The 57,671-nt window shown below is 73.3% G+C and carries 53 protein-coding genes and 1 pseudogene (2 of these 54 cut by a window edge); 24 read left to right on the plus strand and 30 right to left on the minus strand.

Translation table 11 applies throughout. The features are described from left to right. A protein-coding gene (gene solA / locus WIS52_RS29055) for an N-methyl-L-tryptophan oxidase (protein WP_349301610.1) crosses the window boundary here: on the plus strand, positions 1-329 show its end. It extends 814 nt beyond the left edge of the window; 329 of the gene's 1,143 nt are visible here — the last part of the coding sequence; the start codon falls outside the window, past its left edge; its stop codon occupies positions 327-329. Here the strand turns inward: solA and WIS52_RS29060 are convergent. The 7 genes from WIS52_RS29060 to WIS52_RS29090 all read right to left on the minus strand — a co-directional run bounded on the left by WIS52_RS29060 (position 313) and on the right by WIS52_RS29090 (position 8,786). Then, positions 313-1,188, minus strand: a complete 876-nt coding sequence (locus WIS52_RS29060) for a LysR family transcriptional regulator (protein ID WP_349301611.1) — start codon at positions 1,186-1,188, stop codon at positions 313-315. The genes solA and WIS52_RS29060 overlap by 17 nt on opposite strands. 63 nt (positions 1,189-1,251) lie before the next feature. Continuing rightward, positions 1,252-2,412: an amidohydrolase family protein gene (locus tag WIS52_RS29065; protein ID WP_349301612.1), complete on the minus strand. Its 1,161-nt coding sequence runs from the start codon at positions 2,410-2,412 to the stop codon at positions 1,252-1,254. A 70-nt stretch (positions 2,413-2,482) separates the two neighbouring features. Then, complete coding sequence (groL, locus tag WIS52_RS29070; RefSeq protein ID WP_349301613.1) at positions 2,483-4,171, minus strand: chaperonin GroEL; 1,689 nt, start codon at positions 4,169-4,171, stop codon at positions 2,483-2,485. 157 nt (positions 4,172-4,328) lie between these two features. Then, the gene (gene mimD, locus WIS52_RS29075; protein WP_349301614.1) at positions 4,329-4,691 is read right to left on the minus strand and encodes a propane 2-monooxygenase effector subunit MimD; all 363 of its coding nucleotides are present in this window, start codon (positions 4,689-4,691) and stop codon (positions 4,329-4,331) included. After that, positions 4,691-5,902: a ferritin family protein gene (locus tag WIS52_RS29080; protein ID WP_349301615.1), complete on the minus strand. Its 1,212-nt coding sequence runs from the start codon at positions 5,900-5,902 to the stop codon at positions 4,691-4,693. The genes mimD and WIS52_RS29080 overlap by 1 nt, the downstream gene beginning before the upstream one ends. Further along, positions 5,899-6,963: an FAD-binding oxidoreductase gene (locus WIS52_RS29085; protein WP_349301616.1), complete on the minus strand. Its 1,065-nt coding sequence runs from the start codon at positions 6,961-6,963 to the stop codon at positions 5,899-5,901. The genes WIS52_RS29080 and WIS52_RS29085 overlap by 4 nt, the downstream gene beginning before the upstream one ends. Before the next feature lie 185 nt (positions 6,964-7,148). Further along, a complete protein-coding gene (locus tag WIS52_RS29090) occupies positions 7,149-8,786 on the minus strand; it encodes a ferritin family protein (RefSeq protein WP_349301704.1) in 1,638 nt (545 codons plus the stop codon). A gap of 343 nt (positions 8,787-9,129) precedes the next feature. Between WIS52_RS29090 and WIS52_RS29095 the strand changes: the two genes are divergently transcribed. The 4 genes from WIS52_RS29095 (at position 9,130) to WIS52_RS29110 (ending at position 13,093) form a co-directional block, all read left to right on the plus strand. Further along, positions 9,130-11,100 carry a sigma-54-dependent Fis family transcriptional regulator gene (locus WIS52_RS29095; protein ID WP_349301617.1) on the plus strand — a complete coding sequence of 657 codons (1,971 nt, stop codon included), beginning with the start codon at positions 9,130-9,132 and terminating at the stop codon, positions 11,098-11,100. A gap of 10 nt (positions 11,101-11,110) precedes the next feature. Then, positions 11,111-11,377, plus strand: a complete 267-nt coding sequence (locus tag WIS52_RS29100; RefSeq protein ID WP_349301618.1) for a hypothetical protein — start codon at positions 11,111-11,113, stop codon at positions 11,375-11,377. A 48-nt stretch (positions 11,378-11,425) separates the two neighbouring features. Then, positions 11,426-11,689: a hypothetical protein gene (locus tag WIS52_RS29105; protein WP_349301619.1), complete on the plus strand. Its 264-nt coding sequence runs from the start codon at positions 11,426-11,428 to the stop codon at positions 11,687-11,689. 189 nt (positions 11,690-11,878) lie between these two features. Then, positions 11,879-13,093 carry a gamma-glutamylcyclotransferase family protein gene (locus tag WIS52_RS29110; protein ID WP_349301620.1) on the plus strand — a complete coding sequence of 405 codons (1,215 nt, stop codon included), beginning with the start codon at positions 11,879-11,881 and terminating at the stop codon, positions 13,091-13,093. Position 13,094: 1 nt separating this feature from the next. On the opposite strand, the gene WIS52_RS29115 is transcribed toward WIS52_RS29110, so the two are convergent. Beyond that, positions 13,095-14,459: an MFS transporter gene (locus tag WIS52_RS29115; protein ID WP_349301621.1), complete on the minus strand. Its 1,365-nt coding sequence runs from the start codon at positions 14,457-14,459 to the stop codon at positions 13,095-13,097. A gap of 160 nt (positions 14,460-14,619) precedes the next feature. Between WIS52_RS29115 and WIS52_RS29120 the strand changes: the two genes are divergently transcribed. Further along, positions 14,620-15,528, plus strand: coding sequence for an ABC transporter ATP-binding protein (locus WIS52_RS29120; protein ID WP_349301622.1), 909 nt, complete (start codon positions 14,620-14,622; stop codon positions 15,526-15,528). Then, positions 15,525-16,724, plus strand: coding sequence for an ABC transporter permease (locus WIS52_RS29125; protein ID WP_349301623.1), 1,200 nt, complete (start codon positions 15,525-15,527; stop codon positions 16,722-16,724). Before WIS52_RS29120 ends, WIS52_RS29125 begins: the two co-directional genes overlap by 4 nt. 100 nt (positions 16,725-16,824) lie before the next feature. On the opposite strand, the gene WIS52_RS29130 is transcribed toward WIS52_RS29125, so the two are convergent. The 9 genes from WIS52_RS29130 to WIS52_RS29170 all read right to left on the minus strand — a co-directional run bounded on the left by WIS52_RS29130 (position 16,825) and on the right by WIS52_RS29170 (position 27,229). After that, complete coding sequence (locus tag WIS52_RS29130; protein WP_349301624.1) at positions 16,825-18,216, minus strand: cryptochrome/photolyase family protein; 1,392 nt, start codon at positions 18,214-18,216, stop codon at positions 16,825-16,827. Between the two features lie 109 nt (positions 18,217-18,325). Continuing rightward, positions 18,326-19,636, minus strand: a complete 1,311-nt coding sequence (locus WIS52_RS29135; RefSeq protein ID WP_349301625.1) for a citrate synthase — start codon at positions 19,634-19,636, stop codon at positions 18,326-18,328. Between the two features lie 92 nt (positions 19,637-19,728). After that, on the minus strand, positions 19,729-21,054 hold the full coding sequence (locus WIS52_RS29140) for an MFS transporter (protein WP_379611792.1): 1,326 nt from the start codon (positions 21,052-21,054) through the stop codon (positions 19,729-19,731). A 139-nt stretch (positions 21,055-21,193) separates the two neighbouring features. Continuing rightward, positions 21,194-21,847 (minus strand): pyridoxamine 5'-phosphate oxidase, encoded by a 654-nt coding sequence (pdxH, locus tag WIS52_RS29145; protein ID WP_349301627.1) that lies wholly within the window; start codon positions 21,845-21,847, stop codon positions 21,194-21,196. A gap of 82 nt (positions 21,848-21,929) precedes the next feature. Then, complete coding sequence (locus WIS52_RS29150) at positions 21,930-22,832, minus strand: hypothetical protein (RefSeq protein WP_349301628.1); 903 nt, start codon at positions 22,830-22,832, stop codon at positions 21,930-21,932. A gap of 86 nt (positions 22,833-22,918) precedes the next feature. Continuing rightward, positions 22,919-23,683, minus strand: a complete 765-nt coding sequence (locus WIS52_RS29155; protein WP_349301629.1) for a cupredoxin domain-containing protein — start codon at positions 23,681-23,683, stop codon at positions 22,919-22,921. Between the two features lie 130 nt (positions 23,684-23,813). Continuing rightward, the gene (locus WIS52_RS29160) at positions 23,814-24,446 is read right to left on the minus strand and encodes a response regulator transcription factor (RefSeq protein WP_349301630.1); all 633 of its coding nucleotides are present in this window, start codon (positions 24,444-24,446) and stop codon (positions 23,814-23,816) included. 23 nt (positions 24,447-24,469) lie between these two features. Next, the gene (locus WIS52_RS29165; RefSeq protein ID WP_349301631.1) at positions 24,470-25,876 is read right to left on the minus strand and encodes a sensor histidine kinase; all 1,407 of its coding nucleotides are present in this window, start codon (positions 25,874-25,876) and stop codon (positions 24,470-24,472) included. A 75-nt stretch (positions 25,877-25,951) separates the two neighbouring features. After that, positions 25,952-27,229 (minus strand): MFS transporter, encoded by a 1,278-nt coding sequence (locus WIS52_RS29170; RefSeq protein WP_349301632.1) that lies wholly within the window; start codon positions 27,227-27,229, stop codon positions 25,952-25,954. A gap of 71 nt (positions 27,230-27,300) precedes the next feature. Here WIS52_RS29170 and WIS52_RS29175 point away from each other — a divergent pair, with 71 nt between their 5' ends. The 3 genes and pseudogenes from WIS52_RS29175 to sepH form a co-directional block, all read left to right on the plus strand. Then, a complete protein-coding gene (locus WIS52_RS29175) occupies positions 27,301-28,293 on the plus strand; it encodes a GlxA family transcriptional regulator (RefSeq protein WP_349301633.1) in 993 nt (330 codons plus the stop codon). A gap of 65 nt (positions 28,294-28,358) precedes the next feature. Beyond that, positions 28,359-29,492 (plus strand): phosphoserine transaminase, encoded by a 1,134-nt coding sequence (gene serC, locus WIS52_RS29180; protein WP_349301634.1) that lies wholly within the window; start codon positions 28,359-28,361, stop codon positions 29,490-29,492. A gap of 325 nt (positions 29,493-29,817) precedes the next feature. Further along, positions 29,818-30,672 (plus strand): annotated as a pseudogene (gene sepH / locus WIS52_RS31810) (septation protein SepH); the annotation flags it as partial. 931 nt (positions 30,673-31,603) lie between these two features. Here the strand turns inward: sepH and WIS52_RS29190 are convergent. Further along, a complete protein-coding gene (locus tag WIS52_RS29190; RefSeq protein ID WP_349301636.1) occupies positions 31,604-32,419 on the minus strand; it encodes a TrmH family RNA methyltransferase in 816 nt (271 codons plus the stop codon). A gap of 164 nt (positions 32,420-32,583) precedes the next feature. On the opposite strand from WIS52_RS29190, the gene WIS52_RS29195 reads away from it, so the two are divergent. From WIS52_RS29195 to WIS52_RS29220, 6 genes are all read left to right on the plus strand, one after another. Further along, the gene (locus WIS52_RS29195) at positions 32,584-34,071 is read left to right on the plus strand and encodes a glutamate--cysteine ligase (protein ID WP_349301637.1); all 1,488 of its coding nucleotides are present in this window, start codon (positions 32,584-32,586) and stop codon (positions 34,069-34,071) included. 719 nt (positions 34,072-34,790) lie between these two features. Further along, entirely contained in the window at positions 34,791-35,249 is a 459-nt protein-coding gene (locus WIS52_RS29200) for a hypothetical protein (protein WP_349301638.1), read from the plus strand. Between the two features lie 21 nt (positions 35,250-35,270). Continuing rightward, on the plus strand, positions 35,271-36,392 hold the full coding sequence (locus tag WIS52_RS29205; protein WP_349301639.1) for a lysozyme family protein: 1,122 nt from the start codon (positions 35,271-35,273) through the stop codon (positions 36,390-36,392). 4 nt (positions 36,393-36,396) lie between these two features. Continuing rightward, entirely contained in the window at positions 36,397-36,966 is a 570-nt protein-coding gene (locus WIS52_RS29210) for a hypothetical protein (protein ID WP_349301640.1), read from the plus strand. Positions 36,967-36,982: 16 nt separating this feature from the next. Continuing rightward, positions 36,983-38,173, plus strand: coding sequence for a glycoside hydrolase family 16 protein (locus WIS52_RS29215; protein ID WP_349301641.1), 1,191 nt, complete (start codon positions 36,983-36,985; stop codon positions 38,171-38,173). A 77-nt stretch (positions 38,174-38,250) separates the two neighbouring features. Then, positions 38,251-39,186: a glycoside hydrolase family 16 protein gene (locus WIS52_RS29220; RefSeq protein WP_349301642.1), complete on the plus strand. Its 936-nt coding sequence runs from the start codon at positions 38,251-38,253 to the stop codon at positions 39,184-39,186. A 149-nt stretch (positions 39,187-39,335) separates the two neighbouring features. Here the strand turns inward: WIS52_RS29220 and WIS52_RS29225 are convergent, their stop codons facing one another. Then, positions 39,336-40,772, minus strand: coding sequence for an NCS2 family permease (locus WIS52_RS29225; RefSeq protein ID WP_379611765.1), 1,437 nt, complete (start codon positions 40,770-40,772; stop codon positions 39,336-39,338). 62 nt (positions 40,773-40,834) lie between these two features. Between WIS52_RS29225 and WIS52_RS29230 the strand changes: the two genes are divergently transcribed. Together WIS52_RS29230 and WIS52_RS29235 are read left to right on the plus strand one after the other, a co-directional pair. After that, entirely contained in the window at positions 40,835-41,128 is a 294-nt protein-coding gene (locus WIS52_RS29230) for a DUF2530 domain-containing protein (protein WP_349301644.1), read from the plus strand. Between the two features lie 31 nt (positions 41,129-41,159). Continuing rightward, complete coding sequence (locus WIS52_RS29235; RefSeq protein ID WP_349301645.1) at positions 41,160-41,903, plus strand: SDR family NAD(P)-dependent oxidoreductase; 744 nt, start codon at positions 41,160-41,162, stop codon at positions 41,901-41,903. Positions 41,904-41,910: 7 nt separating this feature from the next. Here the strand turns inward: WIS52_RS29235 and WIS52_RS29240 are convergent, their stop codons facing one another. Both WIS52_RS29240 and WIS52_RS29245 read right to left on the minus strand, forming a co-directional pair. Continuing rightward, positions 41,911-42,108: a hypothetical protein gene (locus WIS52_RS29240; protein WP_349301646.1), complete on the minus strand. Its 198-nt coding sequence runs from the start codon at positions 42,106-42,108 to the stop codon at positions 41,911-41,913. A 43-nt stretch (positions 42,109-42,151) separates the two neighbouring features. Further along, positions 42,152-43,198, minus strand: coding sequence for a UDP-N-acetylmuramate dehydrogenase (locus WIS52_RS29245; protein WP_349301647.1), 1,047 nt, complete (start codon positions 43,196-43,198; stop codon positions 42,152-42,154). Between the two features lie 23 nt (positions 43,199-43,221). Between WIS52_RS29245 and WIS52_RS29250 the strand changes: the two genes are divergently transcribed. The 3 genes from WIS52_RS29250 to WIS52_RS29260 all read left to right on the plus strand — a co-directional run bounded on the left by WIS52_RS29250 (position 43,222) and on the right by WIS52_RS29260 (position 45,691). Then, positions 43,222-43,725 (plus strand): DUF2505 domain-containing protein, encoded by a 504-nt coding sequence (locus WIS52_RS29250; RefSeq protein WP_349301648.1) that lies wholly within the window; start codon positions 43,222-43,224, stop codon positions 43,723-43,725. Further along, entirely contained in the window at positions 43,722-44,606 is an 885-nt protein-coding gene (purU, locus tag WIS52_RS29255) for a formyltetrahydrofolate deformylase (protein ID WP_349301649.1), read from the plus strand. Before WIS52_RS29250 ends, purU begins: the two co-directional genes overlap by 4 nt. Positions 44,607-44,770: 164 nt before the next feature. Further along, positions 44,771-45,691 carry a DUF559 domain-containing protein gene (locus WIS52_RS29260; RefSeq protein ID WP_349301650.1) on the plus strand — a complete coding sequence of 307 codons (921 nt, stop codon included), beginning with the start codon at positions 44,771-44,773 and terminating at the stop codon, positions 45,689-45,691. 186 nt (positions 45,692-45,877) lie between these two features. Here the strand turns inward: WIS52_RS29260 and lon are convergent, their stop codons facing one another. The 7 genes from lon to WIS52_RS29295 all read right to left on the minus strand — a co-directional run bounded on the left by lon (position 45,878) and on the right by WIS52_RS29295 (position 52,751). Then, positions 45,878-48,220 carry an endopeptidase La gene (lon, locus tag WIS52_RS29265; protein ID WP_349301651.1) on the minus strand — a complete coding sequence of 781 codons (2,343 nt, stop codon included), beginning with the start codon at positions 48,218-48,220 and terminating at the stop codon, positions 45,878-45,880. 63 nt (positions 48,221-48,283) lie between these two features. Beyond that, entirely contained in the window at positions 48,284-48,835 is a 552-nt protein-coding gene (locus WIS52_RS29270; protein ID WP_349301705.1) for a YbaK/EbsC family protein, read from the minus strand. Next, positions 48,829-49,128 carry a DUF2516 family protein gene (locus WIS52_RS29275; RefSeq protein ID WP_379611790.1) on the minus strand — a complete coding sequence of 100 codons (300 nt, stop codon included), beginning with the start codon at positions 49,126-49,128 and terminating at the stop codon, positions 48,829-48,831. The genes WIS52_RS29270 and WIS52_RS29275 overlap by 7 nt, the downstream gene beginning before the upstream one ends. Before the next feature lie 175 nt (positions 49,129-49,303). After that, positions 49,304-50,020: a hypothetical protein gene (locus WIS52_RS29280; protein ID WP_349301652.1), complete on the minus strand. Its 717-nt coding sequence runs from the start codon at positions 50,018-50,020 to the stop codon at positions 49,304-49,306. Further along, positions 50,021-50,503, minus strand: a complete 483-nt coding sequence (locus tag WIS52_RS29285; protein WP_349301653.1) for a helix-turn-helix domain-containing protein — start codon at positions 50,501-50,503, stop codon at positions 50,021-50,023. It abuts the gene before it with no gap. Positions 50,504-50,642: 139 nt separating this feature from the next. Beyond that, on the minus strand, positions 50,643-51,845 hold the full coding sequence (locus WIS52_RS29290; protein ID WP_349301654.1) for a DUF445 domain-containing protein: 1,203 nt from the start codon (positions 51,843-51,845) through the stop codon (positions 50,643-50,645). Between the two features lie 399 nt (positions 51,846-52,244). After that, positions 52,245-52,751, minus strand: a complete 507-nt coding sequence (locus WIS52_RS29295; RefSeq protein ID WP_349301655.1) for a bifunctional DNA primase/polymerase — start codon at positions 52,749-52,751, stop codon at positions 52,245-52,247. A 322-nt stretch (positions 52,752-53,073) separates the two neighbouring features. Between WIS52_RS29295 and WIS52_RS29300 the strand changes: the two genes are divergently transcribed. Beyond that, positions 53,074-53,850 (plus strand): TspO/MBR family protein, encoded by a 777-nt coding sequence (locus WIS52_RS29300; RefSeq protein ID WP_349301656.1) that lies wholly within the window; start codon positions 53,074-53,076, stop codon positions 53,848-53,850. A gap of 95 nt (positions 53,851-53,945) precedes the next feature. Here the strand turns inward: WIS52_RS29300 and WIS52_RS29305 are convergent, their stop codons facing one another. After that, a complete protein-coding gene (locus WIS52_RS29305; protein ID WP_210034904.1) occupies positions 53,946-54,149 on the minus strand; it encodes a cold-shock protein in 204 nt (67 codons plus the stop codon). 702 nt (positions 54,150-54,851) lie between these two features. Here WIS52_RS29305 and WIS52_RS29310 point away from each other — a divergent pair. Further along, complete coding sequence (locus WIS52_RS29310) at positions 54,852-55,646, plus strand: hypothetical protein (protein ID WP_349301657.1); 795 nt, start codon at positions 54,852-54,854, stop codon at positions 55,644-55,646. Between the two features lie 110 nt (positions 55,647-55,756). Here WIS52_RS29310 and mftR read toward each other — a convergent pair whose 3' ends face one another. Continuing rightward, a complete protein-coding gene (gene mftR, locus WIS52_RS29315; RefSeq protein ID WP_349301658.1) occupies positions 55,757-56,395 on the minus strand; it encodes a mycofactocin system transcriptional regulator in 639 nt (212 codons plus the stop codon). A 298-nt stretch (positions 56,396-56,693) separates the two neighbouring features. Here mftR and WIS52_RS29320 point away from each other — a divergent pair, with 298 nt between their 5' ends. Further along, on the plus strand, positions 56,694-57,671 hold the 5' portion of the coding sequence (locus tag WIS52_RS29320; RefSeq protein WP_349301659.1) for a sigma-70 family RNA polymerase sigma factor. 69 nt of this gene lie beyond the right edge of the window; 978 of the gene's 1,047 nt are visible here — the first part of the coding sequence; the start codon lies at positions 56,694-56,696; its stop codon lies beyond the right edge, outside the window.

The following is a 57,671-nucleotide window of genomic DNA, read 5'->3' on the forward strand; positions in this document are numbered from 1 at the left end:
ACCCGCTGCGGGATCCCCGCGATCTCACCCGCGACCTGCCCGAGCCCGCCCTCGAGCCGGTCACCGCGGCGGTCCGGCGGCTGCTGCCGGGCCTGCACCCGGAGCCGATCCGGCACGGCGTCTACATGGACGGCTACACCGCGGACCGGACCGCGCTGGCCGGACCGGTCCCGGGGGCGCCGCAGCTGATCGTGCTGGCCGGCTTCTCCGGGCACGGGTTCAAGATGGCCCCGGTGTTCGGGTCGATCGCGGCCGACCTGGCGCTGCACGACGGCACCTCGTTCGACATCGCCCGGATGGACCCGGCGCGGTTCAGCCGCGCAGCCTGACCAGCTCGTCGCGCAGCGCCCGGCCGTGCGGCGCACCGGCGGCACCGACCAGCACCGACAGCGGGGTCACGGCCGCCGGGTCGGTCAGCGGCCGGGCGACCGCGCCGGCCATCCGCAGCCGGGTGGTCGCCGCGGGCACGATCGCGACGGCCAGCCCGGCGGCGACGATCCCGAGGATCGACTGGTCGTTGACCGCCTGCTGGGTGATCCGCGGCGAGAACCCGGCGCGCACGCACGCCCCGGTGATCGTGTCGTGCGCGACCGGGGCGTACTCCCGCGGGAAGCAGACGAACGACTCGCCGGCGAGCGCGCCCAGGTCGACGGCGGCGGCCGCGGCCTGCGGGTGCCCCTCGGGCAGCAGGCAGGCCAGCGGTTCGTCGGCGAGGCGGACCAGCTCGACCCCGTCCTCGGCGACCAGCATGCGGCACACGCCGACGTCGACGGCACCCTCGCGCAGCGCCTCGACCTGCGCCCGCTGCCCCATCTCGTGCACCAGCGGGAGGATCTCCGGGCGGGTGGCGAGGAACCCGGGCAGGACGTCGGGCAGCAGGCCGGACACCGCCGAGGTGATGCAGCCGATCCGCAGCGGGGTCCGCGCCGCGCCGCCGGCGACGACCACCTCCAGCTCCTGTACCCGGCCGACGATCAGCCGGGCCTCCGGGATCAGCGCGGACCCGGCCGCGGTGAGCCGCAGCCGGCGCCGGCTGCGGTCGAACAGCGAGACGCCGAGCCGCCGTTCGAGCTTGGTCACGGCCTGGCTCAGCGCCGCCTGCGCCATGTGCAGGTCGCGCGCGGCCTCGGTGACGCTGAGCCGCTCGGCGACGGCGAGGAAATACTCCAGCTGACGAACCTCGACCATCGCACGATTCTGCAGGTCACACCCGCACCGCCCCTCCGGGGCCCGGGCTTTCCGGGAGTGGGGCTACCGGGCGCCGGGCGTGTGGTCGAGCGCGACCGTCCCGGCCGGGCGACGCCGCCCGGCGCGCGGCGCGCGGGGATCGCCGAGCCCGTAGACCCGCGCGGCGGTGCCGCCCAGCAGGGCCTCGCGGACGTCGTCGTCGAGCTCGGGGTAGCGCCCGCGCAGCGGCTCGGGGTACCGGAAGGTCAGGAGGTCGCGGACCAGCCGGGCCGGCCGGGCGACGGGATAGCCGCTGCCGAACATCAGCCGGTCCGGCCCGAAGGCGGCGAGCAGCTCGCCGAGCGCCGCGGCGGCCGGTTCCGGCATCCGCCGCAGCGCGATGAGCAGCTCGGTGAGCAGCACGAGCACGTTGGGCAGCCGGGCCAGCCGGACCAGCGCCGGCGTCGGCAGCGCCCCCGCGCCGAGCACGAACCGGATCCGGGGCAGCGCCGCGGCCAGCTCGCGGACCTCCGCCGGGTCGAGGCCGCCGGCCGGCAGCGGGCCGGCGTTGCGGGCCCGCACCGGCAGCGCCGACCCGGCCCGCACCGGCTCCGCCCAGGACGGCCAGCGCGGCCGGGGCGCGGCGTCGCCGGCCTGGACGACGCCGGTCAGCGCCCAGTCCGGAGCGCCGCGCGGCGGGCGCGCGGTCGGCGCGACGCCGAGGTGCACGACCCTGGCACCGGCCTGCTCGGCGCGGACGAGTGCCCGGCGCAGCCAGGGAGCCCGCAGCGCGACCGGGCTCTCCGGGCGGCGGGCCGGCAGCACCGTCAGCGCGCCGAGCCCGTCCCGGCTCACCTGGGCCCCGATCCCGCGCGCGCGGGTGCGGTCGGCCGGGTCGAGCTGGCCGGAGAGCACCAGGCGGCCGGGATGCTCGGCGGCGAGCTCGAGATGCCAGACGGGCGCGGCGAAGCCGAGCACGAACAGGTCGTCGAACGTCGCCGGGACCAGCACCGCCCGGTCGACGGCACCGAGCACGTCGGTCCCCAGCGCGTCCGGGGTGACGAGGCCGAAGCGGTCCGCGGACAGCGGACGGGGCGACGGGTCGACCATCCGGTGCCGGTGGTGCAGGTCGGCGACGAACTGCTCCCCCGCCGGGCCCGCCTGGTTCTGCGGGCGGCCGTCCCAGCCGTGGACCTGCGCGTCCACCACGAGAGGTGCCCCCGCGCCGTCCACACCGACCTCCACACCGTCCACTGTCACGGAGCCGCGGCGACGGGGCCACCCGCCGGCGACGGGCCTCACCCACCGACGGGTTCTAGCCCACCGACGGGCCGAGACCCAGCGACTGCGGGGTGCTCGAGTCCGGGCTGGGCTGCGGGATGCCCTCGTCGAGCTCACCGAACTCGGTCATCAACGCCTTGTTCCACGGCGTGACCTCCTCGGCCACCAGCGAGTTGGTGGTGAGGATCAGCCCGGCCACCGAGGCGCCGTTCTGCAGCGCCGAGCGCACGACCCGCAGCGGGTCGATGATGCCCATCTCGACCATGTTCCCGAACCGGCCCTCGAGCGCGTCGAAACCGGAGTCGGCGTCCATCGCCGTGACCTGCTTGACCACGTCGTCGCCGTCGTAACCGGCATTGGACGCGATCAGGTGCACCGGCTCGGACAGCGCGTGCCGCACGATCTCGACGCCGATCCGGTAGTCGCCGGTGACCTCCAGCGCGGCGAGCGCCTGCTCGGCGTGCAGCAGGGCCGCGCCGCCACCGGCGACGATCCCCTCGGCCACGGCGGCCCGGGTGGCCTGCAGCGCGTCGTCCACCCGGTGCCGGACCTCGCGGGCCTCGGCGTTGGTCGGCGCGCCGACCGAGATGATCGCCGCCTTGCCCGAGAGCCGGGCGATCCGGTCGGAGAAGAAGTCCTCGTCGGTGCCGATGGTGGCGCGGTGCAGTTCCGCGCGCAGCTGGGAGAGCCGGTTCTCCAGCGCGCCGCGGTCGCCCCCGCCGCCGATGAAGGTGGTGCTGTCGCTGGTCACCCGGACCTGCGCGGCGCGGCCGAGGTGCTCGACGCCGATCTGCTCCAGGGAGAACGACGAGCTCTTCGAGTGCACCTTGCCGCCGCACAGCGCGGCCATGTCCTCGAGCAGGTGGATGCGCTTCTCGCCGAACCCGGGCGCCTTGATCGCGACGGCCTGGAAGTGCCCGTTGACGTGGTTGTGCACCAGCATCTGCAGCGCGGTGCCCTCGACCGTCTCGGCCACCACCACCAGTGGGCGGCGCTCGTTGCGCATGATCCGGTCCAGCACCGGCATGACCTGCTGGACGTCGCGGATCTTCTCGGCGGAGAACAGGATGTAGGGGTCGGTGACGATCGCCTCGAGGGTGCCGGGGTTGGTCACCATGTAGGGCGAGACGTAGCCGTTGTCGAACTCGAAGTCCTCGACGAACGACACCGAGATGCCGGGGATCGGCGAGTCGTCGACGGTGACCACGCCGTCGTCGCCGACGGTGTGCAGCGCCCGGGCGACGACCCGGCCGATCGCGTAGTCGTCGTTGGCGGAGATCGCGGCGACCCGGGCGTAGTCCTCCTCGGTCCCGACCGGGTGCGCGACCGCCTGCAGCCGCTCGACCAGCGCGCCCACCGCCAGGTCGATACCCCGCTTGACCAGCACCGGGTTGCCGCCGCGCTCGATGGCGCCCATGCCCTCGCGGACGATCGCCTGGGCCAGCACGGTCGCGGTGGTGGTCCCGTCGCCGACGGTGTCGTTGGTCTTGACCGCCGCCTCCTTGACCAGCTGCGCGCCCATGTTCTCGAAGGGGTCCCGCAGGTGGATCTCGCGGGCGATGGTCACGCCGTCGTTCGTGACCTCCGGCGAGCCGGTGATCTTCTCCAGGATGACGTTGCGCCCCTTGGGCCCCAGCGTGCTCTTGACGGCTTCGGCGAGCTGGTCGACGCCGGCTCGCAGCAGCTGCCGCCCCTCGGCGCCGAAACGGAGTTCCTTGGCCATGGTGGTGGTCCTCCCGGAGAGTTGGTCCTGTGCGCGGGTTGCGGATCAACGTGCTGCGCCGCACTGCCCGGTCCGGCCGGGTCTGGTGGGGTCGCGCCGGGAGGCTGCGGTCTCACAGCCCCGGGCGGTGCGGCGCATCGGTCACGGCTGGACGGCGTCAGGTCACCGGCTTCAGGTCGAAGTCCAGGTACTCGGCGGCGTCCTCGGGATTGGCGAACATGATCGTCTTGTCGTCGAGGTGGACCATCCGCCCGTAGTGGGTGGACATGTTCTCCTCGAACTCGGCCGCCGAGAACCAGCCGTCCTCGCGGCCGGCCTCCTCGTCCATGGCGGCGTAGTCGACCTCGAACATGCCCTGCCCGTCGACGCGGATCATCGAGGGCAGGTGCGAGACGGTCACGTTGTCCTGACGGCCCAGGACGTCGGCCATGATCGCGCCGACCTGGTTGTTCATCAGGGTGAACCCGCACATGTTCGACGCGGTGTTGTTCTGCGCGAACCGTGAGTCCGTGCTGGTCATCACTGCTTCAGCTCCTCGGGGACGTCGAGACCGAGATCGCTGCAGATCCCGGCGAAGCGGTTCTTGGCGCGGTCGAGTGAGTCCTCGAAGCGCGGCGGCTTCGAGTCGGACTGGGACCACATCGGCTGCATCGTCCGGGCGGCCTCCAGCGCCTGCGGCACGTAGCGGCGCAGCCAGCCCTCCATCAGCTCCTTGTTCTGCGGGCCGAACTCACGGTCGGTGACCAGCGGGCCGAAGCAGGCGAGCGACCAGCGCAGGTCGCGCTGGGCGTAGTCGTACTCACCGGCCCCCATGACCGTCGGCGTCACGAAGTCGCCGTTGGTGGCCGCGGCCTGCATGACCAGGTTCGAGCGGAACAGCTCGCCGATCAGCGGCTCGAAGACGATGTTCGCGGCGAAGATGGCCTCGCCCCAGTCGTCCTGCACCGCGGTGAGCGCCTCGGTCATCTTCCGGGCGCCCTGCCACTCCGGCGCGTTGTCCCAGGCGTCGAGGTGGGCGGTGCCGTCGAACCCGTCGATCTCCTCGGACAGCGTCAGGTTGTAGAGCGCCAGGTCCTGCGCGAAGCGGATCTTGCGGGTGGAGTTCGCGGCGAGCGCCGTGTTGTGCATGTTGGTCGGCGCGGAGCGCTCGTTGGACGCGAAGACGTAGAGGCCGAGGATGTGCTCGATGTGCATCCAGGCGCCGACGTTGCGCTCGACGAAGCGGATCCAGTTGGTGTTCCAGAGCTCGAACGCCTTCGCGTTGCGGGCGTTGTCGATGTTCTGGGTGAGCTGCCGGACGACGTTCGCGTTGTACCGGTAGAGGGTCTGCTCCCACTCCTCGTTCGGGTCGCGGAACTCGTGCCAGCCGTGCGCGGGCCAGTTCTTCACGGTCATCCCGCCGGTGCCGACCCCGCGCTGCGGCTCGGGCTCGTCCACGCCCCAGGCCTTGAGCTTGGTCCAGTGCAGCGGGTAACCGCCCTCGCCGTTGGCGAAGCCGTAGATCCAGCCCTGGGTCAGGTAGTGCCGTGGGTCCGGCTGCACCTCGACGGTGGTGTCCTCGTAGAGGGTCTGCTTGCGCTTGGCCGGGGTGTAGTAGTTGTAGCGTCTCGCCGTCGAGCTCGAGTCCGGGAACTCCCGGGCCCCGGCCTCGGCGTCGGTGAAGACGGGCTTGGGAACGCTGCGCTGCGAGCCCTGCTCGCTGCCGCTGGCCGCGGTGGTGGTCTCCGTCATGAGAGTCCGTCCTCGCCTTCTTGTTCACCGGTGGTGGTGAACTTGTCGTAGAAGATGTTGTCCTCGCTCACACCCAGCTGGGTCAGCGTCGCGATCGCCGCGTCGACCATCGGCGGCGGACCGCAGACGTAGGCGTCGGCTCCCTTCAGATCGCCTTCATGACGCGCGACGACGTCGGTGATCAGGCCGGTCTCGCCGGCCCACTCCGCGCTCTCCGGTCCGTCCGGTTCGGACAGTGCCGGCACGAAGCGGAAGTCGGAGAGCTGCGGGGCGAGATCGGCGATCTCCTTCTCGAAGCAGAGGTCGCCTGCGGTCCGGGCGCCGTAGTAGAACGTCGCCTTCCGCTCGACCCCGCCCTCGGCCATGGCACGGAGCAGGCCGAGCACCGGCGCCATGCCGGCCCCGCCGGCGACGAAGACCAGTGGCGTGGCCCGGTTCTGGCGCAGCGTGAAGGTGCCGAACGGCGCCTCCACGTCCAGCCGGTCCCCGACCTGCAGCCGGTCGGCCAGGTGGCCGGAGAACAGGCCGTCCGGGTAGATCTTGATGACGAACTCGTAGACGCCGTCCCGGTTGGGGGTGTTCGCCATGGAGAACGAGCGCGTCTCCTCCGTCCCCGGGACGACGAAGTCCATGTACTGCCCGGGGAAGAACTTGATCTCCGACGGTTCCACCAGCTTGACCGTCAGGTGCCGCATGTCGTGGGTGACGGCCTCGCATCCGACGACCTCGACGGTGCCCTTCGTCAGCGGCAGGCCGGACCGGATGATCTCCTCGTCGTAGTTCAGGAGCTCGATCACCAGGTCCTCGTAGGGGTGGGCCCGGCACAGCAGCGTCGAGCCCTCCTCGCGCTCGTAGTCGGGCAGCGCGAACGTCGAGTACTTGTCGTACTCGATGTCGTCGCCCTCGAGCACGAACGACTTGCACGCCGAGCACTGCCCCTCCTTGCAGCCGTGCATGAGCTGGACACCCTGCTCGGCGGCGGCGCGGAGGATCGTCTGGTCCTCGTCGACCTCGATCTCGATGCCGACCGGTTCGAAACGCACGACGTGCTTGTCACCCACGGCGGGAGACCACCTCTCTGCGTCGCCTTCAGCGAGAATCAGTTGCCTTGAGCGAGAAAAACGACGAAACGGACAGTTGCGGGCAGGGCCGATGACCCGGCCGGGGAGGACGGCCCCGGCCGGGCCGCGCAGGAAGAGGGCCCCGCCTGGACGGTGGGGACCCCCTCCCCTCGCCTGACCCGCGCTCAGGCGTCGGTGGGCGCGGGCCGGCCAGCCGGTCCCTGTCGGTGGTAGTCCGCCACGAACGCGTCGCGCTCGGTGTCGCTCATCTCGTTGAGCACCACGTTCGGGCTCGCCAGGTGCGGCATCCGCCGCATGTGGTCCAGCGTCCACATCTTCTTCGGGTCGAGATCCAGGTGCGGCTGCGCGGTGAGCGTCTTGCCGTCGTCACGCACGAAGCCCATGTCCTGGATGACGTCCGCCCAGTTCCAGCCGTGGTAGAGCGTCTCCCACTCACGGTGCCCCACGAGCTTGCCCATGTTCGGGGTCTCGCGACCCTGGTACGTGGGACGGAACGCCTCGGCGTCGGTCCAGCGGCAGACCTCGTGGCAGTACGTGCGCCACTGGCCGTCCACCTTGTCGACGACCATGTCCTCACGCACCAGGCACGGGACCATGCAGGTCCAGCAGCGGTGCGGGTACACGTAGTCGACGTCCTCGGCGACGATCGCGTGGTGCCCGTTCGGCTTGGCCAGGCGGTTGTAGTTCTCCCACCACTTGCCGTACCGGTCGTACCAGCCCGGGTACTTGTACTCGAACCACTCGAAGTCGGTGTCGGTCATGCCGTCGATCCGCCAGTAGTTGGCACACCAACCCGTGGCGAAGAACTGCGCGACCTCGTGGACGTAGCCCTTGTTCCAGATCTGGTTCCATGCCTCCTCGACCAGATCGTGCGGAATCACCAGGCCGTACTTCTCCAGCGGCAGCAGGTAGCTGCGGTAGTAGTCGTCGTAGATCCAGCGGCGCCACATCTCCGCGTAGGACTCGCGGTCCTTGCGGCGGTCCTTCGTGCCGTACTCGATGAAGGTGCCGATCGCGGCGTCGACGACGCGGTGGTTGTTCCACCACGCGTAGCGCAGGTCGCGCTCGAGCAGCTGACGGTTGTCCTCGTCGGACAGCGCCATCAGCAGCGTCGCGTAGCCGTTCGAGATGTGCCGGGACTCGTCGGACTGCACCGAGTGGAACACCGTCGGCAGCAGGTAGTCGCCGTTCGCCGCGGCCTCGGCCGGCATCGCCACGAACAGGGTGTTCGTGAACGCCGTCTCCGCCACGATCGTCAGGTAGATCGACGCCGCGGTGATCGCGTCACCGGTGATGAACCCCTCGGCGAACTGGCGGCCGATGGTGCCGCAGTAGTCCGACTGGAAGTTCCGCAGCGAGTTGTTGAAGCCCGCCGGGTCGATGTAGTTGTTCATGTACAGGCGCTTGAGGTTCTGCTGGATCGTCGAGTGGCGTACCTCGTCGATCATCTGGATCGCCTGGCCGTTGTGCAGCTCCGGGTTGGGAACGGCGTGGAACAGCATCGGCATCGACCGCGCCGCGGAGATCTCGGGCAACGGGATGATCGACAGGAACAGCTTCTGCCACTCCAGCCAGCGCTCCTGCACCTGGCGGAACATGTTCCCGCGGATGGCACCGTCCTGGGCGCCGTAGACCCGGTGGTCCTTCTCCTCCTCCATCGGGAAGTAGGAGCGGAGGACCTGCTTGAGCGGGTCCTTCTTGGCGGCCTTGCGGAAGGTGTAGTCGGTTCCGTACTTCATGTACGGCTCGTGGTACTGCGGCTCCCAGGACAGTTCCTGGATCTTCTGGTGAGCCTTCGCCAAGCTCTGCCGACTCACGTCGTCTCCTCACGGTGGTGGGTGGTGGTCGGTTCACGGGCGAGCGCGGGTGCCCCTGTCGCGGTCGTCGGTCGTGGGACCACCGCCATCCGGTGCGCGCGAGTGGATTCCGCGGCCCCGCAGGCGGACGTCCCGTGCTCCGCATCACACAGGCTCCCGAGTGTGACGGCGGTCTCAATATGAGACGAGGCCCGCCGGCTACGTGTGGTGATCTTGCTCTCACGGCGGGTACCGTCGCCGACACCCCATCGCCGGGGCAGGTCACCGCTGCTCGCACGCCGGTTGCGGGGTGTGATTCCCGATCTCGACGCGAGACGAGGAGGCGCGGGTGACACCCCTGCCCGAGGACGTGCGGGGCGGAGTCACGGGGCCGCGGGGCGACCGTCCGCGACGCTCCGGCGACCGCTGCGCGAGCGATCTCCCGGCCGGCTCGGCGGCCGTCTCGACCGTGCCGTCGGCGGCGGTGTCGGCGGTGTCGTCGTCGGCCGTGCCGTCGTCGGAGGCCGCCGAGCGGATCGCGGCCGCCCGGGAGGCCTTCCTGCACCGCGACGACATCGCGCCCGAGTCCGTCCGGGCACCGATCCTCGCGTCCTGGATCCGGTCCCGGGAGCTGGACGTCCCCCCGGACAACATCGACCTGCCGGAGCAGGACACCGAGGCCGACAGCCCGCTGGTCCGCGCGGCGACGCCGATCCTCGCCGAGCTCTACGACCAGTTCGCGACCGAGCCGATGAGCCTGATCCTCTGCGACTCCGAGGCCGTGGTCCTCGATCGGCGGACCGGGGACTCGGGTCTGCGCCAGCACCTGGACCGGGTGTGGCTGGCACCGGGGTTCTCCTACGCCGAGCGGCACGCCGGCACCAACGGGATCGGCACGGCCCTGGAGGGCCGGCGGCCGACCGAGGTGTTCGGGCACGAACACTTCGTCGAGCACCTGGAAGGCCTGGCCTGCGCGGGAGCGCCGATCCGGCACCCGGTCACCGGGAAGGTCCTCGGCGTCATCGACCTGACCTGCTTCCGGAGCGAGGCGAACTCGCTGATGAAGGCCACCGCGGCCGCCACCGCGCGCCGGATCGAGGAGGCGCTGCTCGCCGCGTCGGGCCGGCACGAGCTGACCCTGCTGCACGACTACCTGGCCGCGGTGCAGCGCGCCGGGAACACCGCCGTGCTGGCGGTGGGCGACGACCTGGTGATGATGAACGACCGGGCCCGCGAGCTGATCGCGCCGTCGGACCAGGTGCCGCTGCTGGCCGGGGCTGCCGACGCGCTGAGCTCGGGACGTTCCCGGCAGCTGGTGCTCGACCTGCCCAGCGGGATGATCGCCCGGGTGCAGTGCCGTCCGAGCTGGGCGGAGTCCGGGTCGTCGGGCGGGGTGGTGCAGGTGACGCTCACCCATCGCGAGTCGACCGCCGTCCGGACCGCGGCACCGACCATCACCACCGCGTTGCCCACGGCCGTCGGGTCCGGAGCACTGTGGACGAAGTGCGCGCAGGCGGTGGACCGGCACCTGCGCACCAGGGAGTGGGTGGTCCTGCAGGGTGAGCCCGGATCGGGCCGGACGACCCTGGCCCGGGCCACCCATCACCTGCACACCCCGGCCGGGCACGTCCGGGTGCTGGACGCCGCCGACTTCTCTCCGCGCTGGCTGTCCGAGGTGTCCGACGAGCTGACCGGCGGCACGGGCACGCTGGTGCTGCGCGAGGTCGACCGGCTGCCGGCGTCCGCCGCGACGGCGCTGGCCGATGCCCTGGAGCCGCTGCGCGAGTCGACCGACCCCGCCCGGCCGTGGGTGGTGGCCACCCGCGGCCCGGCGGCCGAGGACGCCGTCGACCCGCCCGAGCTCGCCGGGCTGCTCCACGCGTTCCCCCGGACGATCGAGGTGCCGCCGCTGCGCCACCACGTCGAGGACGTCACCGAGCTCGTCCCCTACCTGCTCACCCGGCTCACCCGCGGCAACGACCTCTCCTGCTCGCGGGAGGCGCTGCGGGTACTGATGCGCAACCGCTGGCCGGGCAACGTCGAGCAGCTCTACCAGGTGCTGCGCAAGGTCGTGGCGCGTCGGCGGACCGGGGAGATCCGGGTCGAGGACCTCCCGCCGGAGACCCGGGCACTGACCCGGCGGGTGCTGACGCCGCTGGAGTCCATCGAGTGCGACGCCATCGTCGACGCGCTGCTCGACGCCGACGGCAACAAGGCCGAGGCCGCCCGGCGGCTGGGCATGTCCCGGGCCACGATCTACCGCAAGATCCGCGGCTACGGGATCGCGACGCCGGAGGGCGCGGGGACGGACGTCCCGTAGGTTGGGCGGTATGTCCGGTCCGTCGCCGCGCAGTGGATCACCGCGCAACCGGTTCGTCCGGGCGTTCTCGTTCCCCGAGGGCACGCCGGCCCCGTTGCTGGTGCTGGTCGCGCTGAGCTGCTCGATGGTCGGGGTGTTCTCGGTGCCGCTGGTCCTGCCGTCGGGAACACCGGGCTGGCTCCGGGTCGTCGTGGGGATCCTGGTGGTCCTCGCACTCATGGCGGTGACGGCGACGCTGCTGCGCCGGGCGCACGAACGGGGGCGCCGCCGGGGCTGAGGACCCCGGCGGGGCCGCGGTCGAGGCGGTCGGCATAGGGTCGACGACGTGCGCGAATCGGTGGTCGCCGTGCTGCGACGGACCTTCACGTTCCCCGACGGCGTGCCGTCCTGGCTCCGCGGGATCGTCGCGGTCCTCGCCTCAATCGTGGCCGGGACCGTCACCCTCGTGCTGCTGCCGTCGGGATCTCCGGGCTGGCTGCTGGCGCTGTCCGCCGGGATCGCGGTGCTCGTGCTGCTCGGTGCGGCGATCCACCTGCTGCGGCGGTTCCATCCCGGCGCCCGCCGCGCGGAGGGCTCGGAGCCCTCCTGACGGGACGCGACGCCATCGCGCCTGCCTGCGGGCGCGCGCTGCGAAGCATGATCCTTCTCCGTGGAACCTGACGTGCAGTGGAATGCGCATGCGGATCCACGGACAGGGATCAGACCGCCGTCGGGCGGGCGGAACGCGAGCACCGGACCGACCCGGCGCGCACCGGCACCACCACCTAGCGTCGGTGCCGTGCCCGTCCCGTCCCCCTCCCCCGACGACCTGTTCCCCGCCGATCCCTATCCCGGCACCCGCCCGCCCTGGTCGTTCGTGCACGACGTCGTCGCACAGGTTCCGGACCCGCCGCACACGTCGCAGCATGTGCGGGGCGACCGGAACCTGTGCGGCGCCGCGCTGTCCCACCCGGTGCAAGCGGATCCGGCGGCGCCGTCGGGGTGGCGGGTCGGGGATCGGTGTCTGGACGAGTGGCTGGGCGAGCGCGGGGCCGCGCCGCTCGCGGGGCGGGTGCCGGTGCTCGCCTACGGATCGAACGCGAACCCGTCGAAGATCTCCTGGATGCGCGCGCACCGCGGGCTCACCGGCCCGGTGGTCGTACTCCGGGTCCGCACCGAGGGTCTGTCCGCGGTGTGGGCGGCGGGCCGTCGGGTGGTCGACGAGCAGCGCCCGGCCACGCTGGTCGCGGCGCCGGGCGTCGTGGAGGAGCACGCGGTCTGGCTGGCGGCGCCGGAGCAGTTCGACGCGCTCGACGCCGTCGAGGGCCGGGACGCGGATCCGCCGCGCTACCGGCTGGCCCGGGTCGCGACCGGGACCCTGTCCACGATGGACTCCGGCGCGGTGCTCGACCGGCCGTACGCCTACGTCGCCGCGGGCCCGCCGCCGGACGGCGAGCCGCGCGGGGACCGCAGGCCACTGCTCGTCGACGGTGCGCCGGTCGCCTGCTCGGCGGCCGGACAGGACGCCGCCCGCGCGCTGACCGGGGTCCCCGCCGCGGGTGACGGCCTGGATGCGGAGACGGTCGCCGGGCGACCGCATCCGGACGCGTGGCCGTCGCGGGTGTTCGTCTACGGCTCGTTGATGCCGGGCGAACGCGCATGGTGGCGGACCGCCGAGCACGCCGCGCCCGGCACCTCGCCGCACCCCGCCCGGCTCCCGGGAGCCACCGTCGCCGACACCGGGCACGGCTACCCGGCATTGACACTCGGCAGCGAGCACGGCGGGTCCGGCCGGTCCGGCGAGCGCGAGGGGTCGCAGGCCTCCGGCGTCCCCGGTCACGTCGTCGAGCTCGCCTACCCGGTCGCCGCACTGCCGGCCCTGGACCGCTACGAGGGACCGGAGTACCGGCGGATCCGGGTCACGCTGTGCGACGGCGTCGTCGCCTGGGCCTGGATGTGGATCGCCGACCGTGCCGGGCACGTCCCGCTGCCGGACGGCTGGGCCGCCCGGTGACTCAGGTTCCCGCCTTCGCGGCCTTCCGTGCCTCCTGCGCGGCGAGGCCGGGCACCTCCCGCCCGGCCAGCGACGCGCCCTTCGTCTCGATCACGAAGAACAGCGCGATCGCGCCGATCAGGCAGGCGCCCATCATGTAGTACGCCGGGAACAGGGTGTCCCCGGTCGCCTCCACCGCCGCCTCGTTGACCAGCGGCGCGGTACCGCCGAACGCGGCCGTCGCGACGTTGTAGGAGATCGCCATGCCGGCGAACCGGACGTGCGTCGGGAACATCGCCGGGAAGGTCGCCGATATCGTGCCCAGCTGCAACAGGTAGATCAGGCCGAGCACCGTGAACCCGACGATCGCCCAGGCCAGTCCCTGCGCCATCAGCATGTACATCGGGATGGCCAGGACGAAGATGCCGACCAGCGATATCGCCCAGCACGGTTTGCGCCCGATCCGGTCGGACAGCGCACCCGCGAACGGGATCAGCAGCATCATGACCGCCTGACCCACGACGGCCAGGGTGTCGGCGCTCGCCGAGTCCATCCCGATCGTGGTCTGCAGGTAGGTCGGCATGTAGGTCAGCAACGTGTAGTTGATGACGTTCAACGCGACGACCAGGCCGAACAGCGCCAGGATCGGCTGCCAGTACCGGACCAGCAGGTCCTTCAGCGCACCGGTCGCCGCGGACTCGGACTCCCCGGCCGCTTCGAGGTCCCGGAACACCGGGGTGTCCTCGAGCCTGTTCCGGATGTAGAGGCCGATCATCGCCAGCGGCAGCGCGATCATGAACGGGATCCGCCAGCCGTAGTCGAGCATGGCCTGCTCGCCGATCGCGGTCTCCAGCGCGAAGACCACCAGGACGGCCAGGGTGAACCCGGCCAGCGTGCCGAACTCGAGGAAGCTGCCCCAGAACCCGCGCTTGCGGTCGGGCGCGTACTCGGCCATGAAGGTCGCGGCGCCGCCGTACTCGCCGCCGGTGGAGAAGCCCTGGATGATGCGCAGCAGGAACAGCAATGCGGGCGCGGCCCAGCCGATCGTCTCGTAGGACGGGATGACGCCGATCAGGAACGTCGCGACACCCATCAGGATGATCGTGATCGACAGCACCCGCTGGCGGCCGATCCGGTCGCCCAGCGGCCCCCACACGAATCCGCCCAGCGGCCGCAGCACGAACGAGATCGCGAAGCCGAGCAGCGTCCCGAGATATCCCAGCTCACCCGGGAAGAATGCCTGCGTCAGCTCGGCGGTCAGATAGGCGTAGATGCCGTAGTCGAACCATTCCGTGGCATTTCCGATCGCGGACGCGGCGACCGCCCTGCGCAGCACGGACGGCTCGACCTCGTTCCGCTCCCCACCGCTCGCCGGGATCGATGTCATGCGGCACACCCCCAACGACGAAATGCAGGCATCCCGTCTCGCGACCCTATCGATACATATTTCCCTCAATACGGCGAATGAAGCTTACACGCCGAAATGATGTTCCGCTACTCGACGCAACGATCATCACCGGGGCACCGCCCGTGTAGCGTCCACGAGCGTGCTGGCGATCGACGGGCTCGCAAAACGGTTCGGCACCGCCACGGCCCTGGACGGGGTGACGTTCGACGTCCGGCCCGGTGAGCTGTTCGGGTTCGTCGGCGGCAACGGCGCGGGCAAGACGACGACGATGCGGATCGTGCTCGGCGTCCTCGAGACCGACGCGGGCACGGTGTCCTGGCGGGGCTCCCCGGTCGACGCCGCGATCCGGCGCCGGATCGGCTACATGCCCGAGGAACGCGGCCTGTACCCGAAGATGCGCGTCGCCGAGCAGCTCACCTACCTGGCCCGGCTGCACGGGATGTCCCGGCCGGACGCGGTCGACGCGGCGCTGCGCTGGACCGACCGGGTCGGAATCGCCGACCGCCGGGGTGACGAGGTGCAGAAGCTGTCGCTGGGCAACCAGCAGCGGGTGCAGCTCTGTGCCGCGCTGGTGCACGACCCGGACGTCCTGGTGCTCGACGAACCGTTCTCCGGGCTGGACCCGGCGGCCGTCGACACCATGAGCGAGGTGCTGCGCGAGCGCGCCGCCGCGGGCACCCCGGTGATCTTCTCGTCGCACCAGCTCGAACTGGTCGAGCGACTCTGCGATCGGGTCGGGATCATCTCGGCCGGCCGGATGGTCGCCGTCGGGTCGGTCGAGGAGCTGCGCGCCGGCGCCGCCCCCCGCTACGACGTGACCGGACCGCCCGCGGGCTGGGCGGACGTCGTCCCCGGGGTGACGGTGCTGGAGGCCGACGGCGACCGCACCCGCGTCGAGCTGGAGCCCGGCACCGACGACCAGAAGCTGCTGGCCGCGGCCCTGGCCGCCGGACCGGTGCGCGCGTTCGGGCCGCACCGGCCGCCGCTGACCGAGCTGTACCGGGACGCCGTCGCCGACCGGCCGGCCGGTGCGCAGGAGATCCGGTGAGCGGCCGCGGGAACAGCGCCGCCGCGACGATCGCGCTGGTCGCCCGGCGCGAGATCACCACCCAGGTCCGGTCCCGCACGTTCCTCATCGGACTGCTGCTGATGGTCGCGATCTTCGCCGGGTACGCGGCGGTGATCGCGTTCGTGGGGGCGCAGAGCTCGTCGTCGTCGCTGGTACTGGACGGCGCCGCGCGCGACCTGCGGCCCGCGCTGCAGGCCACCGCCGATCGGCAGGGCAGCACGCTGCGGCTCACCGAGGCCGGCAGCCGGGCCACCGCGGAGTCGATGGTCCGCACCGGCGAGGCCGACGCCCTGCTCGCCGGCGGGCCCGGCTCCTACCAGCTCGTCGGGCTCGAGGACGTCAACCCGGCGCTGGGGGCGCTCGTCCGCGACGTCGTCGAGCAGCAGGCGGTCGACGACGCGCTGACCGCCGCCGGCGCCGACCCCGAGCAGGTCAGCACGCTCGCCGGAGTCGGCATCACCACCCTCGAACCGGCCGACCCCGAACGCGGGCAACGCATCGCGGTCGCGTTCGCCGTGACGTTCCTGCTGTTCTTCTCGGTCACGACCTACGGCTCCGCCGTCGCCCAGGGAGTGGTCGAGGAGAAGTCCAGCCGGGTGGTCGAGCTGCTGCTCTCGACGATCAGGCCGCTGCACCTGCTGGCCGGGAAGGTCGTCGGGCTCGGTCTGGTGGGCCTGCTGCAGCTGGTGATCCTCGGCGGGCTCGGGATGCTGGTCGCGCTGGCCACCGGGATGCTCGCGGTGCCGACGGCCGTCGTCGCCGGGACGCTGGCCTCGGGGATCGTCTGGTACCTGGTCGGCTTCTTCCTCTACGCGACGCTGTACGCCTCGGCCGGTGCGCTGGTGTCCCGCCAGGAGGAGCTGCAGTCGGTGATCGGCCCGATCGCGATCCCGCTGCTGCTGCCGTTCCTGGTGGCGGTCACGATCCTGCCGACCGACCCGCGGAACGGCTTCGCCACGGTGCTGTCGTTCGTGCCGTTCTTCTCCCAGACGGTCATGCCGGCCCGGATGGCGCTCGGCGTCGCCCCGTGGTGGCAGGCGCTGGTCGCGCTGCTGATCGCCCTGGTGACGCTGGCCGGAATGGTCCTGCTGGCCGCCCGGGTCTACCGGAACTCGATCCTGCGGACCGGCTCCCGCGTTCCCTGGCGCGAAGCCCTCCGCCCGACCCGCACCTGAGCACACCTCACACCCCTTCGCGCCTCTTCACACCCGCCGCAGCAGGTGCGAAGTGAGGCCATGGGGTGTGAAGTCGGCGCGGTGTGAGGTCGACGCGGCGTCAGCTCCGGGCGGCCTTGACCCGCTCGTAGCGTTCCAGGGACTCGGCCCGCTCGGCCTTGTGGTCGACCATCGGCGCCACGTAGCCCTCGGGAACGCCGTCGGGCAGCTTCCACGGCTGGTGCACGGCCTTGCCCGCCACGTCGGCGAGCTCGGGCACCCACCGGCGCACGTAGTCGCCCTGCGGGTCGAACCGCTCCCCCTGGGTGATCGGGTTGAAGATCCGGAAGTACGGCGACGCGTCGGTCCCCGACCCGGCCGTCCACTGCCAGCCGTGCTGGTTGGACGCCAGATCGCCGTCGACCAGCAGCTGCATGAAGTGCCGCGCGCCCCACCACCACGGCACGTGCAGGTCCTTGACCAGGAACGACGCGACGATCATCCGCACCCGGTTGTGCATCCAGGCCTCGGCACGCAGCTGACGCATCCCGGCGTCGACGATCGGGAAGCCGGTCCGGCCCTGCTGCCACAGCTCGAAGTCCGCCCACGCCTCGCCGCCGGTGCGTACCGGGAGCGCGTCGAAGGCCTTGTCGTAGTTCTCCCGCGCCGAGTCCGGACGCCGGTGGAGCACGTCGGCGTAGAACTCCCGCCAGGCGATCTCGGTGCGGTACGCCGAGACCGAGTCGCCCTTGCGCTTCGCCAGGTCGGCGAGCAGCGTGCGCGGGTGCACGCAGCCGTACTTCAGGTACGGCGACATCCCGGAGGTGCCCTTCTTCGCGGGCAGGTCGCGGTCGGACTCGTAGTCCGTGACGCCCTCGTCGAGGAAGTCCGCCCAGCGGGCCCGGGCGGCCTCCTCCCCGGGTGCCGGGAGCTCGGACTCGCAGGACTCGTCGTCGGGCACCTTCACCGCCCGCGGGCCACCGTCCTTGTCGGACGGTTCGAGCCACTCCACAGTGGATGCCGACGTGTCCGCGGGCGCGCGCCAGCCGTGGTCGGCCCAGGCCCGGCTGAACGGGGTGAAGACCTTGAACGACCCGCCGCCGCCCTTCTCCACCCGGCCGGGTGCCACGGCGTAGGGCGACCCGGTACGGACGAGCTCGGCACCCTCGTCGGACAGCGCCTTCTCCACGTCCTCGTCGCGCCGGCTGCCGTAGGGCCCGTAGTCCGCGGCGACGTGCACGGTGGACGCGCCGACGGCCTTCGCGACTCGCGGGACGACGTCGGCCGGATCGCCCTTGACGATCATCAGCTTGCCGCCCAGGGCCGAGTCCAGCTCGCGCAGGCAGCCGTAGAGGAAGTTCTTCCGGGCCGCGCCGGAGGGCCCCAGCAGCGCCGGGTCGAGCACGAACAGGGCGAGCGCCCGGTCGGCGACATCCGCCGCGGCGAGGAAGGTGGGCTGGTCGGCGACGCGCAGATCGCGCCGGAACCAGACGACGGCGGTGGAGTCGGCCATGACGGTCGACGCTAGTGCCGCGCCCGGAGGCCCGCGCGGCGAACACCCGAACGACGACGCCCCGCCGGGAAACCGGCGGGGCGTCGAGGCGGGAAGGGCTGTGCGCAGATCAGCGCTGCCCCACCGGCACGTACGGACGCTCCGCCGAGCCGGTGTAGAGCTGGCGCGGGCGGCCGATCTTGTTCTGCGGGTCGCTCATCATCTCCCGCCAGTGCGCGATCCACCCCGGGAGCCGGCCGAGCGCGAACAGCACGGTGAACATCTTGGTGGGGAAGCCCATCGCCCGGTAGATGACGCCGGTGTAGAAGTCGACGTTCGGGTAGAGCTTGCGCTCGACGAAGTAGTCGTCGGCGAGCGCCTTCTCCTCCAGCGACATCGCGATGTCGAGCAGCGGGTCGGACACGCCGAGCTTCTTGAGGATCGTCTCGGCCTGCTCCTTGACGATCTTGGCGCGCGGGTCGTAGTTCTTGTAGACCCGGTGCCCGAAGCCCATGAGCTTCGCGCCCTGCTCCTTGTTCTTCACCCGCTCGACGAACGCGTCGACGTTGCCGTCCTCGACGTCGTTGATCCGGGTGAGCATCTCCAGCACGGCCTGGTTGGCGCCGCCGTGCAGCGGGCCGAACAGCGCGTTGACGCCGGCCGAGATGGAGGCGAACAGGTTGGCCTGGCTGGAGCCGACCAGCCGCACCGTCGACGTCGAGCAGTTCTGCTCGTGGTCGGCGTGCAGGATCAGCAGGGTGTCCAGCGCCCGGGCCATGTCCGGGTCGACCTCGTAGGGCTCGGCCGGGAACCCGAACGTCATGCGCAGGAAGTTCTCGACCAGGCCCAGCGAGTTGTCCGGGTACAGGAAGGGCTGCCCGACGGACTTCTTGTAGGCGTAGGCGGCGATGGTGAAGACCTTCGCCATCAGGCGCACGGTCGACAGCTCGACGGCCTTGGAGTCGAACGGGTCGAGCGCGTCCTGGTAGAAGGTCGACAGCGCGCTGACCGCGGACGACAGCACCGGCATCGGGTGCGCGTCGCGCGGGAAGCCGTCGAAGAACCCCTTGAGGTCCTCGTGCAGCAGCGTGTGCCGGCTGATGTCGTTGGTGAAGCTGTCCAGCTGCTGCTGGGACGGGAGCTCACCGTAGATGAGCAGGTAGCTGGTCTCGAGGAACGTCGAGTTCCCCGCCAGCTGGTCGATCGGGTAGCCGCGGTAGCGGAGGATGCCGGCGTCGCCGTCGATGTAGGTGATCGCGGACGAGCAGGCGGCGGTGCTGGTGAAGCCCGGATCGTAGGTGACCAGGCCGGTCTTGCCGAGCAGCTTGCTGACGTCGACGGCCTGCGACCCCTCCGTCGGGGTGTGCACCGCCGTCTCGAACTCGCCGCCGGAATAGTTCAGGACGGCGGTGTCGGAGCGGGCGGCGGTCTCGTCGGACATGTGGAGGTTCCCTCTCACAGCTGGGTTCACTTCGGGTCTCAATCGCACACGCTAGCCCGCGAGAGCGCTTCCGCAGAACGCGGCGACGATTGTCACCTCTGCGACGTTCCGCCGACCGGGGCCCGGTAGCGCCAGAACTCCGGGAACCGGGCCACCACCAGCAAGGTCCCGACGATGACCGCGAGACCGCCGAGAGTCGCGCTGAGCCCGGGACCGATCACCGACCCGGACGCCCCGTGCCACATGTCGGCCAGCCGCGGACCGCCCGCCACGACGACGATGAACACGCCCTGCATCCGCCCGCGCATCTCGTCGGTGGCGACGGTCTGCAGCATCGAGGACCGGTAGACCGAGCTGACCAGGTCGCCGGCCCCGGCGACGGCGAGCGCGAGCACCGCCAGGAACAGCGAGCCGGTGAGCCCGAACACGACGATGCCGCCGCCCCACACGCAGATCGCGATCACCACGGCCACGCCCTGGCGTCGCACCCGTTGCAGCCAGCCGGACAGGATGCCGCCGGCGACCATGCCCAGCGGGATCGCCGCGAACAGCAGGCCGAGCGCGAACCCGCCGCCGGGCGGGTCGCCGAAGGTCCGCTCGGCCATCTCCGGGAACAGCACCCGGGGCATCCCGAAACCCATCGCGACGATGTCGACCAGGAACGACACCAGCAGCACCCGGTGCATCCCGACGTAGCGGAACCCGTCGACGACGGCGCGCAGCCCGACCTGCCGCCGGCCGGCCTCGGCGGAGCTGGGCAGCGACGGGAGCCGCCAGGTCGCCCACAGCGTCGCGAGCAGGGCGATCGCGTCCAGCAGGTACAGCGTGGGCAGCCCGATGATCGGGATCAGCACGCCGGCCATCAGTGGCCCGAGCACCGCACCGACCTGCACGACGGTCATGTTCAGCGCGTTGGCCGCGGGCAGCTGCTCGGCCGGGAGCAGCCTCGGGATGACCGCGCTGCGGGTCGGCTGGTTCATCGCGAGCATCCCCGACTGCACGGCGAACAACGTGAGGATCACCCACACGTTCTCGATCCCGCCGGCCGAGACGACCCACAGCGCCAGCGAGGTCAGCGCGATCCCCGAGCCGGTGAACAGCAGCATCACCCGGCGGTCGACGGCGTCCGCGATGGCGCCGCCCCACAGCCCGAACACCACCAGCGGGACCAGCCCGAACAGCCCGGTCAGGCCGACGTAGGCCGACGACCCGGTCAGGTTGTAGATCTGGGTCGGCACCGCCACCACCGACATCTGGGCGCCGATGACCGTGACGATCCCGGCCACCCACAGCCGCCGGTAGGCCGGGGTACGCAGCGGCGTGGTGTCGGCGAAGACGGAGCGGACCGCGCCGGTCAGCCGGGCGGTAACCCCGTCCCGGGTCCGGGCCGTCGGCGCGTCCGCGGAGCTCTCGTTCATCACCGGCCGGGTCGGGGACTCCCGGTCGGGGCCGGGTACCGGCTGCGTCGGCCCCTCCTCCGGGTCGTTCGGCTTGCTCACGACCCCAGGTCTACACCGCGGAACGGTCGCCGCGCCTCCGGGTTCCCCCGGCGTCGTCCTAGGGGGCCAGCCGGCGGACCGACCAGGTGTCGTCGCGCCCGATGTCGAACCGCAGCCGGTCGTGCATCCGGTCCGCCCGGCCCTGCCAGAACTCGACCTGCCACGGCACGATCCGCCAGCCGCCCCAGTGCGGCGGCCGCGGGATCGTGTCGGTGTCGGCGAACCGCCTGGTCACCCCGGTCAGCGCGTCGTCGAGCACGATCCGCCGGGCGACCACGGTGGACTGCGCCGACGCCCACGCACCCAGCTGGGACCCGCGGGGCCGCAGCGACCAGTAGGCGTCGGACTGGGCTTCCGAGCAGCGCTCGACGCGACCGGTGAGCTGGACCTGACGGTGCAGGCCGTACCAGGGGAAGGTGACCGCGGCGACCCGGGTGCGCCGCAGGTCGTGGCTCTTCGTCGAGGTGTAGTTGGTGTAGAAGACGACCCCGCCGGAGTCCAGGCCCTTGCAGAGCACGGTGCGCGACGACGGCACGCCGTCCGGATCGGCGGTCGCGAGCACCATCGCGTTCGGCTCGGCGAGCCCGGCGTCGCGGGCGTCCTCCAGCCAGGCCGCGAGCTGCTCGGACCAGGTCGGGGCGAGATCGTCGACGTCGAACGGCCGTCCCTCGTAGTCGGTCCGCATCTCCGCCAGTACCGGCCCGTCCGTCATGTGTGGTCCCTTCCCCCGTGTGGCGCAGCGACCCCGACCGTAAGGGGCGCCCGGTCGCCTGCGCACCCGCCGATCGGGGCCCTCAGAACCCCGGCGTCGCGCCCCGGCGGAGCCGCTGGTCGTGGTGCAGCAGTCCGACGGCGCCGATCGAGAACCCGTACGCGGCGGCGAGGACCGCCAGCAGGAGCAGCCCGGCGACGGCGGCGACCGCGATCGCCGCGCCGGCCGACCCGGCGACGGCCGCACCGATCCCGAGCAGTACCGCCGGGACCACCACCACCAGCGAGGCGGCGGCCACCGACAGCGCGACGAGGATCTGGACGCCGAGGCACCGCCACCAGGATCCGCGGACCAGTTCCACCGACCGCCACAGCGCGTCGCGCCAGGGCAGGCCCTCGACGGCGGCGGCCGCGGGCGCGAGTGCGAGCAGCACCGAGACGTAGACCATCGCGGCGTAGACGGCGAGCGTCACCAGCAGCGCCACGAACACGCGCACCCCGCCGGAGAGCCACAGCGGAGCGATCGCCGAGAAGATCAGCAGCGGGACGAACCCGATCATCGACACCACGATCTGCACCACGTACAGCGCTCCGAACCGCGGCCGGGCGACCGCCCATGCCTCGGCGAGGCGTATCCCCCGCCGTCCCTGGACCACCGGCAGCAGCGTCCCGAGCACGGTCGCGGTCACCGGCGGGAGGACGGCGAGGGCGACCACCATCGCCAGCAGCGTCTCGGGCAGCGTCCCGGCCAGCGGGTCCGCCGGCGCGGTCGCCGGCGGCGGGAATCCCCTGCCGAGGACGACCAGCACCTGGGGCAGCACGAACGCCAGCGCGGCCGCGAGCCCCAGGGGCAGCACCACGCCCGGGTTCGCCCGGACGAACCGCACACCACCGCTGACGATCTCCCCGGCGCCCAGCGGCCGCGCCGGCACGATCCCCTGCTGCGGTTCCGGCGGTGTCCCCCACCCGGGCTCGTTCGTACTCATCGCGTTCCCCTGTTCCGATCACCCCGTGGACGCCACAGTGGACACCACCCGGTGGGGTCCGGCAACGCGGAACCGGACGCACCCGCTCACCCGACGACGAGCGTCCCCTCGACCAGGAAGGTGTCGTCGAGGAACCGGTAACTGCCGGCGGGCGCGTCGAAGGTGACCCGGGCCGTGCTGCCGGGCGCGACGCGTTCGGCCACGCCGAGGTCGGGGACCAGGAAGGTGAGCCCGACCAGCGGATCGGTGTTGGTGACCGCGACGGTCACCGTTCCGGGCCCGGCGGTGAGCCGGTCGGGTGCGAACGTCCGGCCCGCCTGGTCGGTGAGCAGGCCCCAGCCGTCCCGCTCGCGGGCGACCTGCAGGTCCCCGGGCCGGGCGGGGTCGTCGGCGATGGTCAGGAACAGCACCGCGGCCGCCGCCGTCGCCACTCCCAGGACGGCGACGACGGCCCGGCGCAGCACCGCCGGACCCCGGCCGTCCGGGGAACGCACGACGGCCACCGCGACCGGGATCGCCAGCAGCGAGCCGATCCAGGTCGCGAGGCAGGTCAGGAACGAGACCGGGTCCGCCTCCGGGGTCATGACGGCCATGAGGAACAGTCCGGCGTGGACGTTGTTGAGCAGCGAGAACACGCCGATGACGACGGCGCCGGCCCGGACCCGGCGACGCCCGCCGCGCAGCAACAGCAGTCCGGTCACCATTGCCAGGTCGACCAGGACCAGCGAGGGGAAGCCGACGAAGCGGCCCGCGGCTTGCAGCAGCACCGTGCCGGCCAGGGTCAGCCAGGCGCAGAACGCGAGCAGCCGTGGCCAGGGCACGCCGGTCGTGGTGCGGGTGGTGGTCTCCATCGGAAGGTCTCCGTCCGTGCGGGTGCGGTGTGGACCCGCCGGACTCCACCCGGGGAGCCGTCCCGGCCGCATCGGACCGCGGTCCCCGCCCCGCCGGGACAGGTGCCGGGACGGTCACCGGGGACCCGGATCAGCCCGGCCGGTCGCGCCCCAGACCGGCGTCGCGGGCCCGGGCACCGGCCTGGGCCCGGTCGGCGACCTGCAGCTTCGCGAGCACGCTCGACACGTGGTTCCGGACGGTCTTGGGGCTCAGCGCGAGCCGGTGGGCGATCACCGCGTTCCCGGCGCCGTCCGCGAGCAGGGCGAGCACCTCGCGCTCCCGGCCGGACAGCTCGGGGAACGGGCGCACCGACGCCGCGGCGGCACCGGCGAAGAACGCCGAGATGCGGCCGGCGACACCGGCGCCGAAGAACCCCTGCCCGGCGGCCGCGGCCCGCACCGCGGTGAGGATCTCCTCCGGCGGTGCCTCCTTCAGCAGGTAGCCACGGGCACCCGAGCGCAGCGCCGCGAACACGCTGTCGTCGGTGCCGCTCATGCTCAGCACGACCACGGCGCTCCGGCTCCCGGCCGACACCAGCCGGCGGGTGGCCTCGAGGCCGCCGATCCCGGGCATCGTGAGGTCCATCAGCACGACGTCCGGATCCGCCGACGCCACCAGCTCCAGGGCCTGCTCGCCGGACTCGCCCTCCCCCACCACCTCGACCCCCGCGCCCGCGGCCAGGACCGCCCGGACCCCCATCCGGAACGTCGGGTGATCGTCCACCACGACCACGGTGACCCCGGTCATCACACGACCGGCAGCGTCGCGCGGACGAGGGTGCCCCCGGCGGCCCCCGGGCCGATCCGCAGGGTGCCGCCGAGCTCCTCGGCCCGCCTGCGCATGCTCGGCAGCCCGACCCCGGGCACCGGGTCCGCCGCGATCCCGCCGCCGTCGTCCTCCACCTCGACGACGAGCGTCCGCGGGTCCGCCGACAACCGGACCACGCAGGTCCGGGCCCCCGCGTGCCGGGCCGCGTTCGTGAGCGCCTCGGTCGCGATCCGGTAGGCGGCCACCTCGACGGCGGGCGGCAGGGCGTCCGGGACGTCCGCCACCACCTCGCAGTCCAGATCACCGGCCGAGAACGTCCCGGCGCGGTCGCGCAGGGCGCCGACCAGACCGGCCGCGTCGAGACCGGCGGGGCGCAGGTCGTCCACCACCCGGCGGATCTCGGCGACGGCACCGCGCAGCCGCGTCTCGAGGTCCCGCAGCACCGGCTCGTCACCGGTCGAGGCGAACGCACCGAGCTGCAGCGCGATCCCGGCGAGCTCGGGGCCGACGCCGTCGTGCAGGTCCCGGTGCAGCCGCAGCCGCTCCGCCTCGCGGGCCGTGGCCAGCAGCTCCCGTTCCCGGCGCAGGCCGGCGGTGACCCCGCGCAGGTGTACCGCGAGCGCCACGCTCGCCAGCAACGCCGTCGCCCCGACCGCGACCAGGAGGTCCGCCAGCGGCTGCTCGGTGACCGGCGACAGGTGCGCGGCGACGAAGGCGGCCTCACCGACCGCGAGCATCCCGAGCTGCCACCGGTCGTCGCCGTCGGCCCGGCGCCGGCGGACGAACGCCAGCACCGCCGCCGCGGGGACCAGCACGACGGCGGTCAGCCCGATCACCACCCCGGACGCCGGCCCGAGCCAGGGCGCCCGCGCGATCCCGAGCGGGTTCGGCACCGCGGCGAACGCCCCGGCCGGCCCGGGCGCGAACGCGCAGAGCAGCGCGATCAGCACCAGCACCCCGGCGACGGGTCCGGCCAGCCGGGCGAGCCGGGCGTCGGCCCGGAAGACCACCGGGAGCATCAGGACGGGCAGGAAGTACGGCACCCAGGTCCAGGTGGCGAGCCAGGCCGCCGCCGTCGCACCGGGCGCGCCACCCACCTCGGCCGCCCACACGGCGTAGGCCCCGCCCGCCGCACCGACCGCGATCGGCGCGGTGCCGAGCAGCACGAGCCCGGTCCTGCGGTCGCGGGCCACCAGGGCCGCGCCGACGGTGGGGCCCAGGACCGCGAGCCAGAGGTCGGCCAGGTGCAGGTCGGTCGTGTCCCGCAGACCGCCCTCGGTCCGGGCGTGCAGGACGAGGGCGACCACACTCAGGGCGAGCGAGCACACCGCGACCGGCCAGGCGATCACGGAGACGGGGACGGCGCGCGGGCGGAGCCGGAGCACCGGGTGAGGATCCCAGCCGCGGTGTCCCGGTGACCAGGGACGCGATGCCCGGCGGGCCCGGGACGCCGGACCGGGTCACCCGGCCGGGACGAGCCGTTGCCGGCGGATCGCCAGCGACAGCCCGGCCGCGACCAGGCAGAGCACCGCGCCGCCGTACCAGGCGGCGTCGTAGCTGCCGAGCGCGTCGCGGACGACGCCGGCGGTCAGCGCCGCGAAGGCCGCACCGATCTGGTGCGAGGCGAAGATCCACCCGAACACCACGGCCGAGCGGTCCCCGAACGCCTCCCGGGCCAGCGCCATCGTCGGCGGGACGGTCGCCACCCAGTCCAGGCCGTAGAACACGACGAACGCGAGCATGCTGGCGTTCAGGTCGGTGCCGAACAGCGGCGGCAGCGCGAACAGCGACACCCCGCGCAGCGCGTAGTACGCCCCGAGCAGCAGCCGCGGGTCGACCCGGTCGGTCAGCCAGCCGGAACAGATCGTCCCGACCAGGTCGAACACCCCGACGACGGCGAGCAGCGAGGCCGCCGTCGTCGCGGGCATGCCGTGGTCGTGCGCGGCCGGGACGAAGTGCGACTGGACCAGGCCCGCGGTCGTCGCGCCGCAGATGAAGAAGCCGCTGGTGAGCAGCCAGAACGTCCGGTTCCGCGTCGCCCCGGCGAGTGCCTGCAGTGCGAGCCGCGCCGCGCCGGTCCGCCGGGGCGCTACGACATCGGACCCGGTCCCGCCGTAGGGCAGCGCGCCGACGTCGGCCGGGCGGTCCGGCAGGAACAGCACCACCACCGGTACGACGACGAGTGCGGCGCCCGCCGTGACCAGCGCCGCCGGCCGCCACCCGCCCGTCTCGACGATCGCGGCGACCGCCGGCAGGAACACCAGCTGGCCGGTCGCGGTGGCCGCGGTGAGGATCCCGGACACCAGCCCGCGGCGCGCCACGAACCACCGGTTCACCACGGTCGCGACCAGGGCCAGCGCCATCGATCCGGTGCCGAGCCCGACGACCACGCCCCACAGCAGGACGAGCTGCCACACCTGCGTCATGAACACCGTGCTGCCGGCACCGACGGCCACCAGCACCAGCGCGCAGACCACCACCCGCCGCACGCCGAACCGTTCCATCAGGGCGGCCGCGAACGGGGCCGTCATGCCGAACAGCGCGAGGTTGACCGCCAGCGCGAACGAGATCGCCCCGATCGACCAGCCGAACTCGGTGTGCAGCGGCTCGACCATCACGCCCGGCGTCGAGCGGAACCCCGCGGCGCCGAGCAGCGCGAGGAACGTCGCCACCGCGGCCCACCATGCCGGGTGCCCCCGGCGTTCCCGTCCCGCCGAGCGCAGGGGAGCGTGCGTCATGGCAGGAATCGTGCGGCACCGGTGCGTCGCGAACCAGTGGCCGAACGGCCGATATGTGAAAGAATCCGGCCATGGCACCGCACCGGGTCGGGGTACTCGCCCTCGACGGGGTGATCGCGTTCGAGCTCGCGATCCCGGAACGGATCCTCGGCACCACGACGGGTCCCGACGGCACCCCGCTCTACGACGTGCGGATCGCCTCGGTCGACGCCCGCCCGGTCCGTACGAGCGCCGGCTACCGGCTGCTGCCCGACCACGGACCCGACGTGCTGGAGGACGCGGAGACGCTCGTCGTCCCCGCGCTCGCCACCCGTACCACCCCGGCGCCGGGCGGGGCCGCGCCGGCCGACGACCCGGGCGAGCGGGTCCTCGACGTCGTCCGCCGGGCGGCAGGGCGCGGCGCGCGGATCGTGGCGATCTGCACCGGCACCTACACGCTCGCGGCGGCCGGGCTGCTCGACGGCCGCCCGGCCACCACGCACTGGGCGCACGCGCGGCGGTTCCGCCGGATGTACCCCACGGTCCGGCTCGATCCGGACGTCCTGTTCGTCGACGACGGCGACGTGCTCACCTCGGCCGGCGTCGCCGCCGGGATCGATCTCTGCCTGCACCTGGTGCGGCGCGACCACGGCGCCGACATCGCCGCGGCGACCGCCCGGCGCAACGTCGTCGCACCGTGGCGGGAGGGTGGGCAGGCCCAGTTCGTCGAGACCCGGGTGCCCACCGCCACCGGCACCGCGACGGCGGCCGTGCGCGAGTGGGCCGTGGCGCACCTGGACCGGCCGCTCGGCGTCGAGGAGCTCGCGGCCCGGGCGTCGACCAGCGTGCGGACCTTCACCCGCCGCTTCCGTGCCGAGACCGGTGAGAGCCCCGGCCGCTGGGTCGCCGCACGCCGCCTCGACCTGGTGCGCCGGCTGCTCGAGACCACCGATCTCCCGGTCGAGCAGGTCGCCGCGCGCTCCGGGTTCGGCACGACGGCGGCGCTGCGCCAGCGGCTGCACGCCGAGATCGGCATGGCACCGCTGGCGTACCGGCGTTCGCACCGGGCCCCGGCGACCGGCTGAAGACGGGTGTGGCGCGGCGCACCCACCGGTCCTGCACGGGCGTGTGGTGCTGCGACACTGGAGGTGTGACCTCTCCTGCCGATCTGAAGATCCCCGCCGACCTGCTGCCGTCGGACGGTCGTTTCGGGTGCGGGCCGTCGAAGGTCCCGTCCGGCGCGCTCGCCGCGCTGGCCGCGACCGGCGACTCGCTGATGGGCACCTCGCACCGGCAGAAGCCGGTGAAGAACCTGGTGGGACGCGTGCGGGCCGGCCTGTCCGAGCTGTTCTCGCTGCCCGAGGGCTACCAGGTCGTCCTGGGCAACGGCGGGTCCACCGCCTTCTGGGACGCCGCCGCGTTCGGCCTGGTCCGCGAGCGCTCGCTGCACCTGACCTACGGCGAGTTCTCCCAGAAGTTCGCCGACACCACCGCGGGCGCCCCGTTCCTCGGTGACCCGGTCGTGGTCTCCGCCGAGCCGGGCAGCGCGCCGGAGCCGGTGAGCGACCCGTCGGTCGACGTGATCGCGTGGGCGCACAACGAGACCTCCACCGGCGTCGCGGTGCCGGTGGTCCGGCCCGCGGACGCGACCGACGACCAGCTCGTCCTGATCGACGCGACCTCCGGCGCCGGCGGGCTGCCGGTCGACGTGTCGCAGTCCGACGTCTACTACTTCGCCCCGCAGAAGGGCTTCGCCTCCGACGGCGGGCTGTTCCTCGCGCTGATGAGCCCGCGCGCGCTGGAGCGGGTCGCCGAGCTGGCCGCGTCGGACCGCTGGATCCCGCCGTTCCTGTCGCTGGCGACCGCCGTCGACAACTCGGGCAAGGACCAGACCTACAACACCCCCGCGGTCGCCACGCTGTTCCTGCTGGCCGAGCAGATCGACCACATGCAGTCCCTCGGCGGGCTCGACGGCTGCGTCGCGCGCACCGCCGAGTCGTCGGGCCGGCTCTACTCCTGGGCCGAGGCGAGCACGTTCGCCACCCCGTTCGTGCGCGACCCGGCGCACCGCAGCCAGGTGGTCGGCACGATCGACTTCGACGACGCCGTGGACGCGGCCGCCGTCGCGAAGGTGCTGCGGGCCAACGGCGTGGTCGACACCGAGCCGTACCGCAAGCTCGGGCGGAACCAGCTGCGGGTCGGGATGTTCCCGGCCGTCGAGCCGGACGACGTGTCGGCGCTGACCTCGTGTGTCGACTGGGTCGTGGAGCAGCTGGGTTCCTGAGCGCCGATCCGCACTCCGACGGCCGGGTTCCCGCACTGCGGGGCCCGGCCGTCGCGCGTTCCCGCCCCCGCGTGATGCGTGGTGGCACCGTCATGTTGCACGATCGGTAGCGACTCGTTGTAGTCACAGGAGTCCCATCTGCCCCATGTGCATCTCAGTTCACATCCTGTGGGATCCTGCACACGGTGAGTGAGACCACGTCGCGGGTCGCTCTGCCAGGTGGGTGGCACCGACCAGCCGGAACTCCTCCGGCGCGCCTCACCCGGGGCGGAGCCGCGGCCAACTACCGTCACCCGGACGGGGACGACAGCGGGAGGGCTGATCGATGCGCGCGTTGCGGGTCGTGGGGGTGACCGGGGACGGCTCGGTCATCCTCGAGGACCCGGGGCGTCGCGAGCGCTACACCGTGCCGGCCGATGAGCAACTGCGCGCCGCGGCACGCGGCGACGTGACCCGGCTCGGCCAGATCGCGATCGAGTTGGAGAGCCAGTTGCGCCCACGCGAGATCCAGGCACGCATCCGGGGCGGCGCATCGGTGGACGAGGTCGCGGCCGCGGCCGGTGTACCGACGCAGAAGATCGAGCGCTTCGCCTACCCGGTCCTGCTCGAACGCACCCGCACCGCCGAGCTCGCGCAGGGCGCACACCCCCAGCGCGCGGACGGGCCCGACACGCGCACCCTCGGCGAGACCGTCGCGCACACCTTCGGCCTCCGCGGCCAGGACCACACCGGCGCGGGCTGGGACTCGTGGCGCGGCGAGGACGGCCGGTGGGTCGTCGTGCTCACCTGGCAGACCGGACGCTCCGACAACGCCGCGCACTGGGCGTTCCAGCCCGGCGCGCACGGCGGCACCGTCGTCCCCCTCGACGAGAACGCCTCGGACCTGGTCGAGGGGCTGCCCGCGCGGCCGCTGCGACCGCTCGGTGCCGTCGTCGACATGGCCCGGGACGACGACCAGACCCCCACGCACTCCGGCCCGAGCACCGAGGCGCCGGCCCGCGCGGTCGCCGGCGGGCAGGCGGCCCTGCCCGCGGACTCCTGGGCCGGGCGCGGCATCGCCCCCGAGCAGCGGCGCGCCAGCCCGCCCGCGGTGCGACACCGGGTGGAGGCCCCCACCCGCAGCATGCCGAGCCGCACCGAGGAGACCCGCGCCCCGGCCGCCGCGGCTCCGGCCGTCCCGCGCACCGGGCCCGCGGCGCGGGAGGGGAACGACGAGCAGGCCGCCGACGTGACCACCGGGCCCGCGGCACACGGGAAGCCGGCGTCCGGCTCCGCGACCGACGAGACGCCCGACGCCGGGGCGACGGCCGGTACGGCCGCTCCGGCTCCCACGTCCGCCGACGCCCGGACCGCCGCGGACCGACCGTCCGTGGACGGTTCCGCGGAACGCGACGACGCCACGGCGACGCCCGAGCCGACCCCCTCGGCCGGGCCGGCCGCGGACCGTTCCGCGGAACGCGGCGACGCCACGGCGGACGCTCCGGCGACGCCCGATCCGGCCCCGGCGGCCGGCAGCGGCGACCCCGCCGCGGCGGTGGTTCCGGCCGCGGAGAGCACACCGGACGCAACGCCCCGGGAGACGCCTCCGGAGGTCGGGTCCGGCGTGACCGGCTCCGGCTCGGCTGCGTCGGAGTCGACCGAGTCGGTTCCCGCCGCACCGGAGCCCGCCGCACCGAACCTCGCATCGGCGAACCCCACGCCACCGGAACCGGCAGCCCCGGACGCCGTCGCCGCGAGTTCGGAGGTGCCGCCCCCGGCCACAGCGAACACGGCCGCCTCGGACCCGGCCACACCGGACCCGACACCGGCGTCCATCGACGAGGACTCCACCCCGGACGACACGACCGCCGACACGCCCCCGGCAGCGACCGGCTCGGAGTCTCCGGACCCCGGTCCCGCGAGCACGCCGGATTCCGCCGGCACCGGGACCGAGGAGCCGGCACCCAGGCCCCGCAGCACGGCGTCCCGCCGGACCAAGAAGGGCAAGCCGGTCATGCCGTCCTGGGACGAGGTCCTGCTCGGGGTGCGCGGCCAGCGCTGATCGCGGCGAAGATCCTTCTCCGTGGAACCCGGGTAGCGGTGCGCCGCGGGCCGGCGTCCACAGAGAAGGATCATGCTCGGCCGCCGCCGGTCACGGCGTGGAACGCCACTGCCGCCGCGGTCGCGACGTTGAGCGAGTCCACCCCGCTCGCCATCGGGATCCGGACCCGCCGGTCCGCCGCGGCCAGCGCCTCGTCGGACAGCCCGGGGCCCTCCGCGCCCAGCAGCAACGCCACCCGCTCCCCCGCCAGGCCCGCCGCGGCCAGCGGCTCGGCACGCGCGTCCGGGGTCAGCGCGGCCACGGTGAACCCGGCCCGCCGGACCACGTCCAGCGCGTCCGGCCAGGCGCCCTCGAGCCCGGTGAAGGGCACCCGCAGCACGTGTCCCATCGACACCCGCACGCTGCGCCGGTACAGCGGGTCCGAGCAGCCCGGGCCGAGCAGGATCCCGTCGACCCCGAGCGCCGCCGCGTTGCGGAACAGCGCGCCGAGGTTCTCGTGGTCGCCGACGCCCTCGCAGACCGCGACCGTCCGGGCCCCCGCGAGCAGCGCCTCCGGGTCCGGCGGGGCCGCGCGGTCGGCCACCGCGAGCACGCCCCGGTTCAGGTGGAAGCCGACCGCCCGGGCCATCGTGTCGGCGTCGGTGGAGTAGGCCGGGACCTCCACCCCGTCGAGGTCCGCGGCGAGCTCGTCGAGCCGTCGGGGCACCCCCAGCAGCGAGCGCACCGGGTACGGGGAGTCCAGCAGCCGCCGCACGACGACGACACCCTCCGCGATCACCAGACCCCGCCCACCGGGCCGGTCCGGACGCCGATCGGCGGTCGTGAGGTCCCGGTAGTCGTCGATACGGGGGTCGTCCGGGTGCTCGACCGTAGTGAGTATGGCCACGACGGCCGATCGTCCCACGTCACTGACCGCTCATCGCGTACGGTCGCCCGGTCAGCCGGTACCGCCCGGTCCGGCGATATGACACCGTGTAGAGCCGCCTTCCTCGATTCGGAGATCCCCCGGACGAGTGAGGCGCTCCCCGTTCGATGGAGGTCGGTTCACGCATGGGTCAGGTTGTCGACCGGACGACGTTCACCCGGCGCGACCGCCAGCGGTACCGGATCAAGGTGCAGCGCTGCCTCGACAGCCTCGAGGAGATGCTCCACACCTACCCCTTCCCCGACTCCGAGCCGATGACCGGGGTGGAGATCGAGTTCAACCTCGTCGACCCGGAGCTGGCGCCGTCACTGAACGGGCACGACGTCCTGGAGACGATCAACTCGGGCGAGTTCCAGACCGAGCTCGGCCGCTGGAACATCGAGCTGAACCTGCCGCCCCGGCCGCTGCCGGGCGACCAGTGGCGCCAGCTCGAACACGAGCTGCTCGACCTTCTCGCCGGAGCGGGGGCCAAGGCCGGCGACCTCCGCACCCAGCTGGTGATGATCGGGATCCTGCCGACGCTGGACTCCGGCCACATGGTCGGTGAGTCGATCTCCCCGGACGACCGCTACCAGGCCCTCAACGACCAGATGCTCAACGCCCGCGGCGAGCCGATCCGTGTCGACATCGCCGGCACCGCCCCCGGCGAGCGGGTCAACGCCGACTTCGACACGATCATCCCGGAGGCCGCCTGCACCTCGATGCAGCTGCACCTGCAGGTCGCGCCGAGCGAGTTCGGCCGGTACTGGAACGCCGCGCAGTGCCTGGCCGGGGTCCAGCTGGGGCTCGGCGCGAACTCGCCGTACCTGCTCGGGTCGCACCTGTGGGCGGAGACCCGGATCCCGCTGTTCGAACAGTCCTGTGACGTCCGCACCCCGGAGTTCCACAACCAGGGGGTACGGCCGCGGGTGTGGTTCGGCGAGCGGTGGATCGACTCGGTCTACGACCTGTTCTCGGAGAACGCCCGCTACTTCCCGGCGCTCATGCCGCTGACCACCGACATCGACCCGGCCGCGCAGATGCGCGAGCAGGGTTTCCCCGAGCTCCCCGAGCTGACCCTGCACAACGGCACGATCTGGCGCTGGAACCGGCCGATCTACGACAGCACCGGTGAGACGCCGCACGTCCGGATCGAGAACCGGGTGCTGCCCGCCGGCCCGACCACGGTGGACATGGTCGCCAACGCGCTGTTCTTCTACGGACTGCTGCGCACCCTCGTCGAGTCCGAGCAGGAGCTGTGGAGGTCGGTCTCCTTCGAGGCCGCGCGGGAGAACTTCCAGACCGCGGCCAAGCACGGCATGGCCGCCCCGCTCTACTGGCCCGGCACCGGCTGGATCCGGCCGGACGAGCTGGCCCTGCGCAAGCTCATCCCGCTGGCCCACGAGGGACTGGCCCGCTGGGGGGTCAGCTCGGCCGTCTGCGACCGCTACCTGACCGTGCTGGAGCGGCGGTGCGTCACCCGGCAAACCGGGGCGTCCTGGCAGGTCGACACGGTGACGGCGCTGCAGGACGCCGGCGCGGACCGCCCGGCCGCGCTGCACGGCATGCTGGAGCGCTACCTGGCCCAGTCCGCGGCCAACCAGCCGGTGCACACCTGGGAGCTCCCGGCCTGACCCCCGGCGGCGACGCCGCGGGCGGTTTCACCATCGCGAAGGCGTCCGGCCGACCGGGTCCGCCGACCCGGCCGGTGTTCCTACCGTCCTCCTCCGCACGGCCCGCTCCGGGCGTGCGGGGCGGACGGAGGATCGGCCGTGCAGCAGCAGTGCCACACGATCGCGGCCGGTGACCCCGGCCGGGGCCGATGAGCGGGACGGCGTCGGTGTTCCGGCTCTTCGGACGGTCCGCGCGGCCCGAGCGCGCCGAGCCCGACCCGTGGCTCGACGACGCGCGCCCGGCTCCCCGGGCAGAACGCGGGTCCCCTCCGGACGACCTCGCCGGGCGGTTCCCCGGCGGGCCCGCCACCGCCGCCGCGCGCCCGGTGTGGACACCGCGCCGGCCCTACGAGGCCCCACCGGCCCGTCCCGAGCCGGTCACCGACCCTTTCGGCTTCCCACCGGTGCCCCCGGTCGGCGTCGTCCCGGCCGGTCCGTCCCCAGCTGCGTCCCCAACAGCCCCGGCCACAGCAGCCCCGTCCACAACAACTCAGTCCACAACAGCTCCGTCCACAACATCGTCGCCCGCGACGCCCGCGCTGCCGCCCCCTGCGGACGACGTCGCCGCGGCCTGGGCCGCGTGGGCGCCCGCCGGATCCGTCACACCGCAGCCCGGGGCGGGTGAGCCCCCCTGCGCCCCGGCCCCCGCTCCGGCGGATCCCGTCCCGCCGCGGACCGGCGTGGCCGGCTCCCCGGTCGACGTCGCCGAGGCCCGCGCGCTGGCCGGGGCGTTCGCGGCCGACCTGCTGTCCTGGGACCCCGACGACCCGGACCGGCACCGACACGCCGTCGACGGGTACCGGTCGTCGTCCGGCACGACGGACCCACCCGGTCCCGGACGCCTGCGCGCGGACCTCGTGCTGCCCGGGGCCGCCCGTCACGAGGACGACCGGGTACACGTCGACGTCCGGGTGCGGGTCGTCCCGTACCGCCGGGTCGATGCCCGGGGACCGGGCGGACCCGAGCCGGAGCCGCCGGAGCCGCTCGGGGTGCCTTCCGCGGCCCCGGCGCCCGCGGCACGCGGCTGGCGGGCCCTGTCGGCCCGGTGGGTACGCCTCGAGGTGACCGTGGCCCGCGCGGGCGACCGGCTCGTCGTCACCGCGCCGGATCGGGTCCCCGGCGCCGGGCCGGACCGGTGAACGGTGCGGACCCTGCTGCTGGTGCCGGCTGTGCTCCTCCTGCTGCTCGCCGGCACCGGATCAGCCGTGGCGGCTCCCGCGGCGGACCCGGCGACGTCCGGGCTGGACACCGCCCGCGTCCCCGAGCCGGCGCGACCCCACCTGGAGCTGGTGGCCGAGCTGACGGCGCGGAGCTGCCCGGAGCTGCCCGCCGCCCGGGTCGTCGCCCAGGTCCAGGCCGAGTCCGGCTGGGATCCCGGGCTGCGCACCGGTGACGCCGCCGGGTTGCTGCAGATGTCCGAGCGGACCTGGGTCGCGGCGGGCGGCGCGCCGTGGCCGGACCCCGCGCTCACCGACCCCGAGGCGCACCTGCGCATCGCGGTGCCGTGGCTGTGCGCCACGCTGCGGGCGGCCGCCGGGTACCTGGCGACGACGCCGAAGGACGTCCCGGTGCTCGACGCCCTGCTCGTGTGCCACGTCGCCGGCTGCCGGCGCGTCACCGACTCGGCCTCCGGGATCCCGGAGCCGGGCGAGGCGGACTGCACGCAGGCCTGCTCGGCGGCGATCCACCGCTACGTCGACGCGGTGCACGTGCTGACGGGCGAGTACTCGACCGGGACACCACCGGCCGCCGGCAACCCGCCCCCGCCCGCCGAGGCACCGCGGGAACCGGCGCCGCGGGAACCGGCACGCCCGGCGGAGTCGGACCCCGCGCCGGCCTGGACCGGCGGCCCGACGCCGTGCGATGCGCCCGACCCCGTCCGCGGCGCCGGCTGCCTCACCGGCGCGACCCGGCACGGCCTGGCTGCCGCGCAGGCGGTGTTCGACCCGGTGATCGAGCGGATCGGTTGCTGGGACGAGCACGCCCAGAACCCCCGCTCCGACCACCCGAAGGGACGCGCGTGCGACCTGTTCACCGGACCCGCCGGCCGCTTCGCCGAGGGCGCGGCCCTGGACGAGGGCTGGCGGATCGCCCACTGGTTCGCCGCCAACGCCGAGCCGCTCAAGGTCCGCTACCTGATCTGGCAGGGCCGCTACTGGGACCCCTCGGTCCGCGACGACGGCACCGGCTGGGGCCGCCGCTACACCGGCGGCGGGGTCTACGACACCTCCGACCCCACCGGCGGGCACTACGACCACGTCCACGTCAGCTTCGCGGAGTGACCCGGTGAGACGCCTCGCCCTGCTCGTCCTGCTCGCCGGGGTGCTGGCCGTGCCGCTGGCGCTGCTGGCGCCCGCCCTGTGGCCCGGCACGCCGTCGCCGGTCGCGGTGCTGACGTCGGCGGACCGCGCCGCCATCGGTGATCCCGGCATCGACCGCGGGACCGACCCGCCGCCACCCGCCACGCCGGCGTCGTCGGCCGAGGCCGTGACCCGGGCGTACCTGACGGCCGCGCACGCGTCCGGGCCCGAGGACGCCGGCCGGACCCGGCGCGACGGGGTCGCCCACACCGAGCCCGGCAGTCCCGCGGCGCTCGGCGTCCCGGTGCCCGATCCGCCGGCCGCCGGAGCGCGCCGGGTCGCCGTCGTCGAGTCCCTGGAGCCGGCGGCGTCGGACCCCGCCCGCGGACGGACGTCGTTCGTCGCGACGGTGCGGACCTCCACCGCGGCCCCCGGTGACGCGCCGCACACCGTCCGGTGGCGCACCCGCGTCGTGCTGCACCGCGACACCGGCGGCCGCTGGCTGGTCGCCACCGACAGCCCGATCACCCCGGACACCCCCGATGTCGACGACTGAGCGATGGGAGCGGGCGATGACCGCCGACGAACTGGAACGACTCCTCACCAGGCTGGTGACGCAGGGCATGACCGTGCTCGTGCTGCTGGCCGGGTCCGGCGGGCAGGCCGTCGAACCGGCGCCGGACGGGACCGGCGCACCGGTCTCCCTCGAACGGGGCGCGCCGGGTGCCGACGACCCGCGCTGCGTGCTCACCGTCCCCGGCGACGCCGTAGCCACCGGATCCGGGGACGCACCGGCCGGTGAGGCCGGGGACGACGACGCCGGTGACACCCCTGACCCCGACGCGCCTGATCCCGACACCCCTGATCCCGACGCGACTGATCTCGACGACGCTGCGCGAGACCAGGCACCCGGCGACTCCGGCATCCCCGGCTCCGGGCGTCCGGACACCGCTCCGCCGGACGGCGAGCGGGACCCCGGCCGCCGTGACGGCGCCGGCTCCAGGACCGCCGAGGACCCCTGTCCCACCGGACCCGGCGCCGCGGCACCATCGGGGGATGGCAGCACCGGCAGCTCACGTGACACAGCAGGGTCCGGCGTGACCGGCGGTACCGCGGCGGACGGCCCCACCGCCGCCGAGCGGTTCGGCTGGGGACAGCCCGTCCGCGCCGACGACTTCGACGGGGACCTCTCGTCCTGGTCGATCTACGACGGCCCGGGGCACGCCGGGAACGGTCGACGCACCCCCGACGCGGTCAGCGTCGCCGACGGCGTCCTGACCATCACCGGGGACGGCGACGGCAACACCGCCGGGATGGCCTGGACCGGCGGCAGCCAGCAGTACGGCCGCTGGGAGGGCCGGGTGCGCGCACCGGCATCCGACCCGTCGTACAACGCGTTGCTGCTGCTCTGGCCCACCGCGGAGAACTTCCCGGTCGGCGGCGAGATCGACTTCATGGAGATGATGGACCCGTCCCGGCAACGGACGGACATCTTCGTCCACTACGGACCGGACAACTCCCAGATCCACGGCGAGGTCGAGATCGACGGCACCACCTGGCGCAACTGGGCCGTGGAGTGGACCCCCGAACACATCACCGCCTACGTCGACGGCGAGGAGTGGTTCACCACCACCGACCCGCAGGTTCAGCCGCCGGGCCCGATGCACCTGTGCATCCAGCTCGACTGGTTTCCCTCCGGGGACTCGGTGCAGGAGTCGAGGATGGAGGTCGACTGGGTGCGCCAGTACACACTGGACAGCTGACGCACCTGTTCTCAGCTCCCCCACAGCTGGCTCTCCCTAGCGTCACACCTGATCACGATGCGCGGTCGGGAGGACCAGTGGACCAGCAGGAACCGGACCGGACGGGGCGCCACCGTGCGGATTCCGGATCCGAGGAGCCGCGCCGCCGACGCTGGCCGATGGTGCTGGGGGCGCTGCTGTCCGTCGGTGCGCTGGTCGCCGTCGTGACCGTCGCCGCGAACGTCGACCTGCTCGGGTCCTCCCGCGAGGACACCCCGGTGCCGGTCATCGAGCCGGCCGAGCCCGAGCCCGGCGGCGTGCGGGACCAGGAGCGGCCCGACGACGTCGGTGCACTCGGGGCCGGTGACCGCTCGGACACCGAGGCCGCGGTCCGCCACGGCTGGGAGATGGTCGGCCACGACGAGTTCGACGGCACCGAGCTCGACCTGACGAAGTGGGCCCCCTACACCGGCGACACCACCGGCGGGATCGGCCGGCACCGCGCGGAGAACCTGATCGTCCGCGACGGCGAGCTGCGCCTGACCAGCCGGGGCCTCGACTCGGCCGGACTGCACTGGCGCGGCGGGCAGCAGCACGGGCGCTGGGAGATCCGGGCGAAGACGAACCCGGGCACCGGGTACGGCCATGTCGCGCTGCTCTGGCCGGTCGCCGAGGACTGGCCGGTCGGCGGCGAGCTCAACTTCATGGAGATCCCGCGCGGCGACCGCGCCGAGACGCACACGATCGTCCACTACGACACCGACAACAGCCAGGTCGGCCGCACGATCACCGGCGACTTCACCGAGTGGCACACCTACGCCGTCGAGTGGCTCGACGACCGGGTGGTCTTCTACATCGACGGCGAGGAGGTCTTCCGGACGATGGACCCGGCGGCCATCCCGCCCCGCCCGATGCACCTGGCCATGCAGACCGACATCGGTCCCTACGGCAACGACTGGATCCCACCGCTCGACGCGACCTCACCCGACGAGATCGAGTTCCAGGTGGACTGGGTGCGGATCTACGCACCCTGAGAGGCTCACCGCCCGCTCGGCGGCAGGCGGTGTGACTGGGGAGAGAAGAAGAGAGCCCCGGCCCTCGTGGGGCCGGGGCTCTCTTCTGTCCCGAACTGACACGCCGCTCCCACCACGAAGCGACACCGCTGAAGTTAGCCTAGCCTTGCCTACTGCGCAAGGGCTTCCTGCAGCGGGCCGACACCGAAGAACCCGACGAACAGCACCGCGACCACCCACATCAGCGGGTGCACCTGCTTCGCCCGGCCGGTCGCGGCGGCCAGCGCGACGTAGCTGATGAAACCCACGCCGATCCCGTTCGCGATCGAGTACGTGAACGGCATGACGACGACGGTGAGGAACGCCGGGATCGCCAGCCGCAGGTCGTCCAGCCCGATCGTCGTGATCTGCCGGAACAGCAGCGCGCCCACGACGACCAGCGCCGGCGCCGCGGCCTCGACCGGGACGATCGCGTACAGCGGCGTGAAGAACATCGCGAGCAGGAACAGCACGCCGGTCAGCACGTTGGCCAGGCCGGTCCGGGCGCCCTCGGCGATGCCGGCGGCCGACTCCACGAAGATCGTGTTGGACGACGACGACGCCGCACCACCCGCGGCCGCACCGACACCCTCGACGACCAGCGCCTTCCCGACGTTCGGCAGTTTGCCCTCGGAGTCGGTCAGCCCGGCCTGGCGGCCCAGCCCGGTCAGCGTCCCCATCGCGTCGAAGAAGTTGGCCAGCACCAGCGTGAAGATCAGCAGCGAGACCGTGATGATGTCGAGTCGGGTGAAGGCACCGAACGACACCTGGCCGACCAGCGACAGGTCCGGCCATCCCACGATCTGCGACGGGATCTCCGGGACCGAGAGCGACCAGCCGCCCGGGTTGTCCGGACCACCGGGGCCGACGTTCACGATCGCCTCGACGACGATCGCGATGATCGTGTTGATCACGACGCCGATCAGGATCCCGGCCCGCACACCCCGGGCCACCAGGACACCCATGATGATCAGTCCGAGCACGAACACGAACGTCGGCCAGGACGCGATCGAGCCCTCGATGCCCAGCCCGACCGGCACCGTGGTGTTCGCGGCGTCCGGCAGCCGTCGCACGAAGCCCGAGTCGACCAGCCCGATCATCGCGATGAAGGCGCCGATCCCGACCGCGATCGCCGTCTTCAGTTCCGTGGGTACGGCGTTGAACACCGCCGTCCGGAAGCCGGTGAGGGCGAGGATGACGATGATGAAGCCGTTGATGACGACCAGGCCCATCGCCTCCGGCCAGGTCATCAGCGGGGCGATCGACACCGCGACCAGCGTGTTGAGACCCAGGCCGGTGGCGATCGCGAACGGGTAGTTCGCGATCAGACCGAACAGGATGGTCATCACGCCGGCCACCAGGGCCGTGACCGCGGCGACCTGCGGGAGCGAGAGGATCCCGCCGAGCACGTCGGTCTTCGCCGACGGATCGTCCGCGATCACGCTGCCGAGGATCAGCGGGTTCAGGACGATGATGTAGGACATCGCCATGAAGGTGACGACCCCGCCGCGGAGCTCCCGGGGGATGGTGGAGCCGCGCTCGCTGACGCGGAAGTAGCGCTCGATCACGGCCGACACCCTAAACGCGCTGCAACGATGCCCCTGCGGCGACCGGCGTATGCTCTGCGGCCGTGACGGCCTCGGACAGCGCTGCCGGTGGGAACGCGCCCCCACCCCCGCCACCGCTGCCCGCCCGGTTCTACGAGGCCTCGCCGGTGCTCGTCGGCGGCATGCTGGTGTGGGCGGCGATCGGCGGGATCGTGCTGCTGCTCGACCTGGTGCGTGGCGACGGGCCCGGCGAGCTGTTCTGGACCTGCGTGGCGGGCCTGGTCGTGGGCCTGTTCGGCGCCTCGGTGTTCGCCGCGCAGCGGGCCGCCGCGCGCCGCGGCGACCGCTCCGCGCAGCGGGGTGTGGCACCCCGGTGAACGGGCGGCGGGCCGCCTAGGGTTGGCGACCATGACCGTCGCGAAGGACCGTCCGACCGCCGTCGTCACCGGGGCCTCCTCCGGGATCGGCGCCGCCACCGCCCGCGCGCTCGGCGCCGCCGGGTTCCACGTCGTGCTCGGCGCCCGCCGGGTGGAGCGCTGCGAGGAGATCGCCAAGGAGATCGACGGCACCGCGGTGGCCCTCGACGTCACCGACGCGGAGTCCGTGCGCGCCTTCGACGAGGCCGTTCCGGAGGCGAAGCTGCTGGTCAACAACGCCGGGGGCGCCAAGGGGCTGGACCCGGTCGAGACGGCCGACGAGGAGCAGTGGCGCTGGATGTGGGAGACCAACGTCCTGGGCACGCTGCGGCTGACGCAGACGTTCCTGCCGAAGCTGCGCGCCTCCGGGGACGGCCACGTGATCACCGTGACCTCGATCGCCGCGCTGGACTTCTACGACAACGGTGCCGGCTACACCGGCGCCAAGCACGCCCAGGCGATGCTGCACCGGACGCTGCGCGGCGAACACCTGGGCGAGCCGATCCGGATCACCGAGATCTGCCCCGGCATGGTCGAGACCGAGTTCTCCGAGGTGCGCTTCGGCGGCGACGCCGAGCGGGCCGCGCAGGTCTACCAGGGGCTGACCCCGCTGACCGCGGACGATGTCGCGGAGACCATCGCGTTCGCCGCGACCCGGCCGCCGCACGTCAACATCGACCAGATCGTGCTCAAGCCGCGCGACCAGGCGTCCGGCAGCCGCAGGCACCGCCGGTAGACGACGGCTACAGGGTCTCCTCGGACCGGCGGCGCTGCTCGGCGGCGTCGGCCGGTTCGTCGGCGGAGACCGCCCCGGCGATCCGCTCCTCGGACTCGCGCAGGATCTGCTCCGCGCCGGGCTCGGTCCCCTCCTCCTCGGGCAGCGGGGTGGACCGGGTCGCGGCCCGCTCGGCGGGCACGTCGGGGTTCTCGGGGGCGCTCATGTCCCGGCCGTACCCGGAGCAGCCGTCATCGAACCGCGCGTCGCTACAGCGTGCAGCCGACCAGCACCGGTTCCGGCCGCAGCGCGACCCCGAACCGGGTGGCGACGGCGTCGCGGACCTCGCGGGCCAGCGCCAGCAGGTCGCCGGTCGTCCCGCCGCCGCGGTGGGTGAGCGCGAGGACGTGCCGGGTCGACAGCGACACCCGCCCGCCCGGGCCGGCGTGGCCGCGGGCGAACCCGGCGTTCTGGATCAGGCCGGCCGCCGACAGCTTGACCCGGCCCTCCCCCGCCGGCCAGGCGGCCAGCCCCTCGACCTGCGGGGCATCGGCGACGGCGAGGATCGGGTTGGTGAAGAACGAGCCCGCGGACCAGGTGTCGTGGTCGTCCGGGTCGAGCACCATGCCCTTGCCGCGGCGCAGCCCGAGCACCGCCTCGCGGGCGGCGGCCGGGTCGACCCGGGTCTCCGGGACGACGCCGAGGGTGCGGGCCAGCTCGGCGTAACGGATCGGGGCGGAGCGGCCGTCGGCCCGCAGCGCGAACCGGACCCGCAGGACGACGGCGCCGTCGTCGCCCTTGAGCACGCTGGTCCGGTAGGCCAGACCCAGCTCGGACGCGGGCACGTGGGTACGGACGGTGCGGCTGCGGCGGTCGTAGAGGTCGACGTCGACGAGCAGGTCGGAGACCTCGACGCCGTAGGCGCCGACGTTCTGCACCGGGGTCGCGCCGGTGCGCCCGGGGATGCCGGACAGGCACTCCAGCCCGCCGAGGCCCTCGGCGACGGTGGCGGCGACGACGTCGTCCCAGTCCTCGCCGGCGTCGACGGCGGCGACGACCGTGTCGTCGTCGCGGCGGGCGTAGGAGATCCCGCTCCCGGCCAGCAGGACGGCGGTGCCGTCGAAGCCGGCGTCGGCGACGACCAGGTTCGACCCGCCGCCGACGAGCAGCACCGGCTCGCCCGCGGCGTCCGCCGCCCCGACGGCGTCGGCCACCTCGGACCCGCCCTCGGCGCGGACGATGCGGCGCGCGGGGCCGCCGAGGCGCAGCGTGGTGTGCGCGCTGAGGTCGGTGGTCGTCGTCCCGGACTCGCTCACACCGCCAACGGTAGCCTTCGCCCATGGCACGCTCGCTCGACTACCGCGCCACCTCCCCGCACCCCGCCGACGCCGTGTACGCGGCGATGGTGGACCGCGGACTGCTGGAGGAGCAGTTGCAGCACCTGGGCGGTCCGGGCGCGGGGGTCACCGCCTACGAGAAGACCCCCGACGGGGTCCGCTACACGCTGCGGCACGGGATCCCCTCGTCCGAGCTGCCCTCGATGGTCTCCTCGCTCGTCCCCGGTGGCGACCTGAAGATCGACCGGACCGAGCAGTGGACGGCCGCCGGTCCCGGCCGCTACGACGGCACCGGCACGGTCACCGTGATCGGCACGCCCGCGTCGGCGCGCTCGACGATGCGGGTCGCGGACGTCGCCGGTGGCGGCTCGGAGGTCGTGATCACCGCCGAGGTGACGGTGAAGGTGCCGCTGATCGGGTCGCGGATCGAGCAGGCGGTCGCCGGGCAGATCAAGAAGCTGCTCGCCGCCGAGACCGAGTTCACCCTCGCCCGGGTCTCGTCGTGACCGTGCCGGACCGCCGCTACGTCATCACCCTGTCCTGCCCGGACCGCACCGGCATCGTCGCGCGGATCGCGTCGTTCCTGGCCGACCTGGGCGCCTCGATCACCGAGGCCGCCTACCACGCCGACGTCGACGCGGGGGTGTTCTGCACCCGCCAGGTCGTCGACGCCGCCTCGGTGCCGTGCGACGTCGACGAGCTGCGCGCGCTGTTCGCTCCGGTCGCCGCGGAGCTCGGTGGCGAGCACCGGATCTCCGACACCGGCGTGCGCAAGCGCGCGGTGCTGCTGGTGACCCGGGACCAGCACTGCCTGCACGACCTGCTGGGACGGGTGTGGGCCGGCGAGCTCCCGGTCGAGATCACCCGGGTGATCGGCAACCACACCTCGCTCGAGCCGATCGTCTCCGCGCACGGGGTGCCGTTCCACCACGTCCCGTTCCCGGGCCCCGGCGAGCCGCAGCGCGAGCAGCGCAAGGTCACGGCGTTCGAGGAGGTCCGCAAGCTGGTCGACGCGGACGCCCCGGACGCGATCGTGCTGGCCCGGTTCATGCAGGTCCTGCCCGCGCACCTGTGCGAGGCCTGGGCCGGACGGGCGATCAACATCCACCACAGCTTCCTGCCCTCGTTCGCCGGGGCCCGGCCCTACCACCAGGCGCACCGGCGCGGCGTGAAGCTGATCGGCGCGACCTGCCACTACGCCACCGCGGACCTCGACGCCGGCCCGATCATCGAGCAGGACGTCATCCGGGTCGACCACGGCGACACCACCGCCGACATGGTGCGCCGCGGCCGGGACATCGAGCGCATGGTGCTGGCCCGCGGCCTGCGCTGGCACCTCGAGGACCGGGTGCTGGTCCACGACAACCGCACCATCGTCTTCCGCTGAGCGGGTCTCACCCGCTCCCCCGTCCCGCTCCCCGCACCCCGATTCCCCGCCGAGATGCAATCCTGGGTCGCGGGAAGATCCACAATTCGCCGTGGACTGCATCTCGGCGCGGAAACGTGGGCGAATCGGGTCCGGTCGGGTCCGGCGCGCGTCACCATCGCCGCATGTCCGTACCGGGATGGCCCGAGGTGTTCCGGGGCACCGCCGCGATCGAGGCCGGACTCGTCACCCGCGGGCAGCTGCGCGGCCCGGAGTACCACCGGCTGCTGCCGGACACCTACGTCCGGGCCTCCGAGACGCCGCCCGACCTGACGGTCCGCTCCCTCGCGGCGTACCACTGGGCGGGTCCCGACGCGGTCCTGTGCGGGTACTCGGCCGCCGAGATGCACGGCGCCTCCTGCGCACCACCCACCGCGCCCGCCGAGGTCGTCGTGACGGTGATCCGCGACGGTCCACGGTCACGCCACGGCGTCGTCCGCGTCCGGCGCGATCTCCTGCACCCCGGGGAGATCACCGAGGTCGACGGTGTCCGGGTCACGAGTCGCCTGCGCACCGCGTTCGATCTCGCACGATGGTTGTCACCGACCGAGGGGGTCGTCGCCGTCGACGCTCTGGCCCGGGGCGAGTTCACTCCGGATCTGCTGCTGCACTTCGCCGTGCGCTACCCGGGCCGGCGCGGTGTCCGCAAGGTTCTCGACGCCCTGAGCCGGGCCGATGCACGTTCCGGTTCGCCACCGGAGACCCGGCTGCGGCTGATCCTGGTCCAGGGCGGTCTGCCCCGTCCGGTCCCCCAGCACCCGGTCGTCGACGAGCGACGGGAGATCCTCTGGCTCGATCTCGCCTATCCGGAGCACCGGCTCGGAGTCGAGTACGACGGCGGGGACCACTTCGCGACCCCGGAGGCGGCCCGCGCCGACGCCCGTCGGCACACCCGGCTCGTCGCAGCGGGATGGCGGGTACTGCGCTACACCTCGGCCGAGATGCGCCACTCGCCGTCCAGAATCGTGGCCGAGGTCCGGAAGGCCCTCGAGCTGTCGCGCCCAGATGCAGGCCAGGGCGAATTGTCGATCTCCCCGGAACCCTGAGCTGCATCTCGCCGCGAACGGGCCGCACGAGCCACGAGCCACACCCCTCCCGCGTCGAGATGCAGCTCAGGGCTGTTCACGAACGCTCGCGACGACCCAGGACTGCATCTCGGCGGGGATTTGGGCCCGGCCACAGCACAGCGCCCGCCCCGCGTGATGCGGGACGGGCGCCGTGGGGCGTGCGGGTCAGGCCGCGTGCTGCTCGGCGTCGACCGGTTCGAGGGCGATCTCCAGGACGTCGGCGACGTCGCTGACCGGGTGCACCCGCAGCTCGGCACGGACCGCCTCCGGGACCTCGTCGAGATCCGGCTCGTTGCGCTTCGGGATGACCACGTCGGTCAGCCCGGCCCGGTGCGCGGCGAGCAGCTTCTGCTTCACCCCGCCGATCGGCAGGACCTTGCCCTGCAGGGTGACCTCACCGGTCATCCCCACGCTCGACCGGACCGGGCGGCCGGACGCGAGCGAGGCCAGCGCCGTCGTCATCGTGACGCCGGCCGACGGCCCGTCCTTCGGGACCGCGCCCGCCGGGACGTGGACGTGCAGCTTGCGCGACGCCAGGTCCCCGGCCAGGCCCTTCGAGCGCAGGTAGGACAGCGCGATCGAGACCGACTCGGTCATCACCTCGCCCAGCTGCCCGGTGACCTGCAGGCCCGGCTCGCCGTCCATCGCTCCTGCCTCGATGAACAGCACGTCCCCACCGGTGCCGGTGACCGCCAGCCCGGTCGCGACGCCCGGCACCGAGGTCCGCTCGGCCGACTCCGGGGTGAACTTCGGCCGCCCCAGGTAGGCGACGAGCGCGTCGGCGTCGACGTGCACCGGGCGTTCCGTGGACGAAGCGTCCAGCTGCACCGCCGCCTTCCGCAGCACCTTCGCCAGACCCCGCTCGAGCTGGCGCACCCCGGCCTCCCGGGTGTACTCGGCGGCGATCATCGACAGCGCGACGTCGGTGAACTCGACGTCGCCCGGCTCCAGCCCGGCCTTCTCGATCTGCCGCGGCAGCAGGTGGTCCCGGGCGATCGCGACCTTCTCCGGCTCGGTGTAGCCGTCGAGCGTCACGACCTCCATCCGGTCCGCGAGCGGGCCGGGGATCCCCGCGCCGTCGTTCGCGGTGGCGAGGAACAGCACGTTGGACAGGTCGAGGTCGACCTCGAGGTAGTGGTCGCGGAACGTGTGGTTCTGCGCCGGGTCGAGCACCTCGAGCAGCGCCGCCGTCGGGTCGCCCCGGAAGTCGGAGCCGACCTTGTCGATCTCGTCCAGCAGCACCACCGGGTTCATCGACCCGGCCTCGCGGATCGCGCGGACGATGCGGCCGGGCAGCGCGCCGACGTAGGTGCGCCGGTGCCCGCGGATCTCCGCCTCGTCCCGGACGCCGCCGAGCGCCACCCGGACGAACTTCCGGCCCAGCGCGCGGGCGACCGACTCGCCCAGCGAGGTCTTGCCGACGCCGGGCGGTCCGACCAGCGACAGCACGGCGCCGCTCCCCCGGCCGCCGACGGTGTCGAGCCCGCGCCGGTTCCGGCGAGAACGCACGGCCAGGAACTCGATCAACCGCTCCTTCACGTCGTCCAGGCCGGCGTGGTCGGCGTCCAGGATCCGCCGGGCCTCGACCAGGTCGTCGGTGTCGGTCGTGGTCTCGCTCCACGGGATGTCGAGGACCGTGTCCAGCCAGGTCCGGATCCAGCCCGACTCCGGGTTCTGGTCCGACGAGCGCTCCAGCTTCCCGACCTCGGTCAGCGCGGCCTTGCGGACGTGCTCGGGCAGGTCCGCGTTCTCGACCTTGGCCCGGTAGTCGTCCTCGCCGTCCTCGCCGTCGCCCTCACCGAGCTCCTTGCGGATCGCGGCGAGCTGCTGGCGCAGCAGGAACTCGCGCTGCTGGCGTTCCATGCCCTCGCGGACGTCGTTCGAGATCTTCTCCGAGACCTCCTGCTCGGCCACGTGCTCCTTGGTCCACTCCAGGAGCTTCTCCAGCCGGGCGGTCACGTCGGTCTCGGCGAGCAGCTGGGCCTTGTGCTCGGTGTCCAGCCAGGACGCCCAGCCGGCCAGGTCCGCGAGCTGCCCTGGGTCGGTGGTCTGCTGCACCTGGTCGATGACCTGCCAGGCACCCCGCTGCTGCAGGATGCCGACGACCAGGGCCTTGTACTCGGTCGCCAGCTCGTGGGTGCGTCCGGTGGGCGCGTCCGGCTCGACCGGCTCGGCCTCCACCCAGAGCGCGGAGCCCGGTCCGCTCACCCCGGACCCGATCCGGGCGCGACGCTCGGCGCGCACCACCGCGGCGCGCTCGCCGCCCGGCAGCCGGCCGATCTGTTCCAGCACCGCGACCACACCGATCGCGGCGTACCGTCCGTCGAGGCGGGGAACCAGGAGCACCCGCCGTTCCTTGTCGTCGTTCCCGGTTCCGGCGGCGGCCGCGGAGGCGGCGTCGACGGCCACGCGGGTGTCCGGCGCGTCCAGCCGGACGGGGGTCACCATGCCGGGCAGCACGACCGCGTCGTCCAGCGGCAGCACCGGCAGCGTCAGCACGTCACTCATGCTGGCAGCAACGCTTACACCGTTACAGCGCTTCCACCGTCCGCTCTGGGCGAACAGCCCCTGCTAGGACGCGAGGTCGTCCACGATCTCGGCGTTCGGCAGGGCCGCGAGCAGCTCTCCGGACACGGCGAGCTTCCCGGCCCGGGTGCCGCTGCCGATCACGACGGCGTCCGACGCGGCGACGCCCGGCGACAGCCAGAGCGGCCAGGCCTCGGGAAGGCCGATCGGGGTGATCCCGCCGTAGGCCATGCCGGTCAGCCCGACGGCGTCGTCCATCGGCGCGAAGGAGGCCTTGCGGACGTCGAGCCTGCGCTTGATCGCGCCGTTGACGTCGGCGCGGGTGGTGGCGAGCACCACACACGCCGCGTAGCGCACCTCGCCGGCCCGCTTGCCCGCGACGACCACGCAGTTCGCGGAGGTGTCCGGAGCGGAGCCGTAGGCCGCGCAGAAGGCGGCGGTGTCGGCCAGGTCCGGATCGATCTCGGCGACGCCGATCCGCCCGGCGGCGTCCGGGTCGAGCTCCTTGAGGGCCGCCGCGACCGGTCCGGCGAGCAGATCGGGTCGCTCCAGTGCGGGGACGGCGCGCAGGGCACCGAGAACGGACCAGCTCACCAGCGCGGTCCGCCGCCCTGCACCTCCATCACCGCCGGCTTGACGTCGACGATGTAGACGAGCACGGCGACCATCGCGGCGAGCCAGAACATCGCCCCGCCGGAGATCGGGCCGTTGGTGATGAGCAGCAGCAGCAGCCCGACGCCGGTGATGCCCAGCCAGGCGTTCTTGGTCAGCTTGCCGGCCGCGGTGAAGGCGTCCGCCCGCTGGCGAACCGCGTGCACGAATGCGTAGATGCCCACCGGCACCGCGATCCACTTGATCACGAAGACGATGTAGCCGTCGAGGTTGGCCAGCAGCTCCACGCCGGTCAGAGTACGGGCACTCGCCCCGCGGGTCACGTGGGCTCGGACGATCCGGCCGGCCGCGGCCATCGGCGACGAGGCGGCCGCAGCACGACGAACGCCCCCACCGGCTCGGATGCCGGTGGGGGCGTTCGCGGCGCTCAGCAGGCAGGACGCCCGCCGTGCCTCACTTCTTGGTGGTGGTGCTCCGGCGGGTCGCCGGCTTGCGGGTGGCCGCGGCGGCGGTACCGGTCTTCGGATCGGTCTTGGCTGCGGCCTTGCGGGCGGTGCTGCGCGTGGTGCTGGCGACCTCGTCGCCGGCCTCCTCGATGGCCTCCACGGCGTCCTTGCTCGCCTCGGTGACGGCCTCGGCGGCCTCACCGGCCACCGTCTGCGCCTGCCGGGCGACCTTCTCGCCGGCCGAGCGGGTCTGGGTGGTGACGGTGCTCAGCGCCTTCTCGGCGACGTCGTGGGTGTCGTCCACGAACTCGTCGAGCCGGGTGTCGAACTTCTCGGTCAGGTCCTCGACCGTCGAGATGGCCTGCTTGACCTGCGGCTGCTTGCGCAGCTTGCCCCAGGCCTTCTCGCCGCGCTGGGCGAACCCGACGTAGACGTCCTCGGCCTGCGAGCGGAACTCCTCGACCTGCGTGCGCAGGTGCTCGGAGCTGAGCTTGCCGCGCAGGTCCTTCAGCTCGTCGGGCAGCTCCTGGACGCGGGTCTGGACCGCCTCCGCGCGCTCGGTCGCGGTGGTCCGCACGTCGGAGACCGCCTTGCTGACGGTGCTGTAGGCGTAGTCACCGACGCCGATGACGGCCATCAGCGGGGTGCGGGCGACCTCGGCCTGCTCGGCGGCCTGCTCGCGCACCTTCTTCACGTCGGCGCTGGTCGGGAGGTTCACGGCCATTCAGATCACGTCCTCGTCTGGAGTGGAGTGCGGGGTGTCGCCGGGGAGGCCGTTCTCCCTGCGGAACGACTCGTAGACATCGAGCAGCACGCGTTTCTGCCGCTCGTTGAGGGTCGGATCGGTGAGCACGGCGTCGGTCACCTGACCGGCAGGACGTTCCTCGAGGATCCCGGCGCGCACGTACAACGCCTCGGCCGAGATCCGCAGCCCCTTGGCGATCTGCTGCAGGATCTCCGCGGACGGCTTGCGCAGCCCGCGCTCGACCTGGCTCAGGTAGGGGTTGCTGACCCCGGCCGTCCGGGCGAGCTGCCGCATCGACACCTGCGCGGCCTCGCGCTGGATGCGGATGTAGGACCCGATGTCCTCGACGGCGTGCCCGACGGCCTGCTGGGCCTGCTCGACCACCTGGCCGACCTGCTCCACGGCCTGACCGACACGCTCGGCGGACTGCTTCTCGGTTCCCGGGTTCCTGTCGGTCCCCATCCGCCTCACCTCCGATCGGTCCGTTCCCTCGTCGCCCTCGACGGTACGCAGGACCGCTAGCTCCTGCAAGCACAGTGCTAGCGCAGGTCGCGTGGCCTGTGCCACGTTTGTGACGTCATGGTTCCGGAGACGTGACGGGTCAGAACACCGCCTCGCCGACCGCGTGGATCACCAGCCCGGCCAGCGCGCCCACCACGGTGCCGTTGATCCGGATCCACTGCAGGTCCCGGCCGACCTGGAGCTCGATCTTCCGCGAGGTCTCGTTCGCGTCCCACTTCGCGACGGTCTCGGTGATCAGGGTGGTGATCTGGGACCGGTAGTGGCGCACGACGTAGCAGGCCGCGTCGGCCAGCCAGCCGTCCACCTTGGCGGCCATCTCGGCGTCCCGGCCCAACCGGCGACCGAACGCCATCAGCCCGTCCCGCACCCGCAGCCGCAGCTCGTTCGACGGGTCGTCGGCCGCGTCGAGCACCATGCCCTTGACCACCGTCCAAGCGCGGCCGATGAAGTGCTGGACCTCCGGGTGCTCGATCACCTGGCGCTTGACCTGCTCGGCGCGGTCCTTGGTCTTCTCGTCGTGCTGCAGGTCCTGGGCGAACTCGGCGAGGTAGCGGTCCACCGCGTGCCGCAGCGGGTGCTCCGGATCGGTCTTGACGTTCCACGCGTAGCCGCGGATCTCGGCGAAGAGCTTGTCGGCGACCATGTCGTCGACGAAGCGCGGTGTCCACGCCGGTGCCCGCTCGTGCACCACGCGCAGCACCATCTCCTGGTTGTCGGCGACCCAGTCGTAGGCGCGGTCGCAGACGAGGTCGACCAGGCGCTTGTGCGCCCCGTCGGCGAGCACGCCCTCGAGGGCCTTGCCCAGCGGCGGCCCGACCGGGACCTCCATCAGCTTGCGGACCGCGACCGACTCGATGACGTTCTGGACGTCCTCGTCGCGCAGCACCATGACCGCCGCCCGGGCCGCCTGGACCAGCTCGGAGGTGACCCGGTCGGCGTTCTCCTGCCGGCCGATCCAGGTCCCGACGACCCCGCTGACGCCGACCCGCTCCAGCTTGTCCCGGATGACGGCCTCGGACAGGAAGTTCTCGCCGACGAAGTCGCCGAGGCTGTCGCCGATCATGTCCTTCTTGCGCGGGATGATCGCGGTGTGCGGGATCGGCAGCCGCAGCGGATGCCGGAACAGCGCGGTGACGGCGAACCAGTCGGCGAGCGCGCCGACCATGCCGGCCTCGGCGCTGGCCCGCACGTAGGACGCCCAGTAGATCCCCTGGACGCTCTCGAAGTACTTGGCGATGAAGAAGACGATCGTGGCGCCGACCAGGAAGCCGGTCGCGACCATCTTCATCCTGCGGAGGTCACGACGCTTCTGCTCGTCACCGGGACCGAAGCCGCCCAGCGGAGAGGTGGGGACCGCCGGAACGGCGCTCTCCCGATGCGGGGCGGTGGGGGCCGGAGCCGGACGCTCCGCTGCGCGCGAGGTGTGCACGACTCCCATAGTGCCCCGCGGCACCGACAGCGGGTGTCGGGGTGCATCGGGGATCGGCTGGGGACGATCCCTGGTCCCGGCCCGGCCGGGCCCCGCGGTGATCCCGCTGGGGCCCGGCCGTCACCGGTGGAGCGGCAGCGCGGCGGACGCTCGACTCGCGAGCTCCACGGCGAGGGAGAAGTGCTCCCCCGGGCGCCGCGTCCGTTGCGAGCCGGCGTGTGGCCCGGCCGACCCGCGCGCGAGGAGTACGACTCAGGGGCGCAGGACCCCGGCCCGCTCGGCGGCGGACTCCTCGGCTGCGGTGGCGCCGCGCTGCCGGACCGCCTCGCAGACGGCGTCGACGACGGTCGAGGCGCTGGGCACCCGGTACCCGACCCTGGCCGGCGCGACCCGCCACTGCACCCAGCCGTCCGGACGCTCGGTCGGCGGTGCGACGACGCCGATGCCGTCGGTGTGCAGCACCACGTCGGTGTGCAGGCTGAGCTCCGCGGGCAGCGCGTGCCCCGGGCTCATCGGGAACCACCAGGTGCCCTCCGGGGTGGCCGCGACGGGCGCGACCTCACCGGACTCGCGCAGCGTCCGGCAGACCCTGCGCCCGACCCCGGCCGGCACCTCGACGACGTCGAGCACGTCGCCGGTGGCGAGCAGGACCTCGGCCCCGGGGCCCGGTACGAGTGGCCAGCCGTGGTCGACGTACTCACGCGCGGCCGCCCTCAGCTCCGCGCCGTAGACGGCTCGGTAGCTGTCCCACCAGGACATCGAGATCCACTTCCTTCCACCTGTGCCGACACCGCCGTGGTGCCGTTCGTTCCTGTGAAGTGCAACACCAGGATGGAGGCACCGGTCACGTCTTCGCGAGCGGCTCGCGGCGAGGACACCCGACCGGGAGACGAACGGGAATGATCGACCGCACGACGGGCGCACGGCCGGTGACCGGCGGGTGACCGGCCACTGCGGACGGATGGACGGCAGCGCCCCGGCGACGCCCTGCGGCGCCACCGGTCGTCGTACCGCTCGACATGCCCCGTCGCGTGAATGTCTTTACCATCGAGATATCTGGTGGGCCGAACGGAGGAATCTGATGGCGACGACGATCCGGGGCGCGCGGGCCGCCCGGCGGGTGGACATGGTGCGGGCGTGGGTGGTGCTGGCCGCCGCAGTGGTCCAGGCCGTCGCGGGATCACTGGGCGGCAGCGGCTTCTTCGGGGAGTCCCAGCAGGTGCTCTCCGACCGGTACCCGTCCCCGCTGATGCCCGCGACGATCGCGTTCTCGGTGTGGACGGTGATCTACCTGGCGCTGCTGGTGTACGCGGTGCACCAGACGCTGCCCGGCCAGCCGGCCCGCGCGGTGCACCGGGCCACCGGCTGGTGGTTCGTCGCGACCGCGGTGTTCAACGCGGGCTGGATCGTGGTCTTCTCGCAGGGGTACCTGGGGACCGCCCAGGTCCTGATCGTGGCGCTGCTGGTCTCGCTCGTGATGATCCTGCGCACGCTCGCGAGGTTCCCGGCGGAGAGCACTGTGGACCGGGTCCTGCTGCACGGGCCGATGGCCTTCTACACCGGCTGGGTGGCGCTCGCGACGGTCCTGGGCGCGACCGTGACGTCGACCTATCTCGGCGCGGAGCCCGGCCCGTGGGTCGGGGCGCTGGTGCTGCTGGTGGCGGTCGCGGTGATCTGCGGGGCGGTGTTCCGCACGGTCGCCGCCGTGCCGTTCGCGGCGACGGCGGCGTGGGCGTTGTTCTGGATCGCGGTCGAGGCGGGGGCGGTCGTGGCGACCGTCGCCGGGCTGGGCGCGCTCGCGGTGGTGGCCGCGGCGGCGCTCCGGGCGCGGCAGGGCAGCCGCCCGGCGTTCGGCTGAGCAGGCCCCGGTACACCCCGGCACACGACGACGCCGGCGTTCCGATCGGGAACGCCGGCGCCGGGTCGCCTGCGGGATCGTGTCCCGCGGGGAAGTCAGATCACGCGGACCGTGTCGGCCTGCGGCCCCTTCTTACCCTGGCTGGCCTGGAAGTCGACCCGCTGGTTCTCCTCCAGGGTACGGAAGCCGTTCGACTCGATGGCGGAGTAGTGGACGAAAACGTCCGGTCCCTCGTCGTCGGTGGCGATGAAGCCGAAGCCCTTCTCGGCGTTGAACCACTTGACGGTGCCCTGCGGCATAGCTTTGTCCTTCTCGATGGAGCGGTTCCGGCCCTCACAGCAAGAGCCGGAGGTCGCGCGGACGACGTCAGCGAATACGTCCGTACCGCCGGCGAAGCCCACCGTCACAACTTCACACGCACGCTTCACGGCGATCGAGAGAAGAACGACTGCAACCGGCGCGGACGCTACCACGCTCCCGGCCCGTCGCGACCACACTCGACCCGGCGATACGGCGACGCCCGGCGCTCCCGCCCGCCCGTCCCGTCGCGGCGTCCGGACGGGACCGTCCGGCGACGGTGCGTGACCGCTCGTGCCTCCGTCGTCACACCGGCCGCACCCCTCCCGGCGTCGTGACCCACCGTCACGTCGTCGACCCGTTCCGGTCGCCGAGCGTCATCTGCGTCCCGGACGGGTGACGCGGCGACCGTTTCCATGCCGACGAGTGATCGGTGACGCGCGCGCCACCCCCGGCCGGGTGGCCGGACGCCGCCCGGCCTGCGCCCACCCCCCGGACGGGGTCGCCCGTTCCGGTCGCGTTGCGCCTCGTTCCACCCGTTCCGTGACCGCGCGGACCGTCGCGACACCCCGCTCCACGAACGGGCCACTGGTGCATCACCGCAGGTCACCCCAAGCTCTGCGCCGTCAGTCACCACGTGCCCCGCACCGCGAACTGGAGAGTCAGTGCGATCCCGAGTCACCACATCCCTCGCCCTCACCGCCATGATCGGCACGCTCGGTGCCTACGGGGCCGGCGTGGCCGCCGCGAACGAGCCGGCACGCACCGTCGACGTCGTCCCCACCGCCGCCTCGGCACCCGCGCAGTCCCCGGACGGCCCGCTGGACCGGCTGTTCGACACGCTCTTCGGCGGGCGGGCGGCGGCCCCCGCGCCGGTCGTCCCGGCGCCGGTCGACGAGGCCACGCTGCAGCAGGACGACCCGGCTCCGCCCGTCGATCCGGCCGATCCCGCACTCCCCGCCGACCCGGCCGCTCCCGCCGTCCCCGCCGACCCGGCCGCTCCCGCCGTCCCCGTCGACCCCGCAGCCCCCGCGGTCCCCGTCGACCCGGCCGCCCCCGCTCCGCAGGTCCCGGCGGCTCCGCAGGTCCCGGACACCCCCGCACCGGCGGACGTGCCGGACCCGGCGGCCCCCGCACCGGCGGTTCCGGGCACCCCCGCACCGGCGGACGTGCCGGCCCCGGCCGCCCCGCAGGCGCCGGCGCTACCCCAGGTGCCGGAGGCCTCGGCCGCGGCGGAGGACCCGGCGGCGCTCGCCGATCCGGCCGCCGCGACCGTCCCGGCGGCGCCGGGGGTCCCGGGTTCCCCGGCGACTCCGGAGGTTCCGGGAGCCGCAACGGTTCCGGGTGTCCCCGCCTCCCCGGCCGTCCCCGCCGACCCCGCTGCCCCCGGCACGCCGGTCGCCCCGACCGCCGCCGACCCCGCGGAGGCGACCGCCCCGGCCGCTCCCGCCCCGGCCGCCCCCAGCCTCTGGGAGCGCCTGTTCGGCAGCGCCCGCTGACCGCGCCACATACACACACCGCCGCGGCCCCGGGCCGAGGGGCACGTGGGAGTAGTTCGATCTTTCGGCGACGACTCCCAGGTGCCCCTCGGGGTGTGGTGTGGGCCCGGTCAGGCGAGCTCGGCGGCCCAGCCGCGTTCGAGCGACCGGAACACCCCGTCCAGCAGGTCCGCGAGCTCGGCGCCGTCGGCCGAGAGCCAGTGCTCGTAGGCGGCGAGACAGACCCCCAGGCAGGCGTGCCCGACGCTCTGCGGGACCAGCGACGACGCCGGCTCCCCGCGCCGGGCGGCCACGTGGTCGGCGACGACCTGCCGCCAGGCCGCGTACCGCAGCGTCGAGTGGGCCTGCAGTGCGGGCGTCCGAAGGATCAGCTGCAGACGCCGGCGGTGCCAGGGCTGCTCGGCCGGCTCGACGTGGTTGAACTCCAGCACGGCGCGCCGGATGCCCTCCAGGACCCCGAGGTCCGACGGCTGGGCGGCCAGCACCGCCCGCATCGAGTGCAGCTGCTCGTCGAACGCGCCCCACGCGACGTCGTTCTTCGAGGCGTAGTAGCGGAAGAAGGTGCGCCGGCCGATCCCGGCCGCGTGCGCGACGTCGTCGACGGTGGTGTGCTCGAACCCGCGATCGGTGAACAGCTCGAGCGCGATGTGCTCGATCTCCGACCGCGACGTGACCGGCCGCCGTCCGGCCCGGCGGAGGCCGGATGACCGGTCGGTGCCGTTCGTGCTGTTCCCGGCCGTCGCCACCATCACCGCGTTCCGCGCTCTCCGGCCGTCCCGGGTCTCCCACCGCGGCGCACCGGGAGGCCGGAGCGAGCACGCCACGTCGTCGACGAGCATCCCACGGCGGCGTCACCGGCCCGCTGCGGCGACGCCGTCCGGGCGGCCCGGGCGTCCCCCGGGTGGCCGACCGACCGGCCGTCCGGCACTCCGAAGGGGTCCGGTCACCGGTTGCCCCTCCACATTGTCGGTGGTGCGCGGCACACTCGCCCACATCCGGGCCGGATCGGATCGGCCCGCTCGACGGACGACGTCGCTAGGGGGACCCATGAGTGCGCCTGCCCGCACCGGCAGCGGTACCGACGAGGGCGAGGACCGCCCGCTGGACCTGCAGATCGAGGACTACCGCCGGGAGCTGACCGGCTACTGCTACCGGATGCTCGGCTCGGCGTTCGAGGCCGAGGACGCGGTGCAGGACACGATGATCCGCGCCTGGAAGGGGCTGGCGAAGTTCGACGGCCGGTCCTCGCTGCGGTCCTGGCTGTACCGGATCGCGACGAACGTCTGCATCGACGCCCTCAACGGGCGCAAGCGCCGCGCCGTCCCGATGGACGTCAACGGGCCCGGCGCCCCGGTGGCCGAGTCCCTGCGCGAACCGCTGCCGGACGCCGAGTGGCTCGAGCCGATGCCCGACGCCCGGGTGTCCACCCCGGCGGGCGACCCGGCCGACAAGGCGGTCGCGAAGGAGACCATCCGGCTCGCCTTCGTCGCGGCGCTGCAGCACCTGCCCGCCCGCCAGCGCGCGGTGCTGATCCTGCGCGAGGTGCTGTGCTGGAAGGCCGCCGAGGTCGCCGAGCTGCTCGGCACCTCGGTCGCGTCGGTGAACAGCGCGCTGCAGCGCGCCCGCGCCACGCTCAACGAGCACGGCGTCTCCGAGGCCGCACCGGGAACCAGCCCGACCATGGACGCCGCGCACACCGAGCTGCTGATGCGCTACATGGCCGCGTTCGAGGCCTTCGACATGGAGGCGCTCACCGCGCTGCTGCACGAGGACGTCGAGCAGAACATGCCGCCGCTGGAGCTGTGGTTCCGCGGCCGCGAGGACGTCATCGCGTGGATGGACACCGGTCCCGGGCAGAGCTGCCGCGGGTCCCGGGTGGCCCCGGTCGAGGTCAACGGCACCGTGGGGTACGCCCAGTGGAAACCATCCGGGCCCAACGGTGAGTTCGAGGCCTGGGGGATCACCGCCCTGCGCGTCGAGGACGAGGCGGTCACCGGCCTGAGCATCTTCCTGAACACCGAGCTG

The organism is Pseudonocardia nematodicida (genome assembly GCF_040105385.1).
GTDB classification, from domain to species: Bacteria; Actinomycetota; Actinomycetes; order Mycobacteriales; family Pseudonocardiaceae; genus Pseudonocardia; species Pseudonocardia nematodicida.

Excerpts from the sequence above, each read along its gene's own strand:
- WIS52_RS29060 (WP_349301611.1), bottom strand. The coding sequence starts at position 1,188 with ATGGTCGAGGTTCGTCAGCTGGAGTATTTCCTCGCCGTCGCCGAGCGG.
- groL (WP_349301613.1), bottom strand. The coding sequence starts at position 4,171 with ATGGCCAAGGAACTCCGTTTCGGCGCCGAGGGGCGGCAGCTGCTGCGA.
- mimD (WP_349301614.1), bottom strand. The coding sequence starts at position 4,691 with ATGACCAGCACGGACTCACGGTTCGCGCAGAACAACACCGCGTCGAAC.
- WIS52_RS29080 (WP_349301615.1), bottom strand. The coding sequence starts at position 5,902 with ATGACGGAGACCACCACCGCGGCCAGCGGCAGCGAGCAGGGCTCGCAG.
- WIS52_RS29100 (WP_349301618.1), top strand. The coding sequence starts at position 11,111 with ATGTCCGGTCCGTCGCCGCGCAGTGGATCACCGCGCAACCGGTTCGTC.
- WIS52_RS29115 (WP_349301621.1), bottom strand. The coding sequence starts at position 14,459 with ATGACATCGATCCCGGCGAGCGGTGGGGAGCGGAACGAGGTCGAGCCG.
- WIS52_RS29130 (WP_349301624.1), bottom strand. The coding sequence starts at position 18,216 with ATGGCCGACTCCACCGCCGTCGTCTGGTTCCGGCGCGATCTGCGCGTC.
- WIS52_RS29135 (WP_349301625.1), bottom strand. The coding sequence starts at position 19,636 with ATGTCCGACGAGACCGCCGCCCGCTCCGACACCGCCGTCCTGAACTAT.
- WIS52_RS29140 (WP_379611792.1), bottom strand. The coding sequence starts at position 21,054 with ATGAACGAGAGCTCCGCGGACGCGCCGACGGCCCGGACCCGGGACGGG.
- pdxH (WP_349301627.1), bottom strand. The coding sequence starts at position 21,847 with ATGACGGACGGGCCGGTACTGGCGGAGATGCGGACCGACTACGAGGGA.
- WIS52_RS29150 (WP_349301628.1), bottom strand. The coding sequence starts at position 22,832 with ATGAGTACGAACGAGCCCGGGTGGGGGACACCGCCGGAACCGCAGCAG.
- WIS52_RS29155 (WP_349301629.1), bottom strand. The coding sequence starts at position 23,683 with ATGGAGACCACCACCCGCACCACGACCGGCGTGCCCTGGCCACGGCTG.
- WIS52_RS29170 (WP_349301632.1), bottom strand. The coding sequence starts at position 27,229 with ATGACGCACGCTCCCCTGCGCTCGGCGGGACGGGAACGCCGGGGGCAC.
- WIS52_RS29175 (WP_349301633.1), top strand. The coding sequence starts at position 27,301 with ATGGCACCGCACCGGGTCGGGGTACTCGCCCTCGACGGGGTGATCGCG.
- WIS52_RS29195 (WP_349301637.1), top strand. The coding sequence starts at position 32,584 with ATGGGTCAGGTTGTCGACCGGACGACGTTCACCCGGCGCGACCGCCAG.
- WIS52_RS29215 (WP_349301641.1), top strand. The coding sequence starts at position 36,983 with ATGACCGCCGACGAACTGGAACGACTCCTCACCAGGCTGGTGACGCAG.
- WIS52_RS29235 (WP_349301645.1), top strand. The coding sequence starts at position 41,160 with ATGACCGTCGCGAAGGACCGTCCGACCGCCGTCGTCACCGGGGCCTCC.
- WIS52_RS29240 (WP_349301646.1), bottom strand. The coding sequence starts at position 42,108 with ATGAGCGCCCCCGAGAACCCCGACGTGCCCGCCGAGCGGGCCGCGACC.
- WIS52_RS29250 (WP_349301648.1), top strand. The coding sequence starts at position 43,222 with ATGGCACGCTCGCTCGACTACCGCGCCACCTCCCCGCACCCCGCCGAC.
- WIS52_RS29260 (WP_349301650.1), top strand. The coding sequence starts at position 44,771 with ATGTCCGTACCGGGATGGCCCGAGGTGTTCCGGGGCACCGCCGCGATC.
- lon (WP_349301651.1), bottom strand. The coding sequence starts at position 48,220 with ATGAGTGACGTGCTGACGCTGCCGGTGCTGCCGCTGGACGACGCGGTC.
- WIS52_RS29280 (WP_349301652.1), bottom strand. The coding sequence starts at position 50,020 with ATGGCCGTGAACCTCCCGACCAGCGCCGACGTGAAGAAGGTGCGCGAG.
- WIS52_RS29285 (WP_349301653.1), bottom strand. The coding sequence starts at position 50,503 with ATGGGGACCGACAGGAACCCGGGAACCGAGAAGCAGTCCGCCGAGCGT.
- WIS52_RS29290 (WP_349301654.1), bottom strand. The coding sequence starts at position 51,845 with ATGGTCGCGACCGGCTTCCTGGTCGGCGCCACGATCGTCTTCTTCATC.
- WIS52_RS29295 (WP_349301655.1), bottom strand. The coding sequence starts at position 52,751 with ATGTCCTGGTGGGACAGCTACCGAGCCGTCTACGGCGCGGAGCTGAGG.
- WIS52_RS29300 (WP_349301656.1), top strand. The coding sequence starts at position 53,074 with ATGGCGACGACGATCCGGGGCGCGCGGGCCGCCCGGCGGGTGGACATG.
- WIS52_RS29305 (WP_210034904.1), bottom strand. The coding sequence starts at position 54,149 with ATGCCGCAGGGCACCGTCAAGTGGTTCAACGCCGAGAAGGGCTTCGGC.
- WIS52_RS29310 (WP_349301657.1), top strand. The coding sequence starts at position 54,852 with ATGATCGGCACGCTCGGTGCCTACGGGGCCGGCGTGGCCGCCGCGAAC.
- mftR (WP_349301658.1), bottom strand. The coding sequence starts at position 56,395 with ATGGTGGCGACGGCCGGGAACAGCACGAACGGCACCGACCGGTCATCC.